Here is a 57,671-nt window from a genome sequence, read left to right on the forward strand (position 1 = left end):
ACCTGTATTACTTGGAGTTTCTATACTTGTTTTCTCTATGATGCATATTACACCTGGGAGTCCAGCTGTGATTATTGCAGGTGAAGGAGCAAACCAAGAAACATTGGATAACATTAATCAACGACTTGGTTTAAATGATCCGATACATGTCCAATATTTTAATTTTTTATTTGATGCAATTCGATTTGATTTTGGAAATTCATGGCGCTCCGGGATACCAGTATCTGAAGAAATAGCTCCACGAATATGGGTTACAATAGAGCTTGCGGTTTATAGTACAATATTAAGTATTTTTATGGGATTAATAGCTGGCATAATTTCAGCTGTTCGTAAATACACAATGACTGATGTAATAATTATGATAGTGGCTTTGTTTGGATTATCAATGCCTAACTTTTGGTTAGGTTTAATGTTAATTCAATGGTTTTCAGTTGGACTTGGATGGTTCCCCGCAACCGGTTGGGGATCAGCCCCACAAGTAGTTTTACCTGTAATAGCTTTAGGCACAGCTGGTGCTGCAATTATTGCTAGAATGACGAGATCAAGTATGCTTGAAGTTTTAACACAAGATTATATTCGAACAGCTAGAGCAAAAGGGGTAAAACAAAGAATCGTAGTCTATCGGCACGCTCTTAAAAATGCGTTAATTCCTGTCATAACTGTTGTTGGACTACAGTTTGGATTTCTATTAGGTGGAGCCGTTTTAACGGAAACAGTATTTGCAATAAATGGACTAGGTAGGTTGGTTGTTGACCGGATTGCCGCAAGAGACTTTCCTGTCGTTCAAGCTTCCGTATTAATTATTGCAACTCTCTTCGTTCTTGTAAATTTCTTAGTTGATATTTCCTATAGAATGGTGAATAAACGAATAGACCTAGATTGATGAAAGGAGGCTCCTCATGAGTAAAAACATTTTAGAAGTATCAGATTTAAAAACATATTTTTACTTAGATGACAATAAAGTTGTTAAATCAGTAGATGGCGTTACCTTTGCGGTTCCAGAAGGGAAAACTTTAGGTATAGTTGGAGAATCCGGTTCTGGTAAAAGCGTAACAGCTCTATCTATCCTCAAATTAATCGATAAACCCGGTCAAATTGCAGGAGGTAGTATACTATTTGATGATACAGAAGAGTTAACTTCTCTATCAGAATCAGCAATGCAAAAAATACGTGGAAATAATATATCTATGATTTTTCAAGAACCTATGACATCATTAAATCCTGTTCATACTATAGGAAGACAAATTCAGGAATCATTAGATATTCATCAAAACCTAAATAAAAAACAAACGAAAGAAAAGGTAATAGAGCTTTTACAACTAGTAGGGATTCCATCACCCGAAAAAAGAATAACTCAATACCCTTATGAATTATCTGGGGGAATGCGCCAACGGGTTATGATTGCAATGGCATTGGCCTGTAATCCTAAACTACTAATTGCAGATGAGCCAACGACAGCTCTAGATGTAACTATTCAGGCTCAAATTTTAGAATTAATAAAAATGCTACAAGCAGAAATCGGAATGTCCGTTGTTTTAATCACCCATGATTTAGGAGTAGTAGCAGAGACCTGTGATTATGTTGCTGTTATGTATTCAGGAAAAATTGTAGAGTATTCAGACGTTTATACTTTATTTGAGAATCCTCGTCATCCTTATACTGTTGGCTTATTAAACTCCCTACCTCGTCACGATATTGATGTAGAAGAATTAACACCAATCAAAGGCATGGTACCAAGTCCTGAGGATATGCCAGAAGGATGCCGTTTTGCTCCAAGATGTCCTTTTGCAACAGATCAGTGTCATAATGAACTCCCTGATTTACAAGATATCGGTGAAAATGAACAAATTCGTTGTTGGATTTATACCGATAAGTGGGATGGAGATCCGGAGGTGAAAGTAAGTGAGTCAAAAAGAGCTTTTAAAAGTTACTAATTTAAAAAAATACTTTCCAATAAAAGGCGGTTTCTTTGGGAAAAAGATTAATGATGTAAAAGCTATTGATGATATCTCCTTCTCCATAAAGGAAGGGGAAACATTATCAATTGTTGGAGAGTCTGGTTGTGGTAAATCCACTACCGGGAGAGCAGTTCTAAGACTGGATGAACCTACGGAAGGGTCCATTGAGTTTGACGGAGTTGATTTACTTACTCTTAATAAGAAGCAAATGCGAAAAATGCGAAAAGATATTCAAATCATCTTCCAGGATCCATATGCTTCTCTTAATCCAAGACAAACGGTACGGCAAATTTTAAATGAAGCTATCGAGATTCAAAATGTTGTTCCAAAGAAGGAACGAAATGATACTATTCATAACTTAATGGAAATAGTAGGTCTCCAACCACATCAGATTGATAGATTTCCACATGAATTTTCAGGCGGCCAGAGACAACGAATTGGAATTGCTAGAGCATTATCTGTAAATCCAAAGCTAATCGTATGTGACGAAGCAGTTTCAGCCCTTGATGTTTCTATACAGGCGCAAATACTAAATCTACTAAAAAGATTACAAAGGGAATTTAACCTTACTTATTTATTTATATCTCATGATCTAGGTGTTGTTCGACACATCTCAGATAGAATTGTCGTTATGTACTTAGGTAGAATAGTAGAAATCGGTGATAAGAAATCGATATTTGAAAACCCTGAGCATCCATACACAAAAGCTCTTCTATCGGCAATTCCTATACCAGATCCAAGAAAGAGAAAAAACAAAATATTTTTAAAGGGGGATATCCCTTCTCCTATCGATCCTCCGACGGGATGTCGCTTTCATACTCGTTGTCCTTTTGTTACAGACAAATGTAAAACGGAAGAACCTCTGCTTCGCCAAACGGCGGATATGAACAATGGGCATTTGGGGGCGTGTCACTATATGGAGCAAATTAAAAGCGGTGAACATAAGCCTCTACCAGAAGTATTATCATTGAAATAATCCTACTTTATAATACTGTAGATAACCTATATGGATCTTTCTACAGTATTATCTATTTTTACAATCCAACATAAAAGGAGATAGGATCGTTTTGCATTCATTTACTGACCATTATCAAGATTGTTTAGCTGACATACAATCTTTAGTTAGAATTCCAAGCGTGAAAGACTTCAACTCGAAGACCACCCCCTTTGGTAAAAACATCGATGATGCCTTATCCTTTGTCTTAAGTAAAGCATCTTCCTTTGGATTTCGGACATGGGATATTAATCGTAAAGTGGGAATTGTTGAATTTGGAGAAGGAGAAGAGTTATTAGGGATATTCGTACATATCGATGTTGTTCCTCCAGGGAGGATCGAGAATTGGAAGTACCACCCTTTTGAAGGTATTATTCATGATGACAGAATTTGGGGTAGAGGAACTTTAGACGACAAAGGGCCAACTATCGCTATCCTTTATTCTATGAAAAGGTTAAAAGATTTAGGATATGTGCCATCCAAAAGAGTGCGTTTAATAATAGGAACTGATGAAGAAAGCACATGGGAATGTATGAAAGAATACAAAGCAGTGGAAGAAGAGCCAACAATAGGGTTTACTCCAGATGGATGCTTCCCTGTTACTCATAGTGAAAAAGGTATCATATATGTTCAATTAACATTTCCTAAAGTGTTAGCTACCGATCTTGTTTCTATCGATGCTGGAACTGCAATTAATGTTATCCCACATGATGCTCAAGCTAGACTGAAGAAATCATCTACTCCTCTTTCCATAGATAAGATTCAAGGAAAATATTCAGATGAAGAACAGCATACTCTAATACAATCAAAGACTTCTAATAAAATGGATGCTTTACCATCACTTGTTCATGATTTACATAAGCTACTTCCTCCTGGTGATGGTATGCGTAAGGTGTTAACTGAGATTAAGGAAACAATATTAGATTCTTCTGGTGAAAATCTTAGTTTGCATTTCTCTGATGACATTTCTGGAAAACTAAGTTTACATCCTACTATGATGACTTTCGAGAACAATCAACTGCAATGCACCCTAAATATAAGATATCCCTCCTCATTGGACGCTGATTTTTTAGCAGAAAAATTAAGAGAGGCCTTTCGTGATTTTGATGCTAATCATCAAGTCATCGAACACAAAAAACCAGTTTATTTTTCCGAAAAGAGTGATTTCATCCAAAACTTTTTATCTATTTATAGAGATATTATGAATGATGACTCTGATCCTGTTTCCATCTCGGGCGGGACCTATGCACGAGCTTTTCCAAACACCGTTGCCTTTGGTGCTTTATTTCCCAATGAACCATTAAATGCTCACCAAATAGACGAGAGTGTTTCTCTCACAGCCGTCTATGATTGGTTAAGAGTATATGAAGAAGCTATAAAACTATTATCCAAATAGATAGTATAAGAATTTTTTAAGGAGGCTGCAAAATGAAACTTAGTCATAATGCTGACATTACGAAACATGTTTTATCCATGGAGAAACGTGATGAAATACAAGACTCATGGTTAAAAGAGCGCTTAGATAACATTATTATAGAAGCTATGGATAAAGCAGAGCTAACACTTTGGATAACCATAAGTAAAGAATACAATGAAGATCCACTTGTTGATTCGTTAACTCCCCGTCTTCATGATGAAACCCGAAGATTAGGGTTTATTATTTTTCATTACAACAAAGAAAATCAAACTTTAAATAGGTACTGGATAGGTGTACCTCACCCTGGACTTAATGGTTACTATGATTTCATCTGGGATCGAAAAAAAGAGGATGAATGGAGTTGTTTGAAACATTTAATTGAAACAATTAATCCTGATAAAATTGGTATTAATAACTCCCAAAACTATGCAGTTGCTGACGGTTTATCTCACAGTCTTTATCAACAGTTAACCTCCACATTAGGAGAGTTTTGGTCAAGTAGATTAGTAACTTCTGAAAAAGCCGTCATTCATTGGTTCTTAAAGCGTTCTCCTAGTGAAATGAGCTTTTATCCTTTTCTTTCTAATCTAACATTGGATATTGCAAAGAAAGCATTATCAAACGAGGTTATTATCCCTGGCACGACCACTTGCTTAGAAGTAGTGAATTGGATTCGCCAAACCGTTCTTGATTTAGGATTGAAGACTTCCTTTTATCCAACCATTGATGTACAAAGACCAGGCAGTGGTGTCGATCGTCTTAGTGAGACAACTATCCAGTATGGGGATATTGTACATATTGATATTGGTCTAACATACCTAGGTATTTCCACTGATATGCAGCAGTTAGCTTATGTCTTGAAACCTAATGAAAAAGAAGTTCCTACAGGACTAAAAGAAGCACTTAAAAAAGCAAATCAATTTTCTGATATCGTAATGTCTCACTTTAAAGTTGCCTCTAATGGTAATGAAATTTTTGAAAGAAGCATACAAGATGCACAAGAGCAATCGTTATCTGCCATGTTATACTCGCATCCAGTAGGAGTTCATTGCCATGAAGTGGGTCCCACTATTGGACTCTTTGATCGTCAAGAAAGAATACCAATTCGTGGTGATTTAGAAGTAATCGAGCATTCAGCATACGCGTTAGAATTTAATATAAAATCGTATATACCGGAGTGGAATCAAGAAACATTTATCTACCTTGAACAACCAATTGCAATACTCAACCAAACACCCGTTTATTTATGTCCAAGACAAGAAGAATTCTATATTATCAATTAGGAAGCAGTGGGGACGGTTCTCTCGCTTCCTTCGATTACCGAAATAAACATATCGCCCTGGCACAGCAAAAATTCCTACTGGGGCGATCAAATAATCTGTCTAGTTTACTAATTGCTAGAGGTTTTTCACCTCCCCCGTAAATTGCTGTGATCTAGCCTATTTTTTTACAACGAAGCATGAAGCAGTGTGTTTGGAAAGATAATAATGAAGTGATTCTCCGGAGGAAGGACAGTCCAAAATGAAAGAAAAGTCACTTCTATTCACCTACGGAATTATCTTTTTTGTGGTGATAACATGGGGCCTTAATATTGTTATGGTAAAAGTCTTAGTTGAATATTTCCCACCAGTAACTATGACCGCTTTACGTATCTTACTTGCAGGGGTTGTAGCTATGTCTATGATTGTTGTAAGTATGAAGATGAGAAAGTTAACAAAAAAAGAATGGATTTATACTATTGGTGGGGGTCTTTTAGGAATAGCTGCACATCATTACTTTTTAACTATGGGTTTAACGCTAACAAATGCTTCCAATGCCGTGGTAATTTTAGCTCTCGTTCCTGTAACTACCTCTATTTTTGCAGTAATATTTCTAGGAGATCGATTAACGAAGTGGCGATTGTTGGGGATAAGCTTAGCATTTAGTGGTGTTGCTCTCACTCAAGGCGGGGTTCAAGAAGCCATAGCTCTTGGGGATATCTATGTATTTGTTTCCATGGTAGTTCAAGCACTAAGCTTTATTTTTATTAGAAAAGCGACGGTAACAGTAGATCCTAGACAAATGACGAGTATGATGCTTCTTATTGGGGCTGTTGGAGTACTTATTGTTAGTTTTATTTTGGAGCCTGGGAGTTTAGTATATATGGTTGGTGCACCATGGGGAGTCTACGTTATCTTCTTAATTTCTGCCGTTCTATCAACTGCCATAGGGCATTTTCTTTTCAATGCTGCAATTAAGCGGATTGGAGCAGGTCAAACTGCCGTTTTTATTAATTTAGTTCCTTTTATTGGTCTTGTTGGTTCCGCCATTTTCTTGAATGAACAGGTTTATTGGTATCAGACACTAGGTTTTCTGATTATTGTTGTAGGTGTTCTGTTTGGAACAGGCTATATAGAGAGAACTTTTATGAAAAAAAAGCAGGGAAACGGTCCTCTTGCTTACAAAGATAGAGCAGGATAACTAAAAGGAACGGTTTTCTAGTTACTGAAAGACTAGCATATAAACCGTTCCTGCTTCCCTCCCACACATTACATTCCTATATTTTTGGGAGCAACAACATAAACAAATAATGGTAATAATTTACTGCATTACGTCGTAACTAAATACAAATCAAACTTACATTCGCCTATGCAAATACATAAACCGTTCCATATAATAAATGAAAACTTGGTTGTAATAACTTGAGAAGTAAAAGTCTCCGTTGTGTCCTGCGTAAGGCATCTCTAAAAGTACAGATCCTTGATTATTATTGTTTCGATACATGTTAGCGAAAGTCTCTGCAACGGATAGATCTACCACACCATCTGCCGTTCCTTGAAAGATTAATGCAGGTGGGCTATCTTCCTTAACAAGTAGCGCTGGATCCACTAGTGCTTCTGATCCGCCAATTCCGACATTCCCTGCTAACCCATTTGCTGGATAGATAGGAATGATCCCCTTCACATGAAGCTCAGGATTTAATACATCTTCATAATTACCACTTGCTAACCCTAGTCCAACTGCACTGGCTAACTGTCCTCCTGCGGATGCTCCAGAAACAAATACGGAATCTAAATCTCCTTGAAACTCATCATTGTGCTCCACTAAGTAATCGGTAAAGAGCCCAATATGTCGCACCATATCATCAATGGTGAAATCCCCAACACGCTGTTCAGGTACAGGAGCAAATTCCACAAATCTATCCTCACTACTTAAACCATATTGCACGTCAAAAACAACATAGCCTTGATTGGCAAAGTATTTATTCACTTGAGCATTGTTTGAAGCGCCTTTATCACCAATTGTCCATCCTCCTCCATGGATACGAATTAGAACAGAATTGTTCCCGGGAAGGGGGTTCGACCCATCCGGTGGGAGATAGGCATCAAAGCGTAACTGTATTCCCTCATCTACTCCTTCTACTCCCTCGTAAAATAGAATGTCTTCCTTCACGATATATTTACCTGTTTTTGTTCCGAAAAAGTAGTTTGGTAACGAAAAGGTACTCGTCAAAAAGTAGTCGCTGGATTCAGATTCGAAACGGGAATCCAATCTGTCTCCAAAAGCTTCTACAAAAGCTCCCTCTGTTTTTTCCAGTGAAAGTAACGTAGAAATTACAGGTACGCTAAAGCATGCAGCTACAACGAAGCCAATTATAGGAAGTATAATACTAGCAACGACACCACGGTTTTTGCCGCTCCCCATTCTTAAGATCAACGAAACTATTGCTAACGTACCTATACAAAAAAATAGAGTATATCCAGGGAAAATCATTTCGATTGCCCCACCTGTTTTTCCAACTAAAAGTACAAAAGCAACATAGATCCCACCAAGGAGACATAGACTCCAAAAAAACATCGTTATAATGGCTGCTTTAGAAAAATGTCGCTCCTGGGAAATTTGAACTGGGAATCGACTATCAAATCGTATTAGAGTCTGATCCCCCCTTTTTATCAAAGCTATCAAACCTCCTAAAACTAGTAAACTGAAAAGAAGGAAAATAGATACGAAGCTTAGTGAATCAGTGTTGGATAGTGAAACAGATGCCATTGTGTTGAATACAGGAAGCAAAGTCATGACTAGAATAGTAAAGTTCAAATAGAATAGATCGTATTTTTTTCGGTCACCTGGAATCCCAGCTAGTGCAATATTACCTAGTAACGTAAATAATAAAATAATGCCAAATACATTTGGTATCATGAACTCTATGTTTAGCAAAAAAAGTGTGCTAAGAATGATAGATGTGAGATTTGCTATGACTAGAATAATGGAAAAAAAACGTAAAAAGGAACGCTTGGGGTTTGAGTGCAAGGCTGGTAATGGTTTTCGTAATGGATCAGCCACATTCATTGTAAATCTCCTTTCATGTATGATTTTCTTGAGTTTTTCATTTCCATAAGATGTTCATTGCTTAATGCTTTAATATGAGTTTTTCGTACCTTATATGGTATTCTTATTTTTTCATCCACTTCTTTGAGTTATGACTAATAAATCCAAAAAAGGAAGCACCAAGAACCGTCCCCACTGCTTCCTACCTGCTTCCAATTACTGACTCTATCATCGGCATCATCAACAGATCAACGATTCGTTCTACATAGGAGCGATCAAATGGTTTCCCTGTGAATACACCGCGATAGGTAATTAGTGCGGGGCCAATATCTGCAAGAAGATCGAACTCTTCTTCTGTTAGAGTGTGACCTTTCTTAATAAAAGGTCTAATTATTGATTCCATCCCCTCTCTATGTCTTCTGTAAAATTCATGCTTAAGTTCCTTGTCCAATTTCTCATTCGCAGAAGCTGCATTATAAATCGCTGTTAGCATGGTTTGGGCTTTTTCATCGTCACATTGAAAAATAATAGAAAGCATATCGATTAATTGGCCACGTAATCCTTGATTCCGGTTTAAACTCTCTTCCATCTTAAGAAAAGGACTCATCAAAGAAGCTGCATCGATGACAAGATCTGTTTTTGAAGACCAACGTCTATATATTGTCGCTTTACCCACTTTTGCCTTTGCCGCTACAGCATCTATTGTTAAGGCATCGAAACCTCTCTCTGCTAATAATTCTAGTGTAGCTGTAAGAATGACTTTATTTCTGGATAAATCAAGAGGTCTTCCTCGTTTACTTTCCTGCTCTTCCTTTCCCTTCTCCATAAAAGCACACCACTTTCACCTATCTTGTCTGATTTCATCATTTTAACATTTCCACTCTTATTCCACAAATACAGAACTATTGCGTTTCGTATTTGGTGGTGCTACTATTATATAGCGGAACGAGGCCGTTTCGTATTTAAATAGAATTTGGAGGAGAAAAAATGGCTGTTTTAACTCAAACTAATGTTGCATCTACAGAAACAACTAAACCAGAGATAAACCCAATTCCCATTCTCGCGGTGCTGCTTTCAGGCGCATTCGTCGCTATTTTAAGTGAAACAATTTTAAATGTTGCCTTGAATACCATTATGGCTGACTTTGGAGTTGCTTCCAGTACTGTGCAATGGCTTGTAACTGGATATATGCTTGTTATTGGTACGTTAATTCCTATATCTGCATATTTTATGCAACGCTTTACTACACGTCAGTTATTTATTAGTGCCATGTCCTTATTTACAATAGGAACAATTATATGTGGAGTCAGCCCAGTATTCTCTGTTCTTTTCATCGGTCGTTTAACTCAGGCAGTCGGTACAGCTATCATGATTCCACTTCTGATTAACATTATTCTTACCGTTATCCCTATAGAACGTCGCGGTGCAGCAATGGGAATGGTGGGGCTTGTTATCATGTTTGCTCCAGCAATAGGACCCACTGTTTCCGGTCTTATCGTGGAAAGCTTAACTTGGCGTTGGTTATTTTATTTTATTTTACCTATTTCCATTGCTTCTCTTTTGTTTGGAATGAAAGTGCTAACGAACATGTCAGAGACGACTAAGCCAAAATTAGATGTGATCTCCTTTCTTTTGTCCATGATCGCTTTTGGTTTTATCGTGTACGGCTTTAGTGCTGCCGGAAAAGGTGACGCTAGCTTTACGGACCCTTTGGTCTTTTCTTTCTTACTTATTGGATTTATATCTCTTACCTTGTTTTGTTGGCGCCAATTAAAGATGGATACTCCTCTATTAGATATTCGTGTATTCCGATATCCTATGTTTACACTTGGCCTCCTGATGGTGATGCTCGTTATGATGACGATGTTTGCCATGATGTTAGTGATGCCAATTTATATGCAAGGAGCATTATTATTTAGTGCAATAACAGCAGGACTCGTTTTGTTGCCAGGTGGTTTATTAAATGGTGCTATGTCTCCTATTATGGGGCGTTTATTTGATAAATATGGGCCTCGTCCATTATTAATTCCAGGAACTATTATTCTTGCTGTTGTTGTTTTTACTTACCGCTACACCACTCTCGGGATACCTGTTTGGGTTGTGGTTATCCAGCAAGCTGTCTTAATGATTGCCGTTGCAATGATTATGATGCCTTCTCAAACAAATGGTTTGAACCAAATTCCAAAGGAACTATACCCTCATGGAACAGCGATTGCGAACACATTGACTCAAGTGTCTGGCGCTATTGGTGCTGCCTTATTTATTTCTGTTATGGAAAACGGTCAGCATAGCTACTTACAAAGTAAGAGCATTATTAATCCTACAGAAGAAGAATTGATTGCTGCTCTTACATACGGATCACAGCAAAGTTTTTCAACAGGATTTTACATGGCACTAGTAGCCATAGTCCTTGCTCTTTTTGTTAGAAGAGTGACACATGCAAATCAAGCATAAAAAGAGGAAGCAGTCCTCTCTGCTTCCTTCGGTTCTCGTATTAAAATATAAATACAGCCTACTAGATATGCAAAAAGCGCAAGACCCTTCAAATCAATAAAATGAAAATGTTCTGGCCGATAAAAAGTACTTTAATCGACCAGAACATTTGAAATCAAAAACCACTAAAAAAGTACAGGCCAACTTGTTCAGTGACCGTATTAACCATCACAGTAGGGTGTTCATTAAGTAGACACCAACGCCACATTAACATCTATTTCCTCCAAAAAGTCGAACACTCTTCTTTATCCACAATATTAAACTCGATAATTGTCTCAAGCAGCGAGAAATCAACTGCACTATCCCACTTGATACGTATCAATTCCTTTGTATGATCATAGCCCGCTTCTATAATTTCCTTAGAAAAATTAGTAATTCCTACACTTTCAGGAGCAACCGCCATATGTTTTTTCGCCACACTAAAGCCAATGATAAATGTACCGTGATCAGTAAACATAGGTTGATTCCACGCGATTTTCGGCTCTAGATTAGGAAACCTCTCCATTATCCATACCAGTACTTCTTCTGTCCGTTCGCGATGATCTGGGTTATCAATTTTCCCTAAATATTCTTTAAAAACGTCCATATTTTTTCCTCTTTTCTATTCCTATTTATGTACTACGAATCAAATTTAGTTATAAGTTTATATAGTTTTCTATATAATAGCACATTCCAAACTACACACCAATGTACGAATGGAAAGGAGGATAGTGCTTACATTACGACATTCACATGGTTACCCCCCCCACAAACGGGTATAGTGTTACAATAATGGTAGAATAAGAGAAGTAACTTAGGAGGATGATGATGAAAACAACACAATCTCTACTATTAACTCAAAAAGATATCAATGAAAATCAAACATACCCTAACTGGTTTTATAACGAATATGCTACGTTTCGTGACATAGTAACGAAAAAAGACTTCCCATGCTATTTTGGTCAAACTGCCGAGAGAAAAGGGGAACTTCGGTATTCCTTTATCAATCAGGACGATTGGTCCACACTTCCTGATACATTAAGTGATTTTATAGGTCTGTTCGATGGAACACACGATACACGTCATGGCTTATTTGTTTTTGTAGAACCCGAAAAACAAGAAAGAAGTATTGAATATTATCGAGATTACTTTTGGGATATTCTTCAATACCTTCATCGTCAGGACAAAGCTAGTTGGCCAGAAGATCAGCCTAGGGATCCAGAACATTATTTGTGGGATTTCCACTTTCAAAAAGAGCCTATCTTTGTTTTCGGAAATGCACCTGCATACAAACAAAGGAAAACACGAGATCTAGGAAATAGCCTTGTCCTTGGTTTTCAGCCAAGAAGGATCTTCAAAGGGCTCGAAGGAACAGAACCTGGAGGAGCGATGTCGAGAGAAAAGGTGCGAGAACGAGTAGAAGCGTGGGATAAGTTACCGAAGCACCCTGACATTAGTCATTACGGAGATCCAACCCACAACGAGTGGAAACAGTTCTTTATCGGTGACGATGCGGAACCAATCAAGGGAAAATGCCCATTTCGTGTAGAAAAATAGGAAGCAGCGAGGAAGCAGTGGGAACGGTTCTCGCTGCTTCCTTCGAGTTCAGAAATATGAAGTAAAGAGAGGATTCACCTTTACGTTAATTTCACTCGCATGGTTATAACACATCCATCAAAACCTTCACAAAGTTCCGGATTACCGCTGCATTCATGCTCTACTTCGCAATGGGTACAGGAACTTTTGCAACAAAAGAACAAGCACCTCGGTTCATAATTTCTGTTAACTCGATCTCCATTTCATAATCTATTCCAATTTTTCACCTGTTACTATTTCATATAGAATGGAAGAGTCTTCCTCAGATAATGTAGTATGATTATATTGATCTTCGATAATAATCGATAATCTATTCGATACTACGTTTTCAGTTGATCTATCAGTTTCTTTCATTTTCCACACCCACACACCATGAACATAGGAATTCCAAGTAAATCGATAATCAGGAGGCTCATTATCTGCCGATATACCTTCTATCCATTCTGTTTTCTTCAATAGGGTAAGCATTGTTTCAACATCTTTGCCGTCTGTGATTTCATTAATTATATTGTAATTCAAGCTCTCTTCGTACTCTTCAACAATTACCGTTTCTCCATCCCACGATTCACTATAAACTCTTTCTACTGTGGGTGTTCTGCTTCCAGATTCATTTTCAAATTCTAATGAGAATGCATAACTCGCAGTTCCCTGTTCCCATGTTGCAATAATATCAAAAAACTTTACTCCACTAACATTTTCTAAGTCTATATCGTTATAAGTAGCTAAAACTTCATTGAATTTATTTTCCCATTCCCTTATTTCATAGGAACTTGGAGGTTTTTCAAAAACAAACGTGAGCTCATTAGTTGAACTTACTATTAATGGTTCCTGATTTTTAAGTAGAACTGGTGGGGGCTCCGAATCTTGAGTATTGTCTGTTGATGTACCGTCATTGTTTTCTACAGTCCAACTATATGTTCCTAGTATAGGGTGTATCGTTTCATCTCCAACAATAATCGCTAACTCTGGTGGTGCATACAATTGTGTCGTCGCTTCATTTTCTTTAGACATACCCATGAAATCTAAAATAAATGGTATTGATAACACGAGGAATAGTAAACTTGCCGAAGTAAGCACTATATAATATTTAACGGGAAAGGACTTACGAACCGACTCCTTTTCAATTCTTTCCATCATTAATGTTTCTTGCACACCGGAACGTGTCGTTTTTCGCAGCTTAGAAAAATTCTCTTCGGACAGATATTTTTTCGAAAAGTCTCTATTCATTTTAACTACCCTCCTCATTTTTAAAATTTTCAATTTCCTTTTTTAAGGCTTCCAACGCTCTATGTGTTGTGGACTTAACTTTACTCACTGACCATCCTAATACCTCCGCTGTTTCCTGCACTGTTAAAACGTGAACCTTTCGAAGTATGATAACTTCTTGATAACTCGTCTTTAATCTTTTTATACAGTTATATAGTTCGTTTACGGTTTCGTCATCCTCCAAAATCTTCTCTGGTGAATTATTATTGACTAATGGAACAGATGTCTTTAAAGGGATGAATGTTATTAACCTTTTTCTTCTCCAATAATCATAAATGGAATTCCTCGCCATTGATATAATCCATGTATAATAGTGAGATTCCCCACGAAATTTATGTAATGAACTTTTTACTTTTATAAATGTTTCCTGTGTAATATCTTCTGCAGTCTCTTTGTTTCCGACCATAAGTAAAATATAATTGTAAACATCTTGATTATAGTTTATGTATAACTCCTTCCATGTCATCCTTTCACCTCCTATTTGTCTATGATAATAGACGAATAATGAATGCCGTAGTCGCACTTCTGAAAAAATTTCATCAATAAATAATTCATTATTAATCCTTAGCTAACACCATGAACAATTGTAAGCACACGCAAAATGACCCCGGAACCACTTTTCCGAGATCATTTCCTGCGCTGTCCGTAAAGTACGAAACAAGCCAGATCATTCTGCTATCTACATTGTCAATACATACTCTTTCCCTTTTTCCGTCTCAAACTGGAAAACAAAGTTCTCTTTCTTTTCCACTTGAACCTCTGTATTATCACACGTGATGGATACATCCACATTGCTCGGTAGTCTTAACGTACAAGTCCTTCCATTCAACGAAGTAATCCGCCCATTCCTCAATCTATTATTCTCCCACTCTAGATCTACTTCAAATCCACCTTTTGCTCGAAGTCCCTTCACCTTGCCACTACACCATTCCTTAGGCAGCGCAGGTAGCAAACTAATTTCCTCCAGATGACTTTGTAGCACCATTTCTACCATACCAGCTGTGCCGCCAAAGTTTCCATCAATTTGGAAAGGTGGATGATTATCAAATAGATTTGGTAGTGTGGATGACGTGAGAAGACCTAGTACATTTTGATACGCCAACTCCCCTTCTTCTAACCGTGCCCACATATTAATAATCCATGCTCGACTCCAGCCAGTATGTCCACCGCCGTGTTGCAATCTTCTTTCTAACGTTACTTTTGCAGCTTCCGCTAACTCTGGTGTTTTCCTTGGAGAAATCTGATTGCCAGGATGTAATGCAAAAAGATGAGAGATATGCCGATGCCCAGGTTCAGCCTCTTCATAATCTTCTTTCCACTCTTGAATTTGTCCATACTTCCCAATCTGCGGTTTTGGAAGCTTCTCTTTCATGTTTTCTAATAGTCCACGGTATTCCTCATCCTGTGCGAGAATCTCACTTGCTTTGATCACACTTGAAAACAAAGCGTGGAGGATTTGACTATCCATAGATGGTGCTTCACACAATACCCCTCTTTCCCCGTTCGGCAGTATATACGTGTTTTCCGGTGAAACAGATGGAGAGGTGATCAAATAACCATCCTCCGTTTCTTGTAGAAAATCCACAAAGAACAGGGAGGCTTCCTTCAGTGTTTCGTAAACCTTATGCAAAAACTCCGTGTCTCCTGTAAATTCATAACGCTCCCATAGATGTAAACTGAGCCAAGCAACACTCATCGGCCAAAATGATGCTGGCATATAAATGTCCTGTGGTGCTGTGTCAGCCCAAATATCTGTATTATGATGAGCAACAAAGCCACGACAGCCATACATTTTTTCTGCCGTAATACGCCCCGGTACCCTCATCCGCTCAATAAGATCAAACAACGGCTCATGACATTCCGATAATTGACATACCTCTGCTGGCCAATAATTCATTTCCGTGTTGATATTTACCGTGAATTTACTATCCCACGGTGGCAACATTAAGTCATTCCATATTCCTTGTAGCGTTGCTGGAAGCGATCCTGGACGACTGGAAGAAATCAATAAGTATCTTCCAAAATGAAAATAAGTAGAAAGTAAGTCTAGATCACTTTCCCCATTTCTAAGTAGTACCAATCGTTCATCCGTAGGGAGAGAATTTTTCACTACCGGCTCATCCAATTGAAATTCTACCCGATGAAAAAGTTCTTGATAATCTTGTAAGTGGTGCTGAAGCAGCTGCTCATATGACTTATCGAAAGCAGCATCAAGCAATCCAACACAATAGTCCTCAGGTTTTTCAAATCGGTAGGATGTTGCCCCAGATAAAATCAGTGTTACCGCATCCGCATTTTCAACAATAAGACGGCTTCCAATCGTCTTGACTGTTCCATTTTCAGGTATTGCCTGCACAACACTTCGAAAATGAATGCCATCACTACCTCCTGTAACTCCTCGCATCACTAACCGATCCTTTGACAATGCCCTCATATCATCGAAGTTTCTCGATTTCCCTCGATCAAAATAGGCACGGAACGAAATACCACCCTCTTTAGAGGAAGTAAGTCTCACAACCATTACTTGATCTGGAAAACTAGTAAACACTTCCCTTTTGTAATTTACATTCCCTACTTTGTATGTAACAGTCACAACCCCTGTATCTAGATCTAGTTCTCGTCGGTAGTCGTAGTGATCTTCACCCTTCCCCACATCCTCACCATCAAATTGTAAATACAAATCTCCTAGCGTCTCATAATGTCTCTGACATTCAGGAACTCCCGGTAGAGCAAGCGCAGCCAATTTCTCCGCCTCTTTTAACCTACCTTCCGATAAAAGCTTTCTAATTTTAGGTAAGTACTTACGGGCATCCGGATTATTACGATCTCTAGGTCCTCCATACCATACGGAGTCCTCATTTAATTGAATGCGTTCCTTTGCTATTTCTCCGAATACCATTCCTCCTAATCTACCATTTCCAAGAGGTAATGCTTCGTTCCATTCCTTAGCTGGTTGTTTGTACCACAATGTCTTTGTTTTTGTCATGACAAGCTGCTCCTAACATCCTATTTTTGTTTCCACTTTTTGAACTATAACTCTACTATTGCCTTTATTACCTTTGATTCAGGTTGTAGCCAATTCTCAAATTCTCCCATCATGTCTTCAAAACTGCAACGGTGGGTTATATAAGTAGGTATGTCTACTTCCCCTTTTGCTAACACATGCTGAACATATTCAAAATCTTCTATCGTTGCGTTTCTACTTCCTAATAGCGTTGTCTCTCGTTTATGAAAATCAGGGTCATAGAAACTAATATCATCTTTTACTAAACCAACATACACGAGTTTTCCCCCATGTGAGATATAATGGAAGGATTGCTTCATTGACTGCAAATTACCTGTTGCATCAATGACGACAGAAGGCATATTTCCATCTGTTACATCTAATAGCTCTTCAATAGGTTGATGAAGTGCATTTACCGTTGCCCCTACTTCCCCCCATTTTTTACAAAATTGTAGTCTTTCTTCATTTACATCCATTGCTATAACATTGGCTCCTTGGTCTCTTGCGAAAACCATGATTCCAAGACCAATTGGCCCCGCTCCAATTACTAGCACATTCTCTCCACGCTTTATCTCTGCACGTCGAACAGCATGGGCACCAATTGCAAGTGGTTCAAGTAGTGCTGCAGCATCTAAAGAGAGATTGTTTGTCACTAATAGATGACTTGTTGGAACAGAAAGAACCTCTCTCATTCCTCCATCCTCATGAACCCCTATCACCTTTATTTTCTCGCAACAGTTTGTTTTTCCCTGCTTACAAGCAATACAATTTTCACAATGAAGATATGGGATAATCGCTACTTGATCACCCTTTTTTAGGTGTTTCACATTAGGGTCAATATCCATTACTATCCCTGACAGTTCGTGTCCTAGTACTCGAGGGTATGTGAAATATGGTTGATTTCCTTTATAAGCGTGTTGATCAGTGCCACAAATACCAATTCTTTTGATCTGAACCAACGCTTCCCCTTCTACTAACGAAGGAACTTGTTCATCTGTCATCAACAACTCATTTGGTTGAACACACACGATGCTTTTCAACTGTTTTTTCCCCTCACCTAAATAATATTTTCGTTATATTCTGGCTTTCCACTTGACCAAGTACGGTTATGAATCGGAGCTAACATTTCTAATACAGTGCGTAACAGCTCTTTATTTATTGGCTCATTTGCCCATGAGATATTTCTCGATATATTTTTTACACTAGCTGTACTAACTAATGTCGTAGGAATACTTGTATTTGCTACCGAATATTGAATCGCTAGTTTGGCAATATCTTCTCCAATGCTTTCACAGTATGCAGCAGCTTTTTTGCAAACAGTAACAATCTCGGGATCTGCTGGATGCCAATCCGCTACCTCTCTCGTATTTAACAGCCCCATCGAGAGTGGAGATGCATTTACAACACCTACTTCCTTCTTCTGCAGAGTAGGAAGTAATTTCAGTAGTGACGTATCGTTCAATGAGTAGTGACAATAAGATAAAATCACATCTAGCTTCTCTTTTTCCAATACCTTTTCAAAAACCATAAGTGGCAAACCAGACACACCATAAAATCGAACTTTCCCTTCTCGCTTTAACTGCTGCAGCGCTGGAATACCCTCTTCGATTACTTCATCAAAGGAGCCAAATTCAATGTCATGCAGAAATAACATATCTAAATAATCTGTATGTAACCTTTCAAGACTTTCTTCTACACTTTGAAAGATTCGATTTTTGGAAAAATCAAATGTGTCAGCCCCATATCGACCCGCTTTGGAAGACAATAAGATTTTATCTCGTGGAAGCTCTTTAACTGCTTTTCCTAAAACTGATTCAGCCTTTGTAAGCCCATAATATGGACTTACATCGATGTAATTGATTCCCATATCTACCGCAGTATGAACGGTCTTAATTCCCTCAAATTCATCAATATCACGAAAAACGGATCCTAATGAAGACGCTCCAAAGCTCAAAATGGAGACGTCTAATTCTGTAGTTCCTAGCTTTCTATATTCCATCGTTGTTCATCTCCTATATTTTATAAAACGTTTTTGCATTCAAGCCAAACAGTTTTTCCTTATCCAAATCCGTGAAATAAGGTGGCAAATTATTTTCTAATATAGATAGTACTTCATCGTAACTACCTGCTAAAATACATACAGGCCAATCACTTCCAAACATGATTCTGTCTATTCCAAAGCAATCGATAATATGTGTTATATACTCTCTAAAATCTTGTAGCATCCACGAATGGTGATTTGCTTCTGTTACCATTCCAGAAAGCTTACAATATATATTGGGATTGTTCGCAATTCTCTCCATCTGAGTTTTCCACGGTTGCATGATCCCTTGTTTTATATTAGGCTTCGCAATGTGATCAATTACCGCTCTCATTTTTGGTTGTTTATCAAGGAGATCAACTACAACTTGCAGTTGATCTGAGGTAATAAGTAAATCGATAGGCACATTTTTCTCGGAAAAATACGCGAAAGCCTCTTGATATGGTTTCGTAAGAATTAAGTTTGGATCTTTCATATCTTGAATCATGACACGAAATCCAACAAACTTTGGATGTTTCGCAAACGAGCTATAGTGTTCAAGGTATAATGGGTCCTCTAGATCTAGCCATCCTACAACTCCTGCTATTGTGTCGTCTTCTTCACTTAGATGTAAAAGGAATTCTGATTCTTCTATTGTAGGTGCCGCCTGAACTAAAATTGTTTTCTCGATATTATGCTTTTGTAATTGCGGTAATAGATGCTCAGGTAAAAAATCTCTGTATAACACAGGAACTTCCGGTGTAATCCATCCATAATCGTTTCTATCTATTTTCCAATAATGCTGATGTGCATCAATTCTCATCATGATCCCCATCCCGTTCTTGAAAATAATCACATATATGTCATGTTTTGTTTATATTAGAGAATACTTTTGTTGGTAAATAATCTTTTATTTATTCTCATTGGTTTTATCCCTACAACTTCATTCCAATATCGTAGAATTTGCATGATAAGACTCCCAGAGAATACGGAAGCCTAATTATTCAATTATGTGGTAGGGCGTTCACTAACCTCACCTGTCCATCAACATGCCCCTCGTCATGTATCATCGTAGTATGTTTATCTATATAAAGGACCATAAGTACTACATGCACGGAAGTCTGCACCCTCTAAGTCCTCTGTTCCAAACATATTCCAAGCGCTAGGGCGGAATATGTTTTCACGTGGTACATTGTGCATATGAACTGGGATTCGGAACATGGATGCCAACGTTAGTAAGTCAGCACCAATATGTCCATAACTTGCTACACAATGATTTGCTCCCCACGTGTTCATAACAGAATACACATCAGTGAAAACACCTGTACCTGTTAGGTTGGGAACGAACCACGTTGTAGGCCACGTTGGATCTGTCCGTTCATCCAAGGTATTATGAACGTTTTCAGAAAGTTCAACAGAATATCCCTCTGCAATTTGGAGCACAGGACCAATACCTTTTACTAAATTAATTCTTGAGATTGTTAGAGGCATTTCCCCTTTTGTTAAGAAGTTACTAGAGTACCCACCACCACGGAAGTATTCTGTATTCGCAGGTCTCCACGAAGTTGCCTCCAACGACTTTTTCATTTCATCTTCAGTGATGTTCCAAAATGGTTTCATAGCTGGCTTCCCATCAATCGTTTGTTCACCTGTACCATCTAATGTTGCTGAACCCGAGTTAATCAAGTGAATTAATCCATCTTTTGCTCTGCCAGAGAGTTCTTCTCCGGTTACTCGCTTGACTGCTTCCGGGCTCCAATACGTCCTCACGTCTGCAAAAATTTGTGCAGAATTTGTTAGTAAGTGACCGAACAACATATTCACCGCATTTAAAGAATCATTTTCCGTAGCAACAATATATGGTGGTCGTTTCCCATTCCAATCAAAGGAAGAATTGAGTATCGCTTCTAGGAAGTCTCCATTTGGAAAATGATCCGTCCATTGCCGTTGACCTTGAAAACCAGATGCAATCGCATTTCTTCCATAGGCTTCCTCTTCGTAGCCTAAATCCACTAGCTTTGGATTACCTACCATTAAATCTCTTGTGATTAATGTCATTTTCACAACCATTTCCCAATCGCTTTGCTTCTCTTCTTTTGTTCTTTGCTTGTCTTCTGGGTTATTGTCAATGCCTTCACCACAGTATTCCTTTACCCAGCTAAGTGCCTTTTCATATTCTTCTTTATCATAGATTCCAAGATCTGTACGACGAATGAATTCTGTCATATCCACATACTCATTTCTCATTCCTAAATACTCTTGAAAGAAATCTTCACTTACCATACTTCCAGCAATCCCCATAGAAACAGACCCCATGGAAAGATAGGATTTCCCTTTTAGCATAGCAACAACTAGGCCTGATTTTGCAAAACGGAGTATTTTCTCGCTGACATCCTGTGGAATCTCTGAGTCTTCTACATCCTGCACATCTTTGCCGTAAATACCGAATGCAGGAATTCCCTTTTGATTATGTGCTGCTAAAACAGCTGCTAAATAAACAGCTCCCGGACGTTCCGTACCATTAAACCCCCAAATCGCATTAGGAGTGGACGGATTCATATCCATCGTTTCTGAACCATAGCACCAGCAAGGGGTTACCGTAATCGTCACTCCTACCGATTCCTTTTCGAACTTTTCTTTTGCTTTCGCAGCTTCAGCTACCCCACCGATACATGTATCCGCAATAACACACTCTACGTGCTCACCATTATAGTGTCTTACATTTGAAGAAATGAGTGATGCAACTGATTTTGCCATTGCCATTGTTTTTTCTTCTAACGATTCGCGAACCCCTTTCCTTCGTCCATCAATGGTTGGTCTGATGCCAATTTTAGGTAGTTTTCCATGATATCTATTATTCACTTCCATTTTCGTTACCTCCTAGTTCTTTCTATTTATTTGGGCGAAAAATTCAGTTCTTGTTATTTCAGTGTGGTAACTTCCAAAAACTTCTCATAAGCTTCTTGCCAATTTGCTGTGTTCATTGGCTCGTAGATTTCTGTATGGAAAGAGTTTTGCACAATCATTCTAGCTTCCTTTAAGTTCTTGAATTCCCCTAAAGCTATCCACTGTGCAATAGAATTCCCAATCGAACTAGCTTCTACAGGTCCTGCAATTACTTCCCTACCAGTAGCGTTGGAGGTATATTGGCAAAACAAATTATTCTGAATCCCACCGCCACCCATATGGATCTTTTTCCATTGTTTGTCGGTTATCCTTTCTAACTTCTCGACTACCCAGCGATATTTTAAGGCGAGACTTTCTAAAATACAAGATAGTATCTCCCCCCTTGAATTTGGCACAACTTGACCAGTATTTCTGCAGTATGATTGAACTGCTTCTACCATATTGCTCGGATTAAAAAATAGAGGATCATCCGGATCTATGAAAGTTTGAAAAGATTTTGTTTTTTCTATCAATCTGCTTTCCTCAATATAATCTGTTTGAATGCCTTCCTTTTCCCATATGAAACGACATTGTTGTATGAGCCATAATCCCATATTATTTTTCAAAAGTCGGTATTGGCCATCTAACGTACCTTCATTCGTAAAGCCATAGGTAAAGGCCTCATGCGATACATTCGGTTCATTCATCTGTACCCCCATTAGTACCCAAGTTCCACAGCTCATAAATACGGAATCATTACCCTCCATAGGTAAAGCAGCTAATGCACTAGCAGTATCATGTCCTGCAACATTCACGATGTTTACCGCCGACATCCCAACCTCTTGATTTATGTGTGGAAGCGTCTTGCCTAACATTGTCATTGGCTTGACGATAGGTTCAAAAATATCAATTGGCAAACCTAACGTATTGATCAGTTCACTATCCCAACTTTGACTAGAAATGCTAAGCAACTGAGAAGTGCTACTGATAGTAAATTCATTTTGTTTCTCTCCAGATAAAAGGTAACCAATTAAATTGGGAGTCATCAGTAAAGATTCCGCTTGCTCTAGTAACATTGGATTATTTTTCTTGATTCCGTAGAGTTGAAATAACGTATTGATTTGGGTTGGTTCATTTCCCGTTCGGAAAAACAACTCTTTTTTTCCAACAAGCTTTGTTACCTCCGCTAAACCTAGAGCTGCGTAAGGGTCACGGTAACAGTATGGGTTCCCCAATATCTCCCCGTTACTAGACAATAACCCGAAGTCTACTCCCCATGAATCAATACCGAGACTTTCCACATCTCCATGCCCTTTCACTCTACTCTTGGACATACCTGTTTTCATTTCATTGATGATATGTAATACATCCCAGTAGTAGCGATTCATGACTTTGGTAGGTTGGTTAGAAAAACGATGAATTTCCTCTAGCCCTAGGCGATTTCCATCGAAGCTACTCACCATTAACCTTCCGTTTGAAGCTCCTAAATCAAACGCCCATACCTTTTTCATAATTACCTTCCTTTCTAAACGAAGCACTCTATGAATCTTTTAGTAGTTTCGCTCTATATCTTTCCGCTGAAAGATTTTTCAGATCTTCACATTCTTCCTCTGTTAAAACTCGAGGATTACCTACAATGGAAGAGATGGTGTAGACCTTTGCGGCTTCCTCCGTTAACTGCATAAAAAAGTACGCTTCTTTCATTGATTTCCCTAACGTTAGTACCCCATGATTTCTCATTACAATTACGTCTGTATTATCGATAACTTTCACCACTTCTTCCGCTAATACATTTGTGGTAGGAATGACATAATCTATGTAAGCTATGTTCTTTACCATCGCTGGAAAGTCAGGAAACATACTTGGAATCTCCTTACCAGTTGAGGACACACCTACGGAATAGCTTGGATGAGCATGTAAGACAGCATGAACATCTGGTCTATTTCGAAAGCACTCCAAATGCATTAATATTTCTGAGGAAGGTTTCAGATCACTCAGAACATCACCTGTCCTAATATCCACCTTTACCCATTGATGATCCTCAATTTCTTGTAAATCAAATCCACTAGGGGATATATACATATAATCACCTTCACGGATACTAAGGTTTCCACCAGCTCCTACCACTAGTCCAGATTGAACTAATTTTTTCGCGTATAAGCTCAATTGTTCTAAAACACTTACCATATTTATTCACCTCAAAAATTTATTAGATTAGGAGTATCAGTCCTTTACTACACCTTTCGTAAGTAAGATGTTTGCATATAGTGCCTTCTCACTCGTAGCAACAATGGCATATGCGTTTTTTGCTCTCTCATAAAAAGAGTGCCTATCCAAAAAAGCAATATTGTTCTCGTCACAGCCTTCCGTTCGAATGATAGATTGGTATTCTTTCCATATTGTTGGTTCCGGAGGGTCTCCTTTCACTACTTCCATTAATGTGACAGGCTGTTCTACGTACGTATCGAGCGGGAAAAATTTAATGATAGCTTCTAGCAGTTCAGGAACATCATGTCCATCGTAGCGAATAAGTCGTTTAGAGAGAGAAGCCGCCGGGAAGTTCCCATCAGCAATGACTATTTCATCTCCATGACCCATTTCGTAAAGCGTTTTCAATAATTCTGGTGAAAAAATAGTGGGGATTCCTTTTAACATATACATATCTACTCCTTATCACTTTTTACTATGATTATAGTGTTACAGAAACGAAGGCTAAGTTTGATGCTCCCTTACATGCATTCCAATCGAGAGCTTGCTAAGTTACAGAGTGACGGAATCTTATATTTTTTATCTTATCGTTATTTTTATGATACCGGTAACATAATTATAACACAATATATAATTTGATTTATTTCATTAAGTTGCGATTATGATAGTTAAACTTCTAGTTCTCAATAATTAGAGTGAACAACTCTAGTTTTCCAGTTGACATTTTTCTGTATTTATAATGTTATCGATACCATTATTGTTATACAATTAATTGTTTCCATGTTCAAGTTAGATTGGTTACATCTTGTTTACTTGGTGAATCTTTTTGAAGGATAGATACGGAACGGAAATTAACTCGAATACACAAAAAAACCTAAGGAAATATAACAGACTTCCCTAGGTTGGTACATATTTAATAAAACGTATCTATTGACAACAGGTGCGCGAGGAATACAGATACTTTAGGTATGTATATATGTGGCTAACGAATCTAACTATCTCAATGTGTAGCTAGATCATTAGTAGTAGCTAAAGAAGATTTTCTAACAATTATTTCTGGAGGTAAGATAATCTTTCGTTTCTTATCTGCCATATTCCCTTCAATCTTGTCTACCAGCATTTGAACCCCCATAAATCCGAAGTCATAAGCTGGTTGAGCTGCCACGGTCAGAAAAGGGTCTAAATCAATATCTTGATCAAAATCATCGAAACAAACACACGCAATATCCTCCGGTACACGGATTCCTTTTTTTCGTAATGCTTTAATAACCCTAACTGCGATAAAGTTATTTGCAGCAAAAACAGCTGTCGGTCTTTTTCCTTTTGGTAAAGAGACGAGATAGTCAACTAACTCTAATCCATCTTTTTGGATATAATCTGTTTCAAACATAAGATGTTCTTCCATCGGTATTCCAGAATATTTCAGTGCTTCCATATAAGCATTTCTTCTCTCTCTTGCAGTAGATATATAGGATGGACCATTTATTAATGCAATACGTTTATGACCTTGATTAATTAAGTGATCAATCAACATTCTGGTTCCTTTTTGACTATCTCCAAGAATGACGTCAGACTCGATCCCTTCTACTTCCCTGTCCAACTGTACAAAGGGGATTTTATGTTTGATTAACGTCCGGATATTATTTTTGGATTCATCTCCAGAGGGGGCTATTAATATGCCATCAACCTGTGATTCTAATAACATCTGTATATAGCGCGATTCTTTTTCAATGTTTTCGTCACTATTACTCAAGATAACCTGATATCCCAATTGTAGTGCCTTATCTTCCGCACCTCTTGCTACTTTTGTAAAAAAAGGATTATTTATGTCTGTGATAAGGAGGGAGAGAATGTTCGTTGCTTTAGAAGTCAAGCTCCTTGCAGATTTATTTGGGAAATAATTTAGTTCTTCTATCGCTTTTTCCACACGTTTTCTCGTTGCCTCACCTATATTTCCTTTTTGATTAATGACCCTTGATACAGTCATGGCTGAAACATTTGCCCTTTTAGCAACATCGTATATTGTAGACATAAGAAAACATCCTTTCTAAACAACTAAATACTTCTATAATAAAAATATAATACAATATGTTATTTTACATTTAAAATTAAAATGATAGTGGTATAACGTGTATTTTTACTAACCTAGTTTAGTGAGTTTTCGTTTGTATAACTAAAACGCAGGCTGTTACCAGTATGTTAGCGATAAATGCATCATAACAGGATTTTATTAGGTCCGCAAATAGATTGTATTTGAGTTGAAGTTTTGGGTTTCCCAATGTAACAATGACACTCGGACTTAACTAACTGTAAATTGGCTGTGGATTAAAACCATCTGAATCACTAAGAAAAGCAAATCATTGGGCAGGTTATTTGACACGAGCCAAGTACTGCCTAGACAAGTTTACGACGAGCAGATGGAGCCTATAACTAGACAATTTTTCTAAGTACGAAAATGGTATACTTTCTTTTTTTTTAAAAGACACAACCCTATTACTGGTTGCGTCTTTCAAAGTAAATAAATTCTTTATCCTATTTCAGGTAGACTCTAATAATCCCACAATAAAAACAAATCAAAATTACACTATTTTAATAGCTGTTTCTACAGCCTTGGATCGATAGGATCTGATTCCATTGCAAGTGTTCCAAGTACACATTCATGTACTCTTTCTATGGATTCTCCATTCACAAATCGTCTTACGCCTTCCACGCCTAGCGCAAATTCTTTTAGTGCAAGCTTTTGTTTTTTTGAAACGTTTCTTTTCTTTAATCGGTTTATGTTTTCTGGCAGCAAGTAATCCATCCCATAGATAATGTTTAAATATTTACGACCTCTAACCTTTATGGCAGGTTGGATGAGTTTACCCTTTGATTTTGTAATAAATGTCTCTGGTTTGATCACAATTCCTTCATGACCGTCACTTGTGATATCTTCCCACCACTCGATTACGTCCGTCTCACTTCTAGCATCATCAATAAGCATAAATTCTGTTTCCACAAACATATCTACCATATTGGCAAATTCTCGGTTCATTTCCATATGCCATGTGTGAGGTTTATGAAAGAATGTTTCATTACTATGTGCCAAAACATGAAATGGAGCAATTTGAATATGGTTAATGTCTTCTACATCCCAACAATACTTCTGAAACACTTCTTTAAAAATGATAGCATTCTCAAGTTTACTGTCGTATTCAGCAAGCCATGTCTCTAAATCTTTATGACGGGGCAACGCTTTTTCCAATTTTTTCTTAAGAAAGCTACGATCTAAAATAGCATTTTCGGAAACGTGAGCATATTGGCTACTAATTAGCTCTTTGGCTTTTAGATTCCAGGGCATAATCTCGGCATCTAATAGTACATAATCTGTCTTGTACCTATCAAAATATTTATTGTTCATTAATCCTTCGTGTAGCCTCTGAAGAATTTCGTTAGCTAATTCATCTTGAAAGAATTTTCTGCCTGCTCTAGTATAAATTACACCAAGAGTTTCACGTCCAACAAACTTTAATCCTGATTCTTTATTTTTAAACAAAAGCAAAATACCTCTACTACCCATATGCTTTTTCTCCGCAACCATTCTTTCTATACCCTTGCTCCGGTAGTATTCAATGACTTCCTTTGGATGCTCTAGATAATCTTCTAAAACAGAAGGATGAGGAGTAGGACTCATTGTTGGGGGAATATACATTATCTCTTCCATTGGAACCGTAAAGTGAGATACTGCATCAATGGATGGGATTGCATATTCTTTAGCAATTTTAATTTCTCCATAGTCATCGGTTACAACAGAATAGCCATTGATAAACTTCGAAATGTTAGGAGGATCTAACCTCTTCTTCTCCAGCTCTTTTAGTGGATTACTAGCTGAATTAGAATAATCCTTTTCTGCTTTTACAGAAATAAATTCCTTCTCCGGATAACGAAAAGCTGTCAACTCTCCTCCGAAAACCACACCTTGATCTATATTTATTGTATTGTTAATAAGGAGTGGTTTAGGCTTCGGGTCGTGACCCCAAACAATTAATGTACTTGTTTTGTGATGGGGCGTCCAATCATTTCTTATAGGTTTACCAGCATCATCTAAACCATCTGTATCTCCATAACGACAAAAATCACTCACATCATACGATTGTTTCCCGATAAATTCATCTTTTATTCCTGCATGTGTACATACGAGAGTAGGTACCCCATTCTTTGTCAAAATATAGTGAGAAGGAGCATTAAGAAGTAGTTGCTTTACTTCTCTTTTTAATTTCATTGTCTTGTCTTCCCCATGTTGTTCCAGAAACTGATTCATTTCTTCTTCCACTAGCTCATCACCATGATTTAGGGTTACTTTCCTACCGTCTAACCACCTAGCTATTTTCCAACCATGATTACTATCTATCATATACGCATGCCCTTTAGTAACGTGGCGTAAGAAAAATTGCAAAGTTTCTAATGATTTAGGTCCTCGACTCATAACATCACCGAGGGATAAAAACTTCCTCCCCGCAGGATGTACATAATCCCCCTCTTTATTTTGTTCATATCCAAGTTTTTCAATAATATGAATCATTTCATCATAACAACCATGGATATCACCAACGATATCTATCCCTTTATCTACATCCAACTCAATAGGATTACTTCTTTTCCTTATGATTTCCACGTCATCTGTATTTTGGATAAAATAAGATGCAAGATATCCTTCTTTTTTCATAAAACGTTTTTCTCTTTTAAAAACTTGATATTGTTGCTTTATTCTTCGTTTCCCTCTAGGATTATCACGCATCTCATCTCTTTCAAGCAAGATACTCTGGTCCATATCAAAAATCACCGCTAAGATTGGTACATGATTGTTACGAGCGATAGATATATATCTTTTACGGTCATCAGGCTGTAAATGAGTTGCATCAACTACTGTTAACTTATTCAGTCTGCATCTTGTCTCAATTAATGAGTCCATGAAAGAGAAAGCCTCTTCTGATATATTTTGGTATTGATGGAAAAGGGACTCTGCTTCATCATTCGGTCTTTGCTTCCAATCAATAAAATCAATATCACTTACTAATACTCGAAAATCATCGGAACTAACAACTTCGGAGGGAAGTAACTGCTCCATATCTATTAATTTTTTTACTAACGTGGATTTACCACTGTTCGATGGCCCTACTAATAGAACGATCCCTGCATAAGGCAAGACAATGTCCATCGTTACTCCTCCTTTCTCATAAATACACACATTTGGGTCGGGAACCCATAATCTTGGTGCTCTTCACCAATACCATCAAATACTAACTGATACTTCCCAGCTACATTCTGTTGATTACACCATTCATAAAACTCGTTTCTACTCCATTCAAAACGATGATCAGGATGTCGATATCCTTCTGGCATATCATATACTTGGTTGTATTCGTGATTCGGTGTGGTAATAAGTAACATACTAGGTTGATAGTCTGTTAAAATAGTTTTCATTATTTTAGGTAATCGAAATTCTTCAATATGTTCAATTACTTCGCATAAAATCATAACGTCTTTCTGCTTTAATCTTTCATCGTAATAGAATAGGGATCCCATTATTGGAGTAGGCACTAGAAAGTTCTCCTTTTGTTTTCCCTTCTCAAATCGTCTCAATGCTTTCAGGGTTGCCGACTCTGATGGCTCTACAGCTAATATCTCTTTCACACCATTTACAAAACCAAGTCGAAGAGACAACTTCCCTTCTCCAGAACCAAAGTCAACAATACTCTCTTTCTTATTCAAGTTCGTAATGTGATCAACTATTTTTTCATATCTTAGATCGTTTAATCGTACTTTAGACTCTTTTTTACTTTCATCTTTTGATCTGCTGACATTTTCTTTCCCTTTTTTTTCTACTAAATTATAAATTCCCTTAAAACGAAGTGCTCTTTGCACAATAAATTCTCTTTGAGGGTGCTTGTCTAACCATCCCTCTCCATACCTTTGGATCTTCTCCACTTCTTTTTCATCTATATAATAATGCTTGTAATTATCGAGAACTGGAATTAATACGAACAGCTGCCTTAGACCAGACTGAAGTGTTGTTAATCCTTTTAATATAATATATCTAGCCGTACTTTTTGACTTTATGTTTAGGTTGTAGTCAGCATCACCGTACATAATCGAAACGTCATACCCTAAAGGCTCAAATAAATCTACAATCTGTTTATCAGATAAGTTAGATGCTATTGGACCGATCTCAAACTGGAATGGAAAAGCGTGATGAACCCAAGAGGAAAACTCTTCTTTTGGTTTACCATTTAGAGCTGTTCCTAATGCTGACCTTAGAAGGGTACAAAAGATACTGCTAACAACAAATTCTCTATCATTTATATAAGAGGTAATGTCATATGTTTGAGAACTATTCCTAGAGAGTTCAATTGAATCTGGAGTAACAAAGAAAGTCACTTCTACTTCCTCTTCTGTAAATTTACTATAGAACATTCTGACAAGGTGGCCATTTTGACTTCTTTCATATATATTATTTGGATTTTTGGCAAGGAGATATGAAATGACCTCCACATCATTGCCAGATGCATGAATGGTTAACTGCATAAAATCACACCTCTTTCCTGTCTTATTTCTTCTTTCAACTTCAACTTTCTTTATCAAGAAATAATCCCTACCCATTGCCAACATTTCACAAGTGACAGACATCATTTTCAAATCTGTTCTAAAATAGTTGGGTCTTTTATTTTCTGATCCTCTGCTAACGTTACAATCTTTGTAGTTATTTCTACGGTCTTAGGATCTTCATCCACAAATGGAAGAAAAATGCGGCCCCTATGCTGGTTATGAACTGGAATAATCATCATAGCTCCTGTACCCAATTTATGAACACCACCGCTCCCAAGATGTACCGTATACTCCCCTAAAGAACCCTTAATATAAGCATGAGACCCCTTTAGTTCCACATTCGAGAGTTGTAACAGCCTTAATGTTTCTCCGATAATAGCTGTCCTCATTTCTATGGTAGAAAGGCTCGCTTCAGGATCTACCCCACCTACATGGGCTACACTTACAACCAAATCCACATCTCGCATCACCTCAGAGAAGAGGACTTTTGGAACTTCTAAAAAAGAAACAGCCTCACCTGTTTTACGATGAGTGAATCGTATTTCCTGAAGTGTCGGTGCTTCCACATCCGCTGGGGTAAACCAATCTGCCATTGCGAATAATTGAGCGATGATATTCTCCTTATAGAAAACCTTTTGTAGCCCCTCTTCGAAGCTGACGGTCCAGCCCCTCTCTCTTAATAAGGCAACGGTCTTCTTTGGCTGAATTTGATAACCGTCATAACGATGAGAAACCGTTCTTGCTTCCATCTCGTCTTTATTCGGCTTATATAACTCACGGAACACTTGCTTAAACGGTTGAACGATACCCTTCGAGAAAAGATCCTTCTGAAAAGAGGACCACTCCCCTGATTCATACAAATAGACAGGGTGTGCAAGGACACATCGATCTTCTGCCGATAGCTTCGTAACCTGTTCATCCATTCCAACCAAACAATTATTCCGATAATATCCTATCCGCCCCCCGTTCATAAACAAGAGGTTTTTCATTAACGGGAACAAAACTGGATGTTTTGCAAGGTTTTCCATTTCTGTACTAGTAAAGCTCTCTTGTCCTTCCATCGCCTTTTCCAGCATAGACCGCGCGCGAGTATATTGCTCTTGAAGGGATTTGCTAACTGCTTTTATTTCTTTTATATACTCATGATTTTTTAACCGGGATGGAATCGTTTTTAAGGATTTCCCCTCTTTTGTAACAATCAATTTCCCTTTTCCAAGCTCATTAATGTGAAGATGGACCTCAATATCTTGAACAACTGCTGGCTCCAAGAACCTTCTGAGGGAAGTCACCTTCTCTGTTTCCATATTCCATATCAATCTATTTTTATCCGTGAATCCCGCATTTCTTGCTAGATTCTCTAACGAAATAGACACAGCACTCGCTTCGCTTGCACGCCGTTGAGCTCCAAATTGCTTACTTTGTTTTAAAAAATTTTGAAGAAATACATACCGGTGTAAAACCTCTTCCTTGTTTTTTCCAAATGGAAGTAGTCCATAGCTTAGGATATAGTCTTTATTTCGTTTTTCCGTAATTCTCATTTCCACATCGTTTTCATCTAGCTTTCCTAACGTCGCATCGGTAAACAACTGAGAGCGCTTATGAAGCCCACCCCCTGCAATATACTTTGCACTTGCGTAAACAACAGCAAAGCGTTTTTCCCCAAGGCTCGCATACGCCTCTTTAAACCAATCTATATCAAAGGTACCTTGCTTCAAATCCTCGGGAGGTATAGGGGTGTATCGAGCAATCATTGTTTCCTTTTCCGGACTGAACATTTCATTGATATGCCCATGAAAATACCATCCTGCCGATGTTAAACCTGGCCATTGTAAATACTTTTCTACAATTGGTAACCATTGAGGAGAATACATAACCGCATCAATTAATTGTCTATCCGCGATTTTTTTCCCTTGAAGTAGCCCTCTCAACGTCTCCTCATCCTCACCAGATGAAGGATAACACTGCTTTAACAGATGACTAAATATTTGCTTCTTCGTACTATCTTCATTTACAAAATTGTAGCCCCGAACAAATGTATCCCTTCCCATTCCTACTATGATATCAACAAAGAATGTCGTACCTATACATTTATGAATACTAGCTGCTAAATGGCTTACCTCTGTTGTCAACTCTCCCCGCTTCAACTCCATACTCACAACCCGATCAACGACCTTTTTCCCAACCTCCTGAAGTTTTTCACATATAGAAACAGATTTATGGTAATAATGATCCGTATTCGTAAGCAACTGTAAATTTTTAGGACTCAAAGGCCTTCCACAAAGCTCCCTAAACAACTCATTCTCATCCACTATGCCACATTTATATGCCGTCTCAAAATCCTGTAGCTTTAAACATACATGGGATTTATACTCGCTTGCTTGGTAAAAGCAATAGCCTATGTTGAAATACTCTTGAAAGGTATACTTAGGCAAATGTTTGTACCAAAACGCAATTTCACGTGCCTCTACAAGAACAGATTCGTATCCTATATAGAAGGAACCCTCCTTCTTTTCGTACACTTCCGCAAAGCGTTCCTTTGGAGTTTCATGATAAATAAATGCTAGCATGTCCTTGCATACCGTAAAAACCTCTTCACTCGGAGATTCATTCAACAACGCGGTAAAAATAGTATGAACATGTTTGCCATATGGGAGTTTCGTTATCATTTCCACAAATTCTTTATGCTGGATTGGAAACAGTTTCTCCAACAGAGAAGGAAACCATTCCTTCTTAGAAATATAGTCTTGTTGATTAAATTCGTAATAAAAGAGTACTTCTAATAATCGTCTCGTAGTAAGCTGCTGATCCTTTGCAGCCTGTCGCCATGTTTCTGCCAATGGATAATCATCTAGCGTTTCTACATGGTCGCCATTACGATAATGAAGGCTGCATATATCATACAGTCCCCCTAAAACAACTTTTTCCCTTTGCCCATTAAAATTCTCCACTTCATATTCATACGTTTTATGCTGATCTACGAGATCATTGAAATACATTACTACCCTCTTTATCTCCTGTATCGGAGACGACAAAATATCTTTACTTGTAAAGTCCTTACTGTTTGTAAATGCAGATACGCGAATAGAGGTTGCTGGGTCATACAACCCAAGTCCATTTTCTAGAGAAAAACCACTTGCCTTTTCCTCTCTGATATTCTCTACCAATATGGATGCTGCCTCCGTCGTTTCAGAAAGAGATGTCACTAAGTCCTTGCACTCTTCCACAATGGACACAAATTTCTTGTCTTTTTCCACCTTTGAAATGATATCAATTGCTGCTAGTTGCTTACTTTCATTTTTATTGTTGATTAGTCGGCGAATACTTCCCAATAACCTTTCAGGGGACTGCTTAAGTAGAATCGTTAGAACATTTTTTCGTAGATCCCCTGCTTTATACCGGAGAAGATCCTCGATTCTTTTGTAATCTTCTTCAGACAACGTAAGCTTCTTCACCTGCTTCACAGCTATATCACGAACATAAGTACCTCGATCCCCCATAAAAGCTAGCAATGCCTCTTTTTGCTTCGATGTAGCAGGCTTTTGTAAAAACACTTCAACAAATTGCTCTCTCGTATCTACACCCATTTTGTCCTTGTAATCAAGGAGCATGTCTATCTTCTTATCAGATGGTATATAAGACATGACAATTAACATTTTTGCGAGAATGTCATTCCATGAAATCGTCGTCTGACACCAAGGGAACACACTCTCGTGAAACTTCAGTTCCTTTTTTGGTAATGAATCTAGCGTTTCCTTCAATTTCACAAACAACTCTTCTAAGTCCTTACCTTCTTGATAGATAGTAGTGAAATGGACCTTTTCGTCTTGTGCTAATACGTAAATTCGATAGACATCGGAAAATAAATTTTTCATAACCCAAGACTTCACTTCATAATCAGGGTCATGCAAAAACGGTGCCGCTATCTGATGTTGGAAAGTTGGAAATTGTGTTTGAGATAAGAAATATAACCCAACCAGCCGCTTATATTTTTCCTCTGCCTGAAGCAATCTCTTCAGTCTTTGTTCCGTCGATCCAATATCATCAAAAGCGATGGACCATAATCCGATATAAATTAACTGGGAATCGGAGCTCTCTAAACATGCATCTATATAGTCTGTTTCTTTTAAGCAGCGACAGACAGCTTCCAGACACTTTTTGATCATCTTTGACTTTTCTGCACCAATCCCTAGGCCTGTCCAAACATCTAGCGCTCTTACGATAGAAGAAAAACGAATCAGGTTATTCTCCAAAATAATGTTTAACAAATACAAAAAACCTTCCCTAGATCCTTCATCCATGGATTCCACAATCGATTGTCGTAATCCCTCTTGTCTCCCAGCAGCTAGTAATAGCTCCCCTACCCACTTATGTGCTTCCTGATTATTACTCATTAAAAGCCCCTTGATGATTCCACGAGTCAATATTCCTGTATTGTTTTCTGCATATACCATGTCCTTAATACGGTTTATTATCTCCCTGTTATCTTCATCTATCTCTAAAGCTAGCAAATAAGGAATAATAGTATTGGAAGTATGATAAGTATGATAAGTATCATTACTACCTGAGAAATACATTTCATAAGTAAATCCTTCTCCTACCATTTGAAAGAGGGCGTGAAGCTTTTGTAATCCTGTTGGTAAATAGAGCATTTCATTTGATTTGGAACGAAAGGATCGCCTTTCATATCCTGTATCATATATGTATTCCGTGCTTCGATCCCAAACCTTTTTAAATTTACTTGCCCATTCCTTCCCTAAAAGGGTCACTAAGACCTCAAACTCAGAACCAGAAAAAATATATTCTAGACGTTCACTATGCTGACTCCAAAAGGATTCAATAGGCTTCTCTTGCTTTTCCATCCCTCTCAACTCGTTCTGTTCATCCATCTTATAATAATCTAAAAAGCTTGTTACTATTTTCTTATTTCTCCCCTGTAAAGAAGCCGCTTTGTTTGATACCTCCGTTACATATGCTTGAATATCCTCATTATGATTTTGATAAAAATAGTACATATCCCGTCACCTCAGATCATTCTTCCAGTTAGCATCGTCAAACGGATAAATGTAAAGACATCCTCCGATTGCACGTCTATCTGATCATCAAGTTGTAATAACTCGGTTTCCCCATGAAACACTTTAAACAACCCATCTTTATAAGAAACAATTCCGTTTTTAATTGCCTCGTCGATCATCACTTGTCCATCGTTATAGATTCTATTAAATCCAATTCTCCCAGTATCCGCCTGTCCTTCCAACTCATTATGAGATAAGTAAGGAATAAGGGAAGTTTCCTCCTGTTTCGAATAGTACTCGTTCACATTTACCTGAATAATCTCCGTGATTAGTTCTCTCAAAGTTGTAGGATTGTTGTGAAGAACAAACTCTTTTTTCGTTAGAACGCCTTTCCGCTTCCCAGCCAACTTCACAGTTACATAAATTTTCATTCTCCACCCCTTCTCTAGAATTTCGTTCTAAAACTGCTAATCTCATTATATAACAGCAAGGAAAAAAAAAGTGCAGTATCATCCTAGTTTAAGGGATTCTTTGGAAGTGTTAGCATACGGCCATCTGATGGTTAAGGATCTATTTTGTGTTGTTGGAAATGGGGAGAAAAAAATGCCTGCCCTTACTCAGAAAGTGATACTGTGATTGGGGTCAAGCACTTTAAATTACTCTTATTATATAAGAAAATATGTTAGAGATAGTCTATCAGATTGATAATGCTTTCGGGGCTATACGTTATGAATGATGATTCTCCTCCGCTGCCATTGCAATTGCTTTTGTCTCATGAACAGTTCCAAATGGATGTTGTGGCGGCGCATAGATGGAATAAAGCTTCAGTGGCGTGTTCCCTGTATTAATCAGGTTATGCCACTTTCCAGCAGGAATCACAATGGCATAATCCGCTGGAACTTCCTGTTGATAGTGGAGAATCTCTTTGCTATCTCCCATTTGAACAACACCTTGACCTTCTTCAATACGTAGGAATTGATCGAGGTGTGGATGAATCTCTAAACCAATATCTTCCCCCACATTTATGCTCATCAGCGTAATTTGGAAATGCTTCCCTGTCCACAATGCAGTTCGGAAGGTATTATTTCTCTTCGTAACTTCTTCTATATTGAACACAAATGGGTTTGGTCCATAATCCCTTATGTCTTTGTTTCCATAAGAATGATTCCCATGAGTCCTATTACCGCTCCAGTGATTCTGCATTGGATAAAACCCTTGCTGGTGATACCACGGATTCCAGTACATTTTCATTCCCCTCCAATGAAATAACATATTTCATCCTATTCTATGCAGACGTCTACATATCGGCATGTAGTCAAATGATGATTGGGCGATAAAGGAGACTATGTGCAGGTTCTTGAACTGAAGAGCAACTTTTCTGATTAATTCTATTACTATTCGTATTTTGCCCACTAAAACGATACAATGGAATCCGACTAGAATGAGCATGAAAAGTCGGGTACGTGGTTATTTCTCCTGATATCGTAATAGTGAAAGGGAGGTTATTCTTTATGGATATGTTAAAAGGAATGAATGACGCACTACATTATATTGAAGAAAACTTGGATAACACCATTGATTTACATGAGGTTGCGAAGATAGCCTTTTGTTCGGAGTATCATTTCAAACGTCTCTTTTCCCTCCTATCAGGGATTACTATTTCAGAATATATACGCAGAAGGAGACTCACTTTGGCGGCTTTAGAATTGAAAAACAATCAGATGAAAGTAATTGATATAGCTCTAAAGTATGGGTACAAATCTCCAGATGCCTTTTCAAGAGCTTTTCAAAGCTTTCATGGTGTAACTCCTTCCATAGCACGAAGTCCTGAGCAAAACCTAACTGCATTTCCAAGAATGACCTTTCAATTAACAATTCGAGGAGGAAACGAAATGAAATACCGTATTATTGAAAAAGAAGCTTTTACCGTTAGTGGGGTGAAGTATAATGTCGAAATGATAAATGATATTCTCTCACCAACATATGAAGAAATGATCACAGGTATAAGTGATACTACGATGCATGAGCTGGAGCGTTTATCTAATCAGGAACCAAACGGGCTTGTCCACGTCTCTGCGAATTACTCGGAAAATGCAGATGGGAAAGCAACATTTAACCAGATTATCGGAGCAGTTACAACGAAAGAAGGAATAAATAAGTATTCCACATTGGAAGTTCCTCCGTTAACCTGGGCAATTTTTGAAGTAGATGGGGATTGGGAACAGGTCGAAACACAATGGCAAAGAATTTATTCCGAGTGGTTACCCACTTCTTCGTATGAACTTTCAGAAGGACCTGAGATGCTTGCGAGCAAAGATCAAAAAAGCGAGATCTGGATTTCCATTAAGAAAAAATAGGAACCTTAATAGCCCTACCAATGGCACCGTTATTAATGTGTAAAAAATAACCTTCACTTTATTAGAACAGAGTAGCTTCCCCCTTAAAATAACAAAATACCGAGCTGGGGGTAGTTACTCAATTTGACTTCCCTCATATTGAAACCTTTCCCACTATTTATCGTATCCATTGTATGGAACACATTCGTGCATCGTAATTTAGGGAGGACACCCGCGTGAGAATACACCAATTGAGGGCAAAAGTAAAAGAAAGTAAATCATTACAAATAGCCATAGCACTGATGATAGCAGTAATTGCATTTATTTATCTAAAGACCTTTTTTACTCCTGGCATTCATTTTGAGGGTACTTTTTTAACGAAGCAAGATGAGAATACTTCTGAAACGCATTATATTGGTAGAAGTTTATCTAGAGACATACAGATTTCTGTCATAAGAAAAACAGAGAAGAGTACAGAAGTGATCTATGATCTACCTTATGATTTTCACCGTCAATACACCGTGACTGTGGAAGATAGAAGTGAGCATTGGCAAGACAACATAAAAATAGATGATGAACAAGGGAACATCCTTTTCGAAGGAGGGTATTTGGAAGACCAGTTCTATTTGACGCAGAAAAATGGAGAGCCACTGATGGAAGATTTCATTAACTTTCATATAAATTCATCCCCATTTACAGTAGAGTACAAAGTTTCCCTAAGACACGTTGCGGATATGGCATTCTTTGCAAATGATACGATACGCGGTGACTTTATGTTTTTAGTGTTATCTCTGTTTCTCTTCTTAGTTACTGCCATTGATTATAAGTTCCCGTTATTTTTCTTCCACCTGCGGAATTCACTCGACGTGCGGGATCCAGAGCCATCTGACTTTTATTTATTCATGCAAAGAGTATCATGGATTGTGTTACCTATTATCGGCGTAATTCTAGCAATTGTGGCGATCGTATAGAAACGATCCTTCTGTGTAACCTTAGAAAAAGTTAGCTTATCACCAAGTCCTTAATGCGAAAGTCTTAGTTTTTCTTATACTTTAATCCTTTAGTGAAGTTAAACATTATAGTATAAAAAAGGCTCAAATGATCCCGAGCCTTTTTAATTTTGCTTGTTGTACTAAATCTTCTAGGTAGCTAGGTGTAATCCTTAAATCTATCATTACAAATCGTTAGAAAAACAGCTTTGTTGTTTATTATTTTGGGCTAATAAAGTTAGTTAAATTAAACCCTCTCTATAAACTCGATTGATAACTTTTTTTCAGTTCACTTGGCTGAATAGAGAATAATTCTTTCAATTCTTTAATGGGATGTTGTTTTACATAATTACATACAACCTCATATGCAAACGAATATCCACTTAAATACGGAATTCCAATGTCAGGATTGCCAAAGCATATAGGGCTCTTTATTTTATCATCAGTAGTATCAAAGTTTCCTTTTAAATGCTTTACATACCTTGACTTAACCTCATCGGTAAAATCCTTCTTCCACCATCTTTTATCCTCAAATAAAGAAAGGCTAAAGTATTCTGCTGTTCCCTCCATTTTAAACCATTCCGCTAATGGAAAAGAATCTGAACTCAATTTATAAATAGGATTGATAGGAGAGGCATGATGAGCTTCATGGGCAATCATATACCTTAAGAAAGCTTCATCAGGGTTCGGCGGAACCGCAATTTGTATACTATTTGGACCATTAGTAAAACCGTTGGTCCATTTTGATTGGTCAAGTCCATTGAACCAAGGGAAAGGTAATGCCGGTAAAACAGTTATGTTTAACTCTTCCAAAGGAATATGTTTTTTCACTTTAAAAATTGTATCTTCTATAATATTTTTGACTCTATCACATTCCCATTCGAATGATAAAACTTCTTCCTTCGAAAACTCTTTAAATGTAAATAATCTAAATCGCTGTGCAATATGTCTCCATTCTTTCATCCAAGTAGTCTCACTTACAATAGGAACAAACTCTTTTTCAAAAAAACTCTCTAAATCATTCTTATTAGCATAAATTTGCATAGGAGTAATTTGGTTTATAATCATATATTGCCACTTCCTTGATAACATTTGACCTAGTATATCATACAACTAGGAGGAAACGTTTATAAAACTAATCTCTTTAGTATACCAACAATGCTTTGATCATCTTTTTAAGCTAGCTCAAACACCTTACATGTCTCATATTGAAATCCTAAATAATGATAGTTTTGTTTTTTATACATTTCCTTCGGCGTGTCCTCCCCATCCGCGATCAAAAGTATCGTTCGATCCGAGAACAAATCCATTACCTTCCGTTGCAAAGCAGTACCGATTCTCTTTTTCTGAAAAATCTCATCTACATGTAGATCATCAATTTCCGCCACTCCCGAAGATAGAATGACATGAACATAACCAGCCGGATTCCCTTGGTAAGTTGCAAGTAACTTCAAAAATTCCCCACCTTGACATTGCTCGTATAACAGCTCCATCTTTTTCTCAGCAAATTTCTTCCCGTACTCCAAACTGTGTTTGTAATTCAAATCAAGAAAGAGTTCCACATTCTGATTTTCCTCCGAAACGACACGTACCTCTATTGCGGCATCAAACTCTGTACGTGGAAAGTCCTTCGGGTTAATAGAGTATAACTCCATAAAACCAGTTTCATATTCAGCCTCTGATAAATAACTAGCAAGTTCGTCCGAAAGCTTTTCTCCTACTGGAAAATAGAATTTAACATGTTTTTGGCCAAACTTGTCATGATACCCTCTCAAGTATGCTTCCATTTCTATAAACAAAGACAACGTAGGCATCGATTTAAACTCAATAAAATTCGCATCATACATATTCAACATTTTCGGAAAGTGGATCTGTTTATATAGCTCCGTTTCCACAATAACCGTTCCATTCTTATAGAGATGGTCAAACGTAATTTCTCTCTTCATAACCTGCTCCCCTTTTTAGAAAAGTAGAAATGCCTTTATTGAATACCTGAAATTACTTCTACTGCTTCATCAATATGCTCCACACCGAAAACTTCAATGTTTAGATTGTACTCTCTTTTTGCTAACTCCGCATCTTCTAAATTTCCCAAAGGAACAATTGCATAAAGTAAGCCCTTTTGCTCAGAGATTCTAACCTTCTCCCCAACCATTCCGACAGAGTTCACTTCTCCGTTTGGTTCAAGTGTTCCTGTGACCCCAATAGGCACATGATTTTCCAAATCTCCCACGAATACTTTCGCAGTTAATCCTAAAGCGAGACCAGCACTATCACCAGAAATATCCGTTCTACTTAAAAATGTCGTCAGAAACTCCAAATCTTTGCCTACATAAGCGTTGACGTTTTCCGCCATAACCTGAAACGGCTCTTTAGGAGAAGTGAAGAAGTTCTTTAAATACGTCTGTTTTCCTCGATAGCGAAGTAGATTTGTAACTTGATAAATTTCCAATACCTCAACATCCTCCAGCTCCAATCCTTCTCTTATCCACTCCCGATCATCCGCATAGTAGATATCCTGGGTCCAAACGGTTAAAACATGGATTCCCGAATCTCCAAGAAGATCTTCTGGTTCTGCGTAAGCACTAACTTGGAGTGTATTACTTTCAAATTCTACCAATGTAAAATCATAGACTAGAAGTATGAAAGAAAGTAACGCCGCACCCCCGATGATTAGATTCTTGCCTCTCTTTTTCCGATATAAAAACAGAAATGCGCTCAGAATAAAACTCATAACAATTAGCGCTCCAACATAGACAAAGGCATTAATCATGTTCAAAAGATAGAGAGAAAGGAATGTACCGTACAACGGGAGTATCAATAAACCTCCAAATACAACGGCTCCTACTTTCCATTTTGCACCTCTCTGATGATCTTGTTTGGAGCACTCAAACTCTTGATTCTTATCTTCTATCATACTGACTGTTCTCCTATTTTTCATTTGTGATTTTTTAAGTCTTATTAAATTAGAAATATTCCCATATATTTCATAAGGTGGCAACCATTCACCCCTTCCTCTTCGTCCATCTTGCTGCAAGGAGAAGTAGCAACCCTAGTAGCATAATATAATAAGCTGAAACCTCCATTGCAGGCCCAATTTCCGGAGTTATATGAATCGTTAACATGAAAACTCCAACAGAAACTATTCCCCATAACCAAAACAGGAAAAACTCTGCCACTCTATTAATTTTCTTAAAAGAAGTCCAGCGAATGTAACCTAGAATGGAGTATACGAACAGAAAAGCAATTGGAATTGATAATAAAGTTCTGATAGCTACAGAACCCAAATAGTACTCCCGGTGAAGCATATCTAGCCCGAAAACATAATGGGTAATCACAGAAAATACACCAAGAAACATCGTACTGTAGGCACCAAAATACAGAAGTGCCATTGCTCCTAACAGTAATCTTTCTTTTGTAATCATTTTAGGGAGTTCACCAATAATATCATCAGCAAACTTCTTCGGATCATCTCCAAAAACATCCTCAGCTGATCTCCCCTCCTGTTGTGCTTCCAATAGATGATCTAGCATTTCTGTTAGTATCTCTTCCGTTTCCTGCTCGGACTTATCATAAGATAACCGAATATACACAAGCATATCTTCATAAAATTTCTTATTTTCCTTGTTTAACAGCTTTCGCTTTTCGTTATTCTCCTCTATTAATGTTTTCGCCATCACCATGTTCGATCTCCTCCTCCTGTAATAATAAATCCACCGGCTTTTTCACCAGCTCCCAGTTTGCCCGAAACTCTTCTAACGCCTCTTCACCTTCGTTTGTTAAAAAATAATATTTCCTATTTGGCCCATTTGGGGATTTTTGCATTTCCCCTCTAATTAACTTCTCTTTCTGAAGTCTTAGGAGGATTGGATAAATGGAGCCCTCACTTACCTGAAGTCCAAACTGCTGAAGTTTCATAGATAATTCATATCCGTATACAGTGTGTTTAGATATAATAGCAAGGATGCACCCTTCCAAAATCCCTTTTAGCAATTGACTTCGTAATGCCATCTTCATCACCTACCTTGCAATGCAATATAGTAAAATAAAAAAATTTTTCGTGTACTTCGAACAAATAGTTAGCTTCTTTTGAAGAAACAGGGTTTGTATAATTCATTTTTTCGAAACTATCTTGTATTACCATATAGTATACACCTAACACCACTATCTTGCAATACACAATAGCCTACTTAGGAAGTTGTCATTCATGTGAAGGATACAGTATCCCCCCCTCTTCCAATAAAAACAATCCGCTAGATAATCCAAAAGAGGCGCAATAATCAACTTTGGAAAAAGAAACTCCCCTTTACGTAAAAAGGAAAAAGCCACTGAAAAAGTGAAACATACTTTTTCAATGACCTCGTAAACCACGGAGAGTAGGTATTAAATTTTTCATTATCTAAGAATATATTCGCCTTACTTAATCAGACAAAAGATTCATTGCCCTCTTCCACATGAACACCATAGAGTCTTCTCCTACTTTACTGGTTCATGATTCAAAGGTTCCATAGAAATTTTAGTGATCGTTACTGGGGAAGATATATAAAAAGAGGGTATTTATTACTACAACTACTCCAAAAATAATAGCCCATCCAAGGCTTTTTCTTGCTATAATTGCTCCAAATGCTAAAGAATAAATTGTCAGTTCTAATCCAAGCCGAAACATTCCTTGCAGTCGGTACGGTGCACCTGGTGAACCAAACATTGCCCATACCACAATAATTAGAAGAGGCGCACCGATCCCCATTATATATTGTAAAACTACACCTTTTTCCAGTTTAAATCCCCAATATCCAATCGCTACTATACTAATTACCTCTAATACAAATCGTATTGCATGATTTACCGCTAAACCAAATGTTAGATTATCCATATTCCGCTCCTATATTCATTTATTGTGAAGGAGATTTTTTTCTAAATCTTTTAAACGTTGCTGTTTTATTTTACTTCAGGTGGTTGATCACTTTTCAGCAGGAGTCTCTCACCATCCATTAGAAAAGTACAAGACACTCAACTAAATTTCCTTTTCTCTTGATCTTTTCGCAAGTTCAATTGCCTCTTTCATCTTTTTCTTAGGATTCCATAACATGTTTCCGTGCCCCACCGCAAGCGTAGAAGGTTGATACTCTAGCAGTTTTTGTGCAGATTTTATTGATTCGTCCTTATTCCATGTTGCTAACGCAGGAAATGGAAAGCTCCAACACATATCTCCTGACACCGCTAATCTCCCTTTTGTTTGAAATGCATCTCCTGCAATAAGAATATTACTCCGAACATCAAGATATGCCATCATTCCAGGAGTGTGACCAGGCACATGAATCGCTAACAAAGATCCAATTCTGTCTCCATCATGAAGCAGTGTATCTGGTTTTGTTTTTATGTTTTTCGGAACCCCACCTTTAATAGGCATTTTTCCTTCACCTTCTTCAAGGGAAATATCTCCTTTAAGTATTTTTAATTCACGCTTTGGTATGATAACTTCAGCATCAGTCGTTTGTTTCAATCCATCTAATGCACCAACATGGTCATTATGAGCATGTGTAAGTAGGATTTTCCCAATTGGTTTTCCAATTTTCTTAGCCGCAATGAAAATAGCATTCTTACAATATGGAAGTGCTGTATCTATTAAAGTAATAGATTTTTCTTCTTCAACTAAATAACAATTAACAGGGAAAATTCTTGGCATAAAAGCAATCTGGAAAATAGATTCTACTTTCGTTATTTTCATTATGTTCCCCCTAGCTAATGGCACTAACTCTACTTGTGAATAGTAATTAATTTGGTATTTTTTGATGAATCTCCCCCGCTAAGATGATTTGCTTATCACTCTAGGTTCGATTTTAGCGTTTATAATATGGACAATTTCCGTCACATGTTGATTCAAGTAAAAATGGTCTCCATGAAAGAGACGATGATTATATTCTACTGACGTGTACTTCTCCCATTCCAGCACCTCTTCTTCACTAATAAAGTCACTCTCACCTACCATGCAAGTTATCGAAACTGGCAAAGGTGTGATGAATGGGATATGGTAGGTTCCTGCAATTTTAAAATCTGCACGTAACATGGGCAGAAATAAGGATGAAAATAGAGGGTGATCAAGTACTTCACTAGAGGTGCCATTAAGTTTTTTTAATGTTTTAATAAATTCTTCGTCAGATAAATGATAAATTTGTTTTGTACTTTTTCTATTAAGGGGGGTTCTACAACTAGACAAAAATAACTCTTTTGGGAGTCTTTGTTTACTTTCATAGAGTTGTCTACACAACTCAAAACATACCATTCCACCTAGACTGTGTCCAAAAAAAGAAAAAGGTTGATCATCTGAAATCTCCGCAAACTCTACTAAAAGCTCATGAACCAAGCCTTCCATCGTATCAATTGGTTCTTCTAATACTCTTTTTCTCCTGCCACGATACTGAATGGCAATTAATTCGATTTCTAATTCCTCACAAATTCCCCCCCACTTTTTAAAATAAGTAGAACTCCCACCAGCGTGGGGAAAACAAAAAAGTTTATGAGTACCAATCACATTATTCAACTTCACAAAGCTATTGGAAATATAGTTTGGTTTTGTAATGGTAGTACACCTCTCTTTGACCTTCATAAGAACCCCCATGATTGGACATCACATGCAAGGCACCTAAGAACATGAGCGACTTGCATATGTTCTGGCAGAAAAAAAGTGAGACATTACACTTTTATTTCTGCCAGGTTTTTTACATAAAGAAGTAAAAAATTCCATAATATACCACACCACAACTTTGCGAACGTGTTTATCGAGGTGCAAGAACAACAAGCAATGACTTTCCATTCTTCCTTATCTTGTTTTAATTCTTACATACTCTTTCTTTTTACGATTTGTTGAAAAGTATGATATAGTCGCAACAACTACACCAACATATACTATATTCTTCATTCAGATTCCCCCTATTAACCTATTTTGATAAAACAAAACACTTCATATCTACTAATTTTCCACACGCCAGTCCATCTTCAACAGTACAAGAGTTAGACAGATAAGAAAGAACCCTAAAAGAATTGCTATATTTATTCCTACTGCACTCTCCCAGCCAGTCGTAAATAGAATATGAAAAGATTCTGCTACATAAGTTGTTGGAATTCCATAGGATGCCATTTGCAGTACTTTTGGTAATTGCTCCATAGGGATCATAATAGGAGTAAGAAAACTAACAAGCATCATAAAACTTTGTGAACCTAGATTGGTTAATTGATGATTAGGGGATAGAAAACCTATTAACATTCCTAATGAAACACAACACCCTATACATAGAGCCATTATTGGTAAGACAATCCAGCTAAAATGTAAGGTAATTCCGAACATGAATTGCCCTATAAACGTCATAATGATGACAGAAGGCAACGTCATGATAAATCCACTTATTAATTTGGATAGAATAAAATTGACTTTAGAAATAGGTAAAGAGGAATAAAAAACAAAGTGTCCACTATGTTTCGCCATCGATAATTCGATAGCAAACGTATTTATCCCCATTAAGATGATCGGAAAAACCATCGTTCCAATAATTAATCGGGTAATTGTTTGATCTGTAGGGTTAACCATAAAAAAGTTTAGAAAGGATATTGTTATAATCGGAAAGAGAGATATCATCAGGACTGACCAAACCCATGAATCTCGAATATTTTTAAACTCTATTCTTGAAAGGTACCATAGCTCAAGCAAGATACCTCTCACTGCTTTCAGGCCTTTTGGTTCTATTCCTTCAAAGGACAGGTTCATAGGTACAGTTACATATTTTTCTTCCTTTACTACTTTACTCATATTACCTTTTCTTCCTTTCCACCAAAATGTACGTATACATCTTCTAGAGATGGGGGTACCACTTTGTATTCTTCGCAGCATAGATCGGCCATATATTCTGCAATTTGCTGTAAGTATTTGGAGGACTCTTCCCTTGTAACAGATAAACGCAATTGATTTTCTCCTATCGTCTCCACTGGATATCCCCATGCAATAAGAATTTTTTGAGCCTTTTCCCGATTACCAATACTAATAGATAGATCGATTTTCAAGCGTTGATCCACCTTCTTTTTTAATTCACCCACTGAACCAACAGCTAGTAGTTTCCCAGAATTAATTACACCCACACGATCAACAATGTGTTCTGCTTCAAACGTATTGTGCGTTACAAGAATAATAGTTGCCCCTTCATCACGATTTCGTTCTCTTATAATATCCCAAACTAGTTTCCTTTTTAATGGATCAAGTTCATTCGTTGGTTCATCAAATATGAGTACTGGCTGTTCTCCAACCATTGTTGTTCCTAGGCCAACCAACCTTCTCTGTCCACCAGATATCTGCTTTAGTGTTTTTTTATAAACATCCCCAAGCTCTAATCTATCAATCCAATATTTTGTTCTCTTTTTCGCGTCGAGTAAATCCATCCCTCTTAGACGTCCTGTAAAGTAAATTGCTTCCTCTACAGATAAAGAGGCCATTGAATGTGGTTCTTGACTATAATATCCTACTAACCTTGATACATTCTTCGCATTCTTTGTAACATCCAAACCATATAGTGATATGATTCCTTTTGATGGTTTCAGTTGGCCAACCATTTGTTTTACGAGCGTGGACTTTCCTGCCCCATTGGGTCCTAGCAAACCTAATATTTCACCATGATGAACATCTAGACAAATATTGTTATTGGCGACTACTTTCCCTTTTTTATACGACTTGTATATATTTTTAATTTCATAGACGATATCACTCATACGACACCTCTCACATTACTTTTTTTCAGATCAGGGAATTGTCATGGTCATGGACAGTATCTCTCTTAAATTACTTTCCTATTATGTAGAGATGAACTATTCCGATTTCCTTTACTTACTAAAACTAGTCCTACGAACATGAAACTAAGACCAGTGATCCCTCCTCCAATGACTGTTAATATGCCTTCAGCACTTGGTATTACTGTACCCATTGCGAAAACAATAGTTCCTATAACTAAACCCATTCCAGCTATTTTAGGAATTACACTTCCGACCACGATGGAGATTCCAACAATAATCATTCCAATTACAAAGAATAATGGACCAACGGAAAATATCATTTCCCAAACGGTATTATCAAAGGCATGGTTTTCTTCAAGTAGTGATGCAAAAGCATTCTCAAAATAGACGATGACCGTAACAAAGGTAGTACCAACAACTCCTAGAATCATGCCCAAATTACTTGCTACTCTTGATTTATTGCTCTTACACTGCGCTTCGTATATTCCCACAAATGCGAAAATAAGACCTAAATGAGCAAAGAGTACGAGGCTATTTCCAATAACAGTACTCCCCTCTGTTCCCACTATAAAATTGATAAGATGGGCTGACGCTAAAAAAAGACCTGAAATAATACTTGCTATTCCTCCTGAAAAACTAAAGATAGACTTAGATGACATAAGATCTCTCCTTTTTGATCGTAGTTGTTCGTGTATTTCCCTACTAAGTTAGGAAACTATTTCTTCCAAATGTTGAACAGTTAATTGATATGCATCATAGCGTTCAAATTCCTTTTGGAGTTTACTGACATTATTTTTATAAGAACTATTCATTAATATGTCTCTTACACTGGAACGAATCTGTTCTTCTGACGGAGTTTCCGTTCTTAAATTTATTCCAATTCCAGCCCATTCTACTCGTGCGCTTACTTCTGGCTTATCCTCAGAGGTACCTGCTGTTATGAGTGGTACACCATTTTGAATAGCAAAATGTACTCCACCGTAACCAGCATTTGTAATCATTACGTCTACATGTGGTAGTAGAAGATCATATGGTATAAATTTTTCAACTCTTACGTTATTCGGGATATCAGGAACTTCCTGTAACGTTTCATTATTTCCTGTTGTAACAACTACAAGCACATCTTCATCAGCTAATGCTCGTATTGTTGGGATGATTAAGTTATTTTTGTCTGCATTTGCAAGAGTTCCTTGTGTAACATGGACCACAGGCTTATTCGTTGTGACTTCACTCCACCATGTTGGTAGTTCCGTCTTCGCTGCTTTCATTGCATTATATGGACCGACAAATTTTACATTGGTTGGTAAATCTGATCTAGGATACTCGAAGGAAGGACAAGTACCTTGTAAATATAAATCTGATTCCATCACGGCAACATCTAAGAAATAATTTTTTAATTTAGGCAATTCCATTTTTTTTAATAATTTATTAAAATGGTGTTGTTCTTGTCGAAATACTACTTTTTGAACAAAGAAATTTAAAAATTGATTCTTCCATCTGCCGCTTACGGTAGACTTAGGTATCACGCCTAACCCAAAGGGTGTTGTATCTTTACTAGTAACAGAAAGAGGGAGTATTCCGTAACATACTACTTTTAAAGACTCTCCTCTTAATCTCATAGGAATCAAACCAGTGAAAGTAGGGTCGATCACAAGTACATCAGGTTCGAATTCTTTGCGAATTTCGGTTAGATCTTTATCAAACCCTTCCATTGTATTTGCAATAATATTACGAACTCCCCATTTAAACTTTTGAAGACCCGTTAAATCTGGCATTTCTGGAAAATCCTCTTTGAGAGTAGAACCTGAAAAGTTACGGAGATTCTTGAATGGTATAAATGTTACCCCGATTGATTCTATTTTCTCTTGAAAGTGTGTGCTAGTATACCAAACCACTTCATGTCCACGTTCGATTAGCTTTTCAGCTATAGGTAAACCTGGATTAACATGGCCTACAGATGGCCAGATTGCAAATAAGTATTTAGCCATTTTTTTGCACCTCATTTGGATGTCTCTTTAGAATCTTTTCTAAATACCAATCAACGGTTTGATCAAGTCCTTCTTTAAAACTAATTTCGGAGTTCCATCCTAACTCCTCTCTAATTTTCGTTGAATCAATAGCATAACGCCAATCATGGCCAGGTCGATCATGTACAAAGCAAATTAAGTGGTGAAAGCTATCCAAATGTAAGTTTTCTAATATATCTGCAGCCTTTTCATCTAAAATTGTGCATAGTTCCTGGACTAGCTGAATATTGCTCCATTCGTTATCAGATCCAATATTATATGTTTCCCCTGTAACTCCCTGATGGAATATTAAATCAATGGCAGAAGTATGATCTTCTACGTGTAACCAATCACGAATGTTTCTTCCGTCTCCATAAACAGGTATTTCCTTACCAGTTAATGCTGAATGTATTACTGTAGGTATTAATTTTTCTTTATTTTGACGTGGTCCGTAATTATTCGAACAGTTTGAAGTCACAACATTCAAACCATACGTCTTAAAGTAACTTCTAACTAGTAAGTCAGAACTTGCTTTACTGGCACTATAAGGACTATTTGGTGCGTACTTACTTTCCTCTGAAAATGCCCCAATATCGGATAAAGATCCATATACCTCGTCTGTGGATATATGATGAAAACGACTCGTTTCGTATCCAGTCTTTACAATATTAACTCCATCCATCCAATATTTATATGCATTATTTAGGAGATTAAATGTACCCATTACATTTGTTTTTATAAATATTTCTGGATCATTAATCGAGTTATCTACATGGGATTCTGCTGCAAAATGGATCACACCTTTAATATCATATTCTTTAAAAATATATTCGACTAACTCCTTATTTTCTATAGAGCCTTTAATAAAAGTGTAAGTAGGAGATGCTTCTATTTCACTATCAAACTCTTGGGCTGCATATGTTACTTTATCTAAATTAATAACATGATATTGTTCGTACTTCTTCAGAAAATACTGTATAAAGTTAGAGCCAATAAATCCTAAACCACCTGTAACCAAAATGGCTTTTCTTGTATTATTCCTCATCCAATTATCCTCTCTACTGTTTTATGAAGATTCTGTTTCTTTACAGTGAAGAAATCCTCTCCATCTTGTTCTGCAATACTCATTAAATATTCACCGTAATCATTTTTATATCTTTTTGCTAGTTCTTTTAGCTGACCAGCAGAAATATAAGACATTCGGTATGCAATTTCCTCAATACAAGCAACTTTCAGACCTTGCCTATTTTCTATTGTCTCAATAAAACGTGATGCATCCACAAGGGAATTATGAGTACCTGTATCTAACCAAGCAAATCCTCTTCCCAATGGTTCAATATGCAATTGGTCCATGGAAAGATAAGCTTTATTTATATCTGTAATCTCTAGTTCCCCTCGATCAGATGGAGATATGGACTCTGCTATACTAACTACTTTATTGTCGTAAAAATAGAGACCAGTAACCGCTACATTGGATCTTGGATTTTGAGGCTTTTCTTCAATGGAAATCACTTTATAATCCTCATCAAATTCAGCTACTCCAAAGCGATGTGGATCCTTCACCCTATAACCAAACACTGTAGCTCCCTCGGATCGTTGAGTTGCAGATCGCAATATTTCGACAAGTCCTTGTCCATAAAATATATTGTCTCCTAAGATTAATCCAACAGAATCGTCTCCGATAAACTCCTTCCCTACTAAGAATGCTTCCGCAATCCCATTAGGTTGATCTTGCACTTCATAGGAGATAGTTATACCCAAGTGGCTTCCATCCCCAAATAATCCTTTGTAACTTGGTAAGTCCCTCATTGTTGTTATTATCAGTACCTCTTTTATTCCAGCGAGCATAAGAATTGATAAAGGATAATACACCATCGGTTTATCGTATATGGGTAATAAATGTTTAGAAATGATATTCGTTAATGGGAAGAGTCTCGTTCCATGTCCTCCAGCCAGCAATATACCTTTCATTCCTCCAACCTCCTTCTTATACTTTAGTCTTAGAGAAAATCGAATGCTTTCCTATAGAAATAGATACGTATTCTATTTTCCAACAAGACTTTTCTTTCATCTTGTAATGTGAATGATCACCTACCTACCATGATGGAAGCATTATTACGATACCATTCCACTGTTTCACTTAAGCCATTATCTAGATCATATTTCGGTTTCCAAAGTAACTCCATTCTTAATTTATCCGTACGAGGCGCATATCGGTTATGGTCTCCCACTCTTCCAGGAACAGTCTCCATTAAAGAAAAAGGCCTGTTTGTGAGCTGCAAAATTCTTTCAATAATTTCTCTAGTGGAGGCTATACAATTACTTGAAATATTATAAATCGAGTTACTAGTACCATGACACATGATCTTATATAAAGCAGAGCAATGATCTTTAACATGCATCCAATCTCTCATATGTGTTCCATCACCAAACAACGGAATCTTTTCCTCAAATAATGCTTTTGTTATCACTCTTGGAATCAACTTATCCGTTGCTTGATATGGTCCATAATTGTTTGTGGACCTTGCTATGATTACATCCATACCAAACCTTTTCACATAAGACATTGCTAGTAAATCACTGCTTGCTTTGCTGACTGCATAAGGGTTGATTGGAGTAAGAGTGCTATTTTCATACACATGCTGATTCATTTCTATGGCACCGTAAACTTCTACACTTGAAATTTGAACAAACCTAGGTACTTTACACTCATAAGCCATTTCTAATACTCTTTGTGTACCAAGGATATTATTACTAATAACCGATGTTGGATGATCATTACTTTGGTCTACATTCGTTTTTGCGGCGAAATTAACAACAACATCTACTAGGTTATGAAAGGAATTTCGGAGTGCTTCCGCATCCTCAATTCTCCCTTCTATATGGTGGTAGTTGGGATTATTGGCAAACAACGCTACATTTTTACGGCTAGAGTGACTTGTTGTAGTAGAAAAGTTGATAACTACATCATTTGGATTCTGCTCGAATATATATTGTGTAAAATTTGTTCCAATGAAGCCAGCTCCACCTATTAATAGTACTCTCAATAAAACACCTTCTTTCGATTTATATAACTCATATTCAAGAAGTTTTTGTGCCTTATGATAATTGAGCTTCAATATCTTTCATTGTCATATTACGAGCCATTTTGTTTCGAAGTGGCGTATTATTTAGGATAAAGTACACTGCTCTCCTAAAAAATTTTCCTGATGGAGTTTTCGCCATTAATAGTTTTTCTTGAGTACTTTGCAATTTATATAACCCTTTTACTTCATCAAAACGTAGCTTCTGGAATTGAAGTAGTACTTGTTCTGAAACAATATCTCCAGATAGTAATTGATCCTTAATTAGCCCTTTTAACAAAACTGCATCCTTCATAGCTTGAGTTATCCCCTGCCCTGCAATTGGCCCTATCGTATGGGCTGCATCCCCAATTAATACTAAGCCGCCTTTACACCAAGTTGTAGCTAATGCACCTGTAACGGATAACGGTTGGAACACGGACCAGGAAGTAATTGTTTCCGTTAATTCGTCCTTCGCCTCAGGTATTGCTTTCACTAGGTTCTCAACAGTTTTTTCCAAGCTGTGATTTTTAAAGGTTTTCAATCCACCTTTAGGCATATCTATACCTAATTGCAATTTATTGGGATAGGAAGGCATTAATACTAGATATCCAGCTTCATGGATACGCACTTCAATTTTTTCCTCCCATGTTGCTGGTTTTGGAATTTTTGTCCAAAGAATATCCATGTTGAACTCATGCTTGTGTACAGGGAAGCCTGCTAATTTCCTAATATGAGAGGCACGACCATCTGCTCCCACAACTAACTTTGTTTGTACATCTATCGAATCACCATCATTTGACTTGATTGTTATCCCTTTCACTTCACCATTCGTTTCAATTAACTTGGAAGATGAATATCCCGATTTAAATACAAACCCTTCATATTTTTGGCACTCACTTAACATAAGAGGAAGAACGTGAGCTTGTGAGACATTCAACCCTGCCTGAAATTGATCTGAAATTTCGTTAAAAGTAAGGGATAAAAGAACTTTATTATGATCTAGAATTTGGTATCGTTGTATCGTTTCACTTCTTTGTTCTATTGCTTCTAAAATTCCTAAATGTTTCATCAACTGCAATGCTCCTGGCTGGATAAACTCCCCTCTAAACTCACGACTAAAATCTGTCTGCCTGTCTACAAGGACAACTTGGAAGCCCTCCTTCAGAAGTAGAAGCGAAAGTAGCATTCCCCCTGGCCCCGATCCGATAACACAAACATCCGTTTTCAACATATGTTTCACACTAAACCCTCCCGTCCTCTGCTTTCTTCAATCATAATGATTGGTCTACTTTTTTTTGGAAATAGGTTACTATGTTTTCTTAACATGCCGTACTGCGTCCTTTATCAACTGCCTTGTTTTCAACGTGTATTGTCTTCCCTCATTTTGAATCGCATAGCTTCCTATATAATTTGTTGTTGGAACAAAGGGGGTAATTTCCCATACATCTCGTTCTTTTGGATTTTGATAATAATAATGATACTTTCTCTCTCCACCAACACTTTTCATGATGTTCACTAACTCAATATCGTTAAATGGGATTGCAATTCCTTTTCCCGTACCCTTTACAAATGCTTCTTTTGCGGTCCAAGAAAGGTAAAAATACTCTTTTCTTTCAGTTTCTGACAAAGAATGGTATAACGAGCGTTCACGAACAGAGAACCATCGCTTTATAATAGACTCACCAGTATATCTTTTTTTCGTATATTCAATATCAATGCCTACGGACCGATGAAGGGTAAAGATAAAAACGATCATATCTTTCGAATGGGAAAGATTAAAACAGAGTCCCATCTTATTTATCTTTGGATCAATGAATGGTTTACCAAACTCCCCATAGGAAAGCATTTTACTTTCAATAGGAAGTTGAAGATAAGATCCAATCAATTTTCGTAATAAATATCTACCAACAACATAGTAGTTCCTATCCCTTTCAAAAAGAAATCGCTCCGCTTTCATCCGTTCATCATTACTTAGTATCCCTATGAAATCAGTAGCCTCCGATGACCAGTCAGCAAGATTTGCAGTCCAAATATGTAGTTCATTTGGCTCCATTTGTATATCATAAACATGCTGAGAAGTTCAATTCAACGTCATACTACACTTCCTCCGGTATAAAAAATATTAGTTCTCCTTTAGCCGCCTTCACCTTCGTATCACCAATCGTAATCAACACCTTAACGGTCATGTAATTACCAAAGGAATCCTTTTTTACAGAAGTAATGTGTAAACTGTCTCCTGGGCGCCCTGGATGATAAAATTTAAAATCTTTCGTTTGTACTAAATAACCACTTTTCGGCTCTGCATCCTCTGTATCATCTATCGCAAACAACATACTCGCTTGAGCAGCCATTTCAATCATTAGCACTCCAGGAACGATAGGATCTCCTGGGAAGTGGCCACCAAAAAATGCTTCGTTATAAGTTAAGTGCTTAATACATTTAATTTCGTTCTCATTTTTTTCTACAATTTTATCTATAAACAAGAATGGTGGAGCTTGCTTCAGCAGTTCATGGGGTTTTTTTTCTAGCTTTGTTATCATTTTCTTCCTCCCATTTACATTAGTTTTTTCAAATGAACATTCTTTAATTGATTTTCAATAGTTGGCTGTTTGAATGCTTCTACCACAAGTTCTCGTTCCATGTTTAATTGCTCTTCTAAGGAGTGATGATAAGAAAGTCGAAGTAATCTCTTCGTATGTTTTATGACATCTGATGGATAAACAGAAAATTGATCCGCAAGTTCTCGTGCTCGTTCCATCATTTCATTTCTTTTTGAAAACGACTCTTGGAAGATACCCCACTCCTTTGCTTCGATTCCCGTAAACATCGTTCCAGTAAAGAGTAGCTGTATCGTTTTTGTCATACCGATCAATTTCGGCAAGAAATAACTAGCACTAAGGTCTGGAGTTACTCCCATAGATAAAAAGCTTTCAATAAACTTTGCATTATTTACCGTTAAGCGGTAGTCACATGCTAGCATGATGTTTAGACCACCTCCATAGGCGTATCCGTGAATAGCTGCGATTGTTATTTTAGGTGACTGATAGATTTCCATGATGAACCTATTATAGAGAGATATCACTTCATCTAACTGGCCTTCTCCATCATCACGATTCTTTAATTCGATTAATTGTTGTATGTCCGGACCTTTTGAAAAATGCGCTCTCCCAGCACTCTGAAAAAGAATCACTTTACAATCCTGTTGACTATTTGCCTCCAGTATTGTCTCTAAGAGTTCCCTTGCCATTGTAAGGTCGAGGCTATTCTTCGTCTCGTTATTATTCAATTCTATACATCTGATAGATCCACTGTCTGATACTTTGATCATTTCCATACCACTTCTTCCTTTTTAAGAGCAGTCTCTTTTGACATCAGCTTTTCAAATAACTTATAGCTGGATAGAAGAACGGATACAACTCCGCCCCCCGGATCTGTCCAATGGCCTGATAAATACAACCCCTTGATAGGAGTTTCATGCTGTGGCCGTGTTGTCATCTGCTTTTTCGTTTGCTCCCAACCATATATGGCACCAAAACTATTATTGGTGTACCTCTCCATAGTTAAGGGGGTTCCCGATTCAACGAAATCTATATGTTCTGATAGACCTGGGATTGCTTTTTCAGCTAAGGTAATTAATGCCTTCTCGTATTCCGGTTTCAAACTCTTCCAATCTCCTCCAATATCATAGGGCACTAATGTAGTAATAATGATAGTGTGCTTTCCTTCTGGAGAAAGACTAGGATCCACTAAGGATGGACACGAGATAGCTAATCCCTTAAGCCCCTTTATTCCAAGTTTCTTAAGGTCGGAATGACTTTGAAAAATATGATCATAATCATAGTCTGTGTAAACAAACGTTTCATGAGATAGACCCATATCCTCTAAAGGTAAATCTGTACCAATAAATACCTCAAAAGCAGACATGGATAAAGTTAAGCTATCTACCTTCTTACGATACCTAGAGGAAAACTTTTCTACCCCAACAAGAGAATGAATCATTTTCAGCATATCTCCATTAGAGATAATAACTGGCGCTTCAATATAATGGCCTTTCTTAAGGAAAACTCCTTTCACTGCCTTATCTTCTACTTCAATTTTTGTTACTTCGGAGTTAATAAACACATCTCCACCACAAGCTTCAATTCTTTTCACAAAAGAATCAGCAAGCGTTTGGAAACTCCCCTCTAAATAATAAATTCCTTCTTTAAAGTAACTCATTATTGCATAAGAGAAATACATTGCCGAACCAGCAGTAGGAGAAGCACCGTAATAACCCCATAAAGCAGCGAGCATAAATTGTAGCTTTGGATCATCAATAAAGCTTTCTAGCATTTCATGAAATGTTAAGGAACGATACTTCATTACTAATGGATTAGAAAGAGCTGCCAATGGACTTTCAGCATGCAACATATGGATGGTCGCATCATATAAGTCTTCCATTTCCTTTATGAGATTTTCAATATTCTGCCTTTCATGTGGAAACATAGTACTATAGGAATCTATAAAACTTTGTACTCCAGCGTGAACAGTAAATTGATGTTCCGGATAAACAGCAGTATAAACTTCATCCAATTTTATAAAAGGAAGAGTATCATCTAAGCCTGCTTTCCTAAGCAAGTCATGTAATAATCCATCTCCCTCCGCACCTGCCACAATCCTAACAGCTGAATCAAAAATATATTTGTTTCTCCTAAATGAGTGAGCATATCCTCCTACCCGGTAGTGCTTTTCTAAGACTAATACAGAATAACCTTCCTGTGCCAGATAGGTTGCT

General features: G+C 37.4%; 49 protein-coding genes (2 of these 49 running past the window's edge). 10 read left to right on the forward strand and 39 right to left on the reverse strand.

Features of this window, described 5'->3' with window-relative positions; translation table 11 throughout:
* The 6 genes from ACERII_RS10475 to ACERII_RS10500 form a co-directional block, all read left to right on the forward strand.
* Window positions 1-883: the 3' portion of an ABC transporter permease gene (locus ACERII_RS10475; RefSeq protein ID WP_373642157.1), read on the forward strand. It extends 38 nt beyond the left edge of the window; only the last 883 of its 921 coding nucleotides appear in the window; the start codon falls outside the window, past its left edge; its stop codon occupies window positions 881-883.
* Between the two features lie 16 nt (window positions 884-899).
* Window positions 900-1,934, forward strand: a complete 1,035-nt coding sequence (locus ACERII_RS10480) for an ABC transporter ATP-binding protein (protein WP_373642159.1) — start codon at window positions 900-902, stop codon at window positions 1,932-1,934.
* A complete protein-coding gene (locus ACERII_RS10485; RefSeq protein WP_373642161.1) occupies window positions 1,903-2,934 on the forward strand; it encodes an ABC transporter ATP-binding protein in 1,032 nt (343 codons plus the stop codon). Before ACERII_RS10480 ends, ACERII_RS10485 begins: the two co-directional genes overlap by 32 nt.
* A gap of 91 nt (window positions 2,935-3,025) precedes the next feature.
* Window positions 3,026-4,348 (forward strand): Sapep family Mn(2+)-dependent dipeptidase, encoded by a 1,323-nt coding sequence (locus ACERII_RS10490; RefSeq protein WP_373642163.1) that lies wholly within the window; start codon window positions 3,026-3,028, stop codon window positions 4,346-4,348.
* A gap of 32 nt (window positions 4,349-4,380) precedes the next feature.
* Window positions 4,381-5,652: a M24 family metallopeptidase gene (locus ACERII_RS10495; protein ID WP_373642165.1), complete on the forward strand. Its 1,272-nt coding sequence runs from the start codon at window positions 4,381-4,383 to the stop codon at window positions 5,650-5,652.
* Window positions 5,653-5,890: 238 nt separating this feature from the next.
* Window positions 5,891-6,829, forward strand: a complete 939-nt coding sequence (locus ACERII_RS10500; protein ID WP_373642167.1) for a DMT family transporter — start codon at window positions 5,891-5,893, stop codon at window positions 6,827-6,829.
* A 156-nt stretch (window positions 6,830-6,985) separates the two neighbouring features.
* Here the strand turns inward: ACERII_RS10500 and ACERII_RS10505 are convergent, their stop codons facing one another.
* Window positions 6,986-8,698: an alpha/beta hydrolase gene (locus ACERII_RS10505; RefSeq protein WP_373642169.1), complete on the reverse strand. Its 1,713-nt coding sequence runs from the start codon at window positions 8,696-8,698 to the stop codon at window positions 6,986-6,988.
* A gap of 181 nt (window positions 8,699-8,879) precedes the next feature.
* Complete coding sequence (locus ACERII_RS10510) at window positions 8,880-9,503, reverse strand: TetR/AcrR family transcriptional regulator (RefSeq protein ID WP_373642171.1); 624 nt, start codon at window positions 9,501-9,503, stop codon at window positions 8,880-8,882.
* A 161-nt stretch (window positions 9,504-9,664) separates the two neighbouring features.
* Between ACERII_RS10510 and ACERII_RS10515 the strand changes: the two genes are divergently transcribed.
* A complete protein-coding gene (locus ACERII_RS10515) occupies window positions 9,665-11,131 on the forward strand; it encodes an MDR family MFS transporter (protein ID WP_373642172.1) in 1,467 nt (488 codons plus the stop codon).
* A gap of 253 nt (window positions 11,132-11,384) precedes the next feature.
* On the opposite strand, the gene ACERII_RS10520 is transcribed toward ACERII_RS10515, so the two are convergent.
* Entirely contained in the window at window positions 11,385-11,756 is a 372-nt protein-coding gene (locus ACERII_RS10520) for an iron chaperone (RefSeq protein ID WP_373642174.1), read from the reverse strand.
* A gap of 221 nt (window positions 11,757-11,977) precedes the next feature.
* Between ACERII_RS10520 and ACERII_RS10525 the strand changes: the two genes are divergently transcribed.
* Entirely contained in the window at window positions 11,978-12,706 is a 729-nt protein-coding gene (locus ACERII_RS10525) for a YqcI/YcgG family protein (protein WP_373642175.1), read from the forward strand.
* Between the two features lie 249 nt (window positions 12,707-12,955).
* Here ACERII_RS10525 and ACERII_RS10530 read toward each other — a convergent pair whose 3' ends face one another.
* The 16 genes from ACERII_RS10530 to ACERII_RS10605 form a co-directional block, all read right to left on the reverse strand.
* The gene (locus tag ACERII_RS10530; RefSeq protein ID WP_373642176.1) at window positions 12,956-13,972 is read right to left on the reverse strand and encodes a hypothetical protein; all 1,017 of its coding nucleotides are present in this window, start codon (window positions 13,970-13,972) and stop codon (window positions 12,956-12,958) included.
* A 1-nt stretch (window position 13,973) separates the two neighbouring features.
* Window positions 13,974-14,477 (reverse strand): RNA polymerase sigma factor, encoded by a 504-nt coding sequence (locus ACERII_RS10535; protein ID WP_373642178.1) that lies wholly within the window; start codon window positions 14,475-14,477, stop codon window positions 13,974-13,976.
* Window positions 14,478-14,690: 213 nt separating this feature from the next.
* The gene (locus tag ACERII_RS10540; protein WP_373642179.1) at window positions 14,691-16,997 is read right to left on the reverse strand and encodes a glycoside hydrolase family 95 protein; all 2,307 of its coding nucleotides are present in this window, start codon (window positions 16,995-16,997) and stop codon (window positions 14,691-14,693) included.
* 44 nt (window positions 16,998-17,041) lie between these two features.
* On the reverse strand, window positions 17,042-18,055 hold the full coding sequence (locus ACERII_RS10545; RefSeq protein WP_373642181.1) for a zinc-binding alcohol dehydrogenase family protein: 1,014 nt from the start codon (window positions 18,053-18,055) through the stop codon (window positions 17,042-17,044).
* 17 nt (window positions 18,056-18,072) lie between these two features.
* Complete coding sequence (locus ACERII_RS10550; RefSeq protein WP_373642182.1) at window positions 18,073-19,014, reverse strand: aldo/keto reductase; 942 nt, start codon at window positions 19,012-19,014, stop codon at window positions 18,073-18,075.
* 13 nt (window positions 19,015-19,027) lie between these two features.
* Window positions 19,028-19,861, reverse strand: a complete 834-nt coding sequence (locus ACERII_RS10555; protein ID WP_373642183.1) for an amidohydrolase family protein — start codon at window positions 19,859-19,861, stop codon at window positions 19,028-19,030.
* A gap of 254 nt (window positions 19,862-20,115) precedes the next feature.
* Complete coding sequence (locus tag ACERII_RS10560) at window positions 20,116-21,903, reverse strand: L-fucose isomerase (RefSeq protein WP_373642185.1); 1,788 nt, start codon at window positions 21,901-21,903, stop codon at window positions 20,116-20,118.
* Window positions 21,904-21,956: 53 nt separating this feature from the next.
* Window positions 21,957-23,432, reverse strand: a complete 1,476-nt coding sequence (locus tag ACERII_RS10565; protein ID WP_373642186.1) for a rhamnulokinase — start codon at window positions 23,430-23,432, stop codon at window positions 21,957-21,959.
* A gap of 28 nt (window positions 23,433-23,460) precedes the next feature.
* Window positions 23,461-24,108, reverse strand: a complete 648-nt coding sequence (locus ACERII_RS10570) for a class II aldolase/adducin family protein (protein ID WP_373642187.1) — start codon at window positions 24,106-24,108, stop codon at window positions 23,461-23,463.
* A gap of 36 nt (window positions 24,109-24,144) precedes the next feature.
* The gene (locus ACERII_RS10575; RefSeq protein ID WP_373642188.1) at window positions 24,145-24,576 is read right to left on the reverse strand and encodes an RbsD/FucU family protein; all 432 of its coding nucleotides are present in this window, start codon (window positions 24,574-24,576) and stop codon (window positions 24,145-24,147) included.
* A gap of 553 nt (window positions 24,577-25,129) precedes the next feature.
* Window positions 25,130-26,161 carry a LacI family DNA-binding transcriptional regulator gene (locus ACERII_RS10580; RefSeq protein ID WP_373642190.1) on the reverse strand — a complete coding sequence of 344 codons (1,032 nt, stop codon included), beginning with the start codon at window positions 26,159-26,161 and terminating at the stop codon, window positions 25,130-25,132.
* Window positions 26,162-26,731: 570 nt separating this feature from the next.
* Window positions 26,732-29,326 carry a polynucleotide kinase-phosphatase gene (locus ACERII_RS10585; protein WP_373642191.1) on the reverse strand — a complete coding sequence of 865 codons (2,595 nt, stop codon included), beginning with the start codon at window positions 29,324-29,326 and terminating at the stop codon, window positions 26,732-26,734.
* Window positions 29,327-29,328: 2 nt separating this feature from the next.
* Complete coding sequence (locus tag ACERII_RS10590) at window positions 29,329-30,750, reverse strand: 3' terminal RNA ribose 2'-O-methyltransferase Hen1 (protein WP_373642193.1); 1,422 nt, start codon at window positions 30,748-30,750, stop codon at window positions 29,329-29,331.
* A 50-nt stretch (window positions 30,751-30,800) separates the two neighbouring features.
* Window positions 30,801-35,726 (reverse strand): DUF4132 domain-containing protein, encoded by a 4,926-nt coding sequence (locus ACERII_RS10595; RefSeq protein WP_373642194.1) that lies wholly within the window; start codon window positions 35,724-35,726, stop codon window positions 30,801-30,803.
* A gap of 11 nt (window positions 35,727-35,737) precedes the next feature.
* On the reverse strand, window positions 35,738-36,157 hold the full coding sequence (locus ACERII_RS10600; protein WP_373642195.1) for a hypothetical protein: 420 nt from the start codon (window positions 36,155-36,157) through the stop codon (window positions 35,738-35,740).
* Between the two features lie 295 nt (window positions 36,158-36,452).
* Entirely contained in the window at window positions 36,453-36,971 is a 519-nt protein-coding gene (locus tag ACERII_RS10605; RefSeq protein WP_373642196.1) for a cupin domain-containing protein, read from the reverse strand.
* A 266-nt stretch (window positions 36,972-37,237) separates the two neighbouring features.
* Between ACERII_RS10605 and ACERII_RS10610 the strand changes: the two genes are divergently transcribed.
* Together ACERII_RS10610 and ACERII_RS10615 are read left to right on the forward strand one after the other, a co-directional pair.
* The gene (locus tag ACERII_RS10610) at window positions 37,238-38,083 is read left to right on the forward strand and encodes an AraC family transcriptional regulator (protein WP_373642197.1); all 846 of its coding nucleotides are present in this window, start codon (window positions 37,238-37,240) and stop codon (window positions 38,081-38,083) included.
* 215 nt (window positions 38,084-38,298) lie between these two features.
* Entirely contained in the window at window positions 38,299-39,033 is a 735-nt protein-coding gene (locus tag ACERII_RS10615; protein WP_373642199.1) for a DUF6199 family natural product biosynthesis protein, read from the forward strand.
* Window positions 39,034-39,309: 276 nt separating this feature from the next.
* On the opposite strand, the gene ACERII_RS10620 is transcribed toward ACERII_RS10615, so the two are convergent.
* The 20 genes from ACERII_RS10620 to ACERII_RS10715 form a co-directional block, all read right to left on the reverse strand.
* On the reverse strand, window positions 39,310-40,119 hold the full coding sequence (locus ACERII_RS10620) for a DUF2268 domain-containing putative Zn-dependent protease (protein ID WP_373642201.1): 810 nt from the start codon (window positions 40,117-40,119) through the stop codon (window positions 39,310-39,312).
* A 107-nt stretch (window positions 40,120-40,226) separates the two neighbouring features.
* Window positions 40,227-40,997: a GNAT family N-acetyltransferase gene (locus ACERII_RS10625; RefSeq protein ID WP_373642203.1), complete on the reverse strand. Its 771-nt coding sequence runs from the start codon at window positions 40,995-40,997 to the stop codon at window positions 40,227-40,229.
* A 35-nt stretch (window positions 40,998-41,032) separates the two neighbouring features.
* Window positions 41,033-41,968 carry a S16 family serine protease gene (locus ACERII_RS10630; RefSeq protein ID WP_373642205.1) on the reverse strand — a complete coding sequence of 312 codons (936 nt, stop codon included), beginning with the start codon at window positions 41,966-41,968 and terminating at the stop codon, window positions 41,033-41,035.
* 88 nt (window positions 41,969-42,056) lie between these two features.
* Window positions 42,057-42,734 carry a DUF1129 family protein gene (locus ACERII_RS10635; protein WP_373642207.1) on the reverse strand — a complete coding sequence of 226 codons (678 nt, stop codon included), beginning with the start codon at window positions 42,732-42,734 and terminating at the stop codon, window positions 42,057-42,059.
* Window positions 42,700-43,062 carry a PadR family transcriptional regulator gene (locus ACERII_RS10640; RefSeq protein WP_373642209.1) on the reverse strand — a complete coding sequence of 121 codons (363 nt, stop codon included), beginning with the start codon at window positions 43,060-43,062 and terminating at the stop codon, window positions 42,700-42,702. The genes ACERII_RS10635 and ACERII_RS10640 overlap by 35 nt, the downstream gene beginning before the upstream one ends.
* A 505-nt stretch (window positions 43,063-43,567) precedes the next feature.
* The gene (locus ACERII_RS10645; protein ID WP_373642210.1) at window positions 43,568-43,924 is read right to left on the reverse strand and encodes a YrdB family protein; all 357 of its coding nucleotides are present in this window, start codon (window positions 43,922-43,924) and stop codon (window positions 43,568-43,570) included.
* Window positions 43,925-44,065: 141 nt separating this feature from the next.
* Complete coding sequence (locus tag ACERII_RS10650) at window positions 44,066-44,779, reverse strand: MBL fold metallo-hydrolase (RefSeq protein WP_373642211.1); 714 nt, start codon at window positions 44,777-44,779, stop codon at window positions 44,066-44,068.
* Window positions 44,780-44,857: 78 nt separating this feature from the next.
* Window positions 44,858-45,658: a thioesterase II family protein gene (locus tag ACERII_RS10655; protein ID WP_373642212.1), complete on the reverse strand. Its 801-nt coding sequence runs from the start codon at window positions 45,656-45,658 to the stop codon at window positions 44,858-44,860.
* A gap of 363 nt (window positions 45,659-46,021) precedes the next feature.
* Window positions 46,022-46,855, reverse strand: coding sequence for an ABC transporter permease (locus tag ACERII_RS10660; RefSeq protein ID WP_373642213.1), 834 nt, complete (start codon window positions 46,853-46,855; stop codon window positions 46,022-46,024).
* Window positions 46,852-47,805: an ABC transporter ATP-binding protein gene (locus ACERII_RS10665; protein WP_373642215.1), complete on the reverse strand. Its 954-nt coding sequence runs from the start codon at window positions 47,803-47,805 to the stop codon at window positions 46,852-46,854. The genes ACERII_RS10660 and ACERII_RS10665 overlap by 4 nt, the downstream gene beginning before the upstream one ends.
* Window positions 47,806-47,870: 65 nt before the next feature.
* Window positions 47,871-48,485 (reverse strand): hypothetical protein, encoded by a 615-nt coding sequence (locus ACERII_RS10670; RefSeq protein WP_373642216.1) that lies wholly within the window; start codon window positions 48,483-48,485, stop codon window positions 47,871-47,873.
* Between the two features lie 48 nt (window positions 48,486-48,533).
* Window positions 48,534-49,814 (reverse strand): nucleotide disphospho-sugar-binding domain-containing protein, encoded by a 1,281-nt coding sequence (locus ACERII_RS10675; RefSeq protein WP_373642217.1) that lies wholly within the window; start codon window positions 49,812-49,814, stop codon window positions 48,534-48,536.
* Window positions 49,807-50,877, reverse strand: coding sequence for a dTDP-glucose 4,6-dehydratase (gene rfbB, locus ACERII_RS10680; protein WP_373642218.1), 1,071 nt, complete (start codon window positions 50,875-50,877; stop codon window positions 49,807-49,809). The genes ACERII_RS10675 and rfbB overlap by 8 nt, the downstream gene beginning before the upstream one ends.
* The gene (gene rfbA / locus ACERII_RS10685; protein WP_373642219.1) at window positions 50,874-51,803 is read right to left on the reverse strand and encodes a glucose-1-phosphate thymidylyltransferase RfbA; all 930 of its coding nucleotides are present in this window, start codon (window positions 51,801-51,803) and stop codon (window positions 50,874-50,876) included. Before rfbA ends, rfbB begins: the two co-directional genes overlap by 4 nt.
* Window positions 51,804-51,919: 116 nt before the next feature.
* Window positions 51,920-52,879: a dTDP-glucose 4,6-dehydratase gene (locus ACERII_RS10690; RefSeq protein WP_373642221.1), complete on the reverse strand. Its 960-nt coding sequence runs from the start codon at window positions 52,877-52,879 to the stop codon at window positions 51,920-51,922.
* Window positions 52,880-52,931: 52 nt separating this feature from the next.
* A complete protein-coding gene (locus ACERII_RS10695; protein ID WP_373642262.1) occupies window positions 52,932-54,128 on the reverse strand; it encodes an FAD-dependent monooxygenase in 1,197 nt (398 codons plus the stop codon).
* Between the two features lie 78 nt (window positions 54,129-54,206).
* On the reverse strand, window positions 54,207-54,950 hold the full coding sequence (locus tag ACERII_RS10700; protein WP_373642222.1) for a 4'-phosphopantetheinyl transferase family protein: 744 nt from the start codon (window positions 54,948-54,950) through the stop codon (window positions 54,207-54,209).
* Window positions 54,951-54,993: 43 nt separating this feature from the next.
* A complete protein-coding gene (locus ACERII_RS10705) occupies window positions 54,994-55,437 on the reverse strand; it encodes a 3-hydroxyacyl-ACP dehydratase FabZ family protein (RefSeq protein ID WP_373642224.1) in 444 nt (147 codons plus the stop codon).
* A gap of 14 nt (window positions 55,438-55,451) precedes the next feature.
* On the reverse strand, window positions 55,452-56,231 hold the full coding sequence (locus ACERII_RS10710) for an enoyl-CoA hydratase/isomerase family protein (protein ID WP_373642226.1): 780 nt from the start codon (window positions 56,229-56,231) through the stop codon (window positions 55,452-55,454).
* A protein-coding gene (locus ACERII_RS10715) for a phytoene desaturase family protein (RefSeq protein ID WP_373642227.1) crosses the window boundary here: on the reverse strand, window positions 56,222-57,671 show its 3' portion. It continues 71 nt past the right edge of the window; only the last 1,450 of its 1,521 coding nucleotides appear in the window; its start codon lies off the right edge, out of view; the stop codon is at window positions 56,222-56,224. The genes ACERII_RS10710 and ACERII_RS10715 overlap by 10 nt, the downstream gene beginning before the upstream one ends.

The organism is Evansella sp. AB-rgal1, from assembly GCF_041820985.1.
Lineage (GTDB): Bacteria > Bacillota > Bacilli > Bacillales > Salisediminibacteriaceae > Evansella.

Excerpts from the sequence above, each read along its gene's own strand:
- ACERII_RS10480 (WP_373642159.1), top strand. The coding sequence starts at position 900 with ATGAGTAAAAACATTTTAGAAGTATCAGATTTAAAAACATATTTTTAC.
- ACERII_RS10495 (WP_373642165.1), top strand. The coding sequence starts at position 4,381 with ATGAAACTTAGTCATAATGCTGACATTACGAAACATGTTTTATCCATG.
- ACERII_RS10500 (WP_373642167.1), top strand. The coding sequence starts at position 5,891 with ATGAAAGAAAAGTCACTTCTATTCACCTACGGAATTATCTTTTTTGTG.
- ACERII_RS10505 (WP_373642169.1), bottom strand. The coding sequence starts at position 8,698 with ATGAATGTGGCTGATCCATTACGAAAACCATTACCAGCCTTGCACTCA.
- ACERII_RS10510 (WP_373642171.1), bottom strand. The coding sequence starts at position 9,503 with ATGGAGAAGGGAAAGGAAGAGCAGGAAAGTAAACGAGGAAGACCTCTT.
- ACERII_RS10515 (WP_373642172.1), top strand. The coding sequence starts at position 9,665 with ATGGCTGTTTTAACTCAAACTAATGTTGCATCTACAGAAACAACTAAA.
- ACERII_RS10520 (WP_373642174.1), bottom strand. The coding sequence starts at position 11,756 with ATGGACGTTTTTAAAGAATATTTAGGGAAAATTGATAACCCAGATCAT.
- ACERII_RS10525 (WP_373642175.1), top strand. The coding sequence starts at position 11,978 with ATGAAAACAACACAATCTCTACTATTAACTCAAAAAGATATCAATGAA.
- ACERII_RS10530 (WP_373642176.1), bottom strand. The coding sequence starts at position 13,972 with ATGAATAGAGACTTTTCGAAAAAATATCTGTCCGAAGAGAATTTTTCT.
- ACERII_RS10535 (WP_373642178.1), bottom strand. The coding sequence starts at position 14,477 with ATGACATGGAAGGAGTTATACATAAACTATAATCAAGATGTTTACAAT.
- ACERII_RS10540 (WP_373642179.1), bottom strand. The coding sequence starts at position 16,997 with ATGACAAAAACAAAGACATTGTGGTACAAACAACCAGCTAAGGAATGG.
- ACERII_RS10550 (WP_373642182.1), bottom strand. The coding sequence starts at position 19,014 with ATGGAATATAGAAAGCTAGGAACTACAGAATTAGACGTCTCCATTTTG.
- ACERII_RS10555 (WP_373642183.1), bottom strand. The coding sequence starts at position 19,861 with ATGATGAGAATTGATGCACATCAGCATTATTGGAAAATAGATAGAAAC.
- ACERII_RS10560 (WP_373642185.1), bottom strand. The coding sequence starts at position 21,903 with ATGGAAGTGAATAATAGATATCATGGAAAACTACCTAAAATTGGCATC.
- ACERII_RS10565 (WP_373642186.1), bottom strand. The coding sequence starts at position 23,432 with ATGAAAAAGGTATGGGCGTTTGATTTAGGAGCTTCAAACGGAAGGTTA.
- ACERII_RS10570 (WP_373642187.1), bottom strand. The coding sequence starts at position 24,108 with ATGGTAAGTGTTTTAGAACAATTGAGCTTATACGCGAAAAAATTAGTT.
- ACERII_RS10575 (WP_373642188.1), bottom strand. The coding sequence starts at position 24,576 with ATGTTAAAAGGAATCCCCACTATTTTTTCACCAGAATTATTGAAAACG.
- ACERII_RS10580 (WP_373642190.1), bottom strand. The coding sequence starts at position 26,161 with ATGTCTACAATATACGATGTTGCTAAAAGGGCAAATGTTTCAGCCATG.
- ACERII_RS10585 (WP_373642191.1), bottom strand. The coding sequence starts at position 29,326 with ATGGACATTGTCTTGCCTTATGCAGGGATCGTTCTATTAGTAGGGCCA.
- ACERII_RS10595 (WP_373642194.1), bottom strand. The coding sequence starts at position 35,726 with ATGTACTATTTTTATCAAAATCATAATGAGGATATTCAAGCATATGTA.
- ACERII_RS10600 (WP_373642195.1), bottom strand. The coding sequence starts at position 36,157 with ATGAAAATTTATGTAACTGTGAAGTTGGCTGGGAAGCGGAAAGGCGTT.
- ACERII_RS10605 (WP_373642196.1), bottom strand. The coding sequence starts at position 36,971 with ATGTACTGGAATCCGTGGTATCACCAGCAAGGGTTTTATCCAATGCAG.
- ACERII_RS10610 (WP_373642197.1), top strand. The coding sequence starts at position 37,238 with ATGGATATGTTAAAAGGAATGAATGACGCACTACATTATATTGAAGAA.
- ACERII_RS10620 (WP_373642201.1), bottom strand. The coding sequence starts at position 40,119 with ATGATTATAAACCAAATTACTCCTATGCAAATTTATGCTAATAAGAAT.
- ACERII_RS10625 (WP_373642203.1), bottom strand. The coding sequence starts at position 40,997 with ATGAAGAGAGAAATTACGTTTGACCATCTCTATAAGAATGGAACGGTT.
- ACERII_RS10630 (WP_373642205.1), bottom strand. The coding sequence starts at position 41,968 with ATGATAGAAGATAAGAATCAAGAGTTTGAGTGCTCCAAACAAGATCAT.
- ACERII_RS10635 (WP_373642207.1), bottom strand. The coding sequence starts at position 42,734 with ATGGTGATGGCGAAAACATTAATAGAGGAGAATAACGAAAAGCGAAAG.
- ACERII_RS10640 (WP_373642209.1), bottom strand. The coding sequence starts at position 43,062 with ATGGCATTACGAAGTCAATTGCTAAAAGGGATTTTGGAAGGGTGCATC.
- ACERII_RS10645 (WP_373642210.1), bottom strand. The coding sequence starts at position 43,924 with ATGGATAATCTAACATTTGGTTTAGCGGTAAATCATGCAATACGATTT.
- ACERII_RS10650 (WP_373642211.1), bottom strand. The coding sequence starts at position 44,779 with ATGAAAATAACGAAAGTAGAATCTATTTTCCAGATTGCTTTTATGCCA.
- ACERII_RS10655 (WP_373642212.1), bottom strand. The coding sequence starts at position 45,658 with ATGAAGGTCAAAGAGAGGTGTACTACCATTACAAAACCAAACTATATT.
- ACERII_RS10660 (WP_373642213.1), bottom strand. The coding sequence starts at position 46,855 with ATGAGTAAAGTAGTAAAGGAAGAAAAATATGTAACTGTACCTATGAAC.
- ACERII_RS10665 (WP_373642215.1), bottom strand. The coding sequence starts at position 47,805 with ATGAGTGATATCGTCTATGAAATTAAAAATATATACAAGTCGTATAAA.
- ACERII_RS10670 (WP_373642216.1), bottom strand. The coding sequence starts at position 48,485 with ATGTCATCTAAGTCTATCTTTAGTTTTTCAGGAGGAATAGCAAGTATT.
- ACERII_RS10675 (WP_373642217.1), bottom strand. The coding sequence starts at position 49,814 with ATGGCTAAATACTTATTTGCAATCTGGCCATCTGTAGGCCATGTTAAT.
- rfbB (WP_373642218.1), bottom strand. The coding sequence starts at position 50,877 with ATGAGGAATAATACAAGAAAAGCCATTTTGGTTACAGGTGGTTTAGGA.
- rfbA (WP_373642219.1), bottom strand. The coding sequence starts at position 51,803 with ATGAAAGGTATATTGCTGGCTGGAGGACATGGAACGAGACTCTTCCCA.
- ACERII_RS10695 (WP_373642262.1), bottom strand. The coding sequence starts at position 54,128 with ATGTTGAAAACGGATGTTTGTGTTATCGGATCGGGGCCAGGGGGAATG.
- ACERII_RS10700 (WP_373642222.1), bottom strand. The coding sequence starts at position 54,950 with ATGGAGCCAAATGAACTACATATTTGGACTGCAAATCTTGCTGACTGG.
- ACERII_RS10705 (WP_373642224.1), bottom strand. The coding sequence starts at position 55,437 with ATGATAACAAAGCTAGAAAAAAAACCCCATGAACTGCTGAAGCAAGCT.
- ACERII_RS10710 (WP_373642226.1), bottom strand. The coding sequence starts at position 56,231 with ATGGAAATGATCAAAGTATCAGACAGTGGATCTATCAGATGTATAGAA.